This window comes from Pseudomonas sp. HMSC065H01 (assembly GCF_001815235.1).
GTDB lineage: Bacteria > Pseudomonadota > Gammaproteobacteria > Pseudomonadales > Pseudomonadaceae > Pseudomonas > Pseudomonas aeruginosa.
Genome location: NZ_KV819937.1, coordinates 17,486 through 66,468, shown reverse-complemented (window position 1 = coordinate 66,468; position 48,983 = coordinate 17,486). Strand labels below are relative to the sequence as shown.

At 66.5% G+C, this 48,983-nt stretch carries 45 protein-coding genes, 1 other RNA gene and 1 pseudogene; 17 read left to right on the top strand and 30 right to left on the bottom strand.

The features are described 5' to 3' along the window. The 3 genes from HMPREF3014_RS29870 to HMPREF3014_RS29860 form a co-directional block, all read left to right on the top strand. Positions 1-534: GspE/PulE family protein (locus HMPREF3014_RS29870; RefSeq protein WP_049313671.1), on the top strand; the 534-nt coding region annotated here is incomplete at its 5' end. A 221-nt stretch (positions 535-755) separates the two neighbouring features. Continuing rightward, positions 756-1,208, top strand: a complete 453-nt coding sequence (locus tag HMPREF3014_RS29865; RefSeq protein WP_023087902.1) for an NfeD family protein — start codon at positions 756-758, stop codon at positions 1,206-1,208. Positions 1,209-1,339: 131 nt separating this feature from the next. Further along, positions 1,340-1,669 (top strand): DUF2388 domain-containing protein, encoded by a 330-nt coding sequence (locus HMPREF3014_RS29860; RefSeq protein ID WP_003096280.1) that lies wholly within the window; start codon positions 1,340-1,342, stop codon positions 1,667-1,669. A gap of 34 nt (positions 1,670-1,703) precedes the next feature. Here HMPREF3014_RS29860 and gcvP read toward each other — a convergent pair whose 3' ends face one another. The 6 genes from gcvP to HMPREF3014_RS29830 form a co-directional block, all read right to left on the bottom strand. Beyond that, complete coding sequence (gene gcvP / locus HMPREF3014_RS29855) at positions 1,704-4,580, bottom strand: aminomethyl-transferring glycine dehydrogenase (protein WP_023087903.1); 2,877 nt, start codon at positions 4,578-4,580, stop codon at positions 1,704-1,706. Positions 4,581-4,753: 173 nt separating this feature from the next. After that, positions 4,754-5,143: a glycine cleavage system protein GcvH gene (gene gcvH / locus HMPREF3014_RS29850; RefSeq protein WP_003107397.1), complete on the bottom strand. Its 390-nt coding sequence runs from the start codon at positions 5,141-5,143 to the stop codon at positions 4,754-4,756. Between the two features lie 46 nt (positions 5,144-5,189). Further along, positions 5,190-6,272, bottom strand: a complete 1,083-nt coding sequence (gene gcvT, locus HMPREF3014_RS29845) for a glycine cleavage system aminomethyltransferase GcvT (RefSeq protein ID WP_003114049.1) — start codon at positions 6,270-6,272, stop codon at positions 5,190-5,192. 150 nt (positions 6,273-6,422) lie between these two features. Next, positions 6,423-8,042 carry an ABC transporter permease gene (locus tag HMPREF3014_RS29840; protein ID WP_003099178.1) on the bottom strand — a complete coding sequence of 540 codons (1,620 nt, stop codon included), beginning with the start codon at positions 8,040-8,042 and terminating at the stop codon, positions 6,423-6,425. A 67-nt stretch (positions 8,043-8,109) separates the two neighbouring features. Then, positions 8,110-9,108, bottom strand: coding sequence for an extracellular solute-binding protein (locus HMPREF3014_RS29835; RefSeq protein ID WP_003096289.1), 999 nt, complete (start codon positions 9,106-9,108; stop codon positions 8,110-8,112). A gap of 67 nt (positions 9,109-9,175) precedes the next feature. Then, positions 9,176-10,090 (bottom strand): LysR family transcriptional regulator, encoded by a 915-nt coding sequence (locus tag HMPREF3014_RS29830; protein ID WP_003161191.1) that lies wholly within the window; start codon positions 10,088-10,090, stop codon positions 9,176-9,178. 96 nt (positions 10,091-10,186) lie between these two features. Between HMPREF3014_RS29830 and HMPREF3014_RS29825 the strand changes: the two genes are divergently transcribed. Next, a complete protein-coding gene (locus HMPREF3014_RS29825; protein WP_023087904.1) occupies positions 10,187-11,380 on the top strand; it encodes an MFS transporter in 1,194 nt (397 codons plus the stop codon). A gap of 38 nt (positions 11,381-11,418) precedes the next feature. Next, positions 11,419-12,240: a hypothetical protein gene (locus HMPREF3014_RS29820; protein ID WP_003118038.1), complete on the top strand. Its 822-nt coding sequence runs from the start codon at positions 11,419-11,421 to the stop codon at positions 12,238-12,240. Positions 12,241-12,276: 36 nt separating this feature from the next. On the opposite strand, the gene HMPREF3014_RS29815 is transcribed toward HMPREF3014_RS29820, so the two are convergent. The 5 genes from HMPREF3014_RS29815 to HMPREF3014_RS29795 are packed head-to-tail and all read right to left on the bottom strand — an operon-like array spanning position 12,277 to position 17,100. Beyond that, positions 12,277-13,494 (bottom strand): 2-octaprenyl-3-methyl-6-methoxy-1,4-benzoquinol hydroxylase, encoded by a 1,218-nt coding sequence (locus HMPREF3014_RS29815; protein ID WP_003120388.1) that lies wholly within the window; start codon positions 13,492-13,494, stop codon positions 12,277-12,279. 28 nt (positions 13,495-13,522) lie between these two features. Beyond that, complete coding sequence (locus tag HMPREF3014_RS29810; RefSeq protein WP_003099189.1) at positions 13,523-14,005, bottom strand: hotdog fold domain-containing protein; 483 nt, start codon at positions 14,003-14,005, stop codon at positions 13,523-13,525. Positions 14,006-14,009: 4 nt separating this feature from the next. After that, positions 14,010-15,194 carry a 2-octaprenyl-6-methoxyphenyl hydroxylase gene (gene ubiH, locus HMPREF3014_RS29805; protein ID WP_012614666.1) on the bottom strand — a complete coding sequence of 395 codons (1,185 nt, stop codon included), beginning with the start codon at positions 15,192-15,194 and terminating at the stop codon, positions 14,010-14,012. 7 nt (positions 15,195-15,201) lie between these two features. Beyond that, the gene (gene pepP / locus HMPREF3014_RS29800; protein WP_003096308.1) at positions 15,202-16,536 is read right to left on the bottom strand and encodes a Xaa-Pro aminopeptidase; all 1,335 of its coding nucleotides are present in this window, start codon (positions 16,534-16,536) and stop codon (positions 15,202-15,204) included. A gap of 9 nt (positions 16,537-16,545) precedes the next feature. Further along, on the bottom strand, positions 16,546-17,100 hold the full coding sequence (locus tag HMPREF3014_RS29795) for a YecA/YgfB family protein (RefSeq protein ID WP_003099193.1): 555 nt from the start codon (positions 17,098-17,100) through the stop codon (positions 16,546-16,548). A gap of 188 nt (positions 17,101-17,288) precedes the next feature. On the opposite strand from HMPREF3014_RS29795, the gene HMPREF3014_RS29790 reads away from it, so the two are divergent. From HMPREF3014_RS29790 to HMPREF3014_RS29775, 4 genes are all read left to right on the top strand, one after another. After that, positions 17,289-17,498 carry a TIGR02449 family protein gene (locus HMPREF3014_RS29790; protein WP_003096314.1) on the top strand — a complete coding sequence of 70 codons (210 nt, stop codon included), beginning with the start codon at positions 17,289-17,291 and terminating at the stop codon, positions 17,496-17,498. Beyond that, positions 17,495-17,809 carry a cell division protein ZapA gene (locus HMPREF3014_RS29785; protein WP_003096316.1) on the top strand — a complete coding sequence of 105 codons (315 nt, stop codon included), beginning with the start codon at positions 17,495-17,497 and terminating at the stop codon, positions 17,807-17,809. Before HMPREF3014_RS29790 ends, HMPREF3014_RS29785 begins: the two co-directional genes overlap by 4 nt. 33 nt (positions 17,810-17,842) lie before the next feature. Further along, a non-coding RNA gene (gene ssrS / locus HMPREF3014_RS29780) (6S RNA) lies at positions 17,843-18,021 on the top strand. Positions 18,022-18,030: 9 nt separating this feature from the next. Further along, positions 18,031-18,642, top strand: coding sequence for a 5-formyltetrahydrofolate cyclo-ligase (locus HMPREF3014_RS29775; RefSeq protein ID WP_003096321.1), 612 nt, complete (start codon positions 18,031-18,033; stop codon positions 18,640-18,642). A gap of 50 nt (positions 18,643-18,692) precedes the next feature. Here the strand turns inward: HMPREF3014_RS29775 and HMPREF3014_RS35265 are convergent, their stop codons facing one another. Beyond that, a complete protein-coding gene (locus HMPREF3014_RS35265; protein ID WP_003096323.1) occupies positions 18,693-18,824 on the bottom strand; it encodes a hypothetical protein in 132 nt (43 codons plus the stop codon). A gap of 184 nt (positions 18,825-19,008) precedes the next feature. On the opposite strand from HMPREF3014_RS35265, the gene HMPREF3014_RS29770 reads away from it, so the two are divergent. Beyond that, positions 19,009-19,467, top strand: coding sequence for an EVE domain-containing protein (locus HMPREF3014_RS29770; protein ID WP_003099195.1), 459 nt, complete (start codon positions 19,009-19,011; stop codon positions 19,465-19,467). Positions 19,468-19,476: 9 nt separating this feature from the next. Here HMPREF3014_RS29770 and HMPREF3014_RS29765 read toward each other — a convergent pair whose 3' ends face one another. The 4 genes from HMPREF3014_RS29765 to HMPREF3014_RS29750 form a co-directional block, all read right to left on the bottom strand. Further along, on the bottom strand, positions 19,477-20,601 hold the full coding sequence (locus HMPREF3014_RS29765) for an ABC transporter permease (protein WP_003099197.1): 1,125 nt from the start codon (positions 20,599-20,601) through the stop codon (positions 19,477-19,479). A 3-nt stretch (positions 20,602-20,604) separates the two neighbouring features. Further along, positions 20,605-23,355 carry a ribosome-associated ATPase/putative transporter RbbA gene (rbbA, locus tag HMPREF3014_RS29760; RefSeq protein WP_016254026.1) on the bottom strand — a complete coding sequence of 917 codons (2,751 nt, stop codon included), beginning with the start codon at positions 23,353-23,355 and terminating at the stop codon, positions 20,605-20,607. Next, positions 23,352-24,425: an HlyD family secretion protein gene (locus tag HMPREF3014_RS29755; protein WP_003099200.1), complete on the bottom strand. Its 1,074-nt coding sequence runs from the start codon at positions 24,423-24,425 to the stop codon at positions 23,352-23,354. The genes rbbA and HMPREF3014_RS29755 overlap by 4 nt, the downstream gene beginning before the upstream one ends. Before the next feature lie 206 nt (positions 24,426-24,631). Continuing rightward, positions 24,632-25,051 carry a flagellar basal body-associated protein FliL gene (locus HMPREF3014_RS29750; RefSeq protein ID WP_003096328.1) on the bottom strand — a complete coding sequence of 140 codons (420 nt, stop codon included), beginning with the start codon at positions 25,049-25,051 and terminating at the stop codon, positions 24,632-24,634. Positions 25,052-25,205: 154 nt separating this feature from the next. Between HMPREF3014_RS29750 and HMPREF3014_RS29745 the strand changes: the two genes are divergently transcribed. Together HMPREF3014_RS29745 and glpT are read left to right on the top strand one after the other, a co-directional pair. Next, a complete protein-coding gene (locus HMPREF3014_RS29745) occupies positions 25,206-26,183 on the top strand; it encodes an NADPH:quinone oxidoreductase family protein (protein WP_003114042.1) in 978 nt (325 codons plus the stop codon). A 248-nt stretch (positions 26,184-26,431) separates the two neighbouring features. Then, the gene (glpT, locus tag HMPREF3014_RS29740) at positions 26,432-27,778 is read left to right on the top strand and encodes a glycerol-3-phosphate transporter (RefSeq protein ID WP_023087905.1); all 1,347 of its coding nucleotides are present in this window, start codon (positions 26,432-26,434) and stop codon (positions 27,776-27,778) included. Between the two features lie 36 nt (positions 27,779-27,814). On the opposite strand, the gene HMPREF3014_RS29735 is transcribed toward glpT, so the two are convergent. The 5 genes from HMPREF3014_RS29735 to trxA form a co-directional block, all read right to left on the bottom strand. After that, positions 27,815-28,783: a CDP-6-deoxy-delta-3,4-glucoseen reductase gene (locus tag HMPREF3014_RS29735; RefSeq protein ID WP_003096331.1), complete on the bottom strand. Its 969-nt coding sequence runs from the start codon at positions 28,781-28,783 to the stop codon at positions 27,815-27,817. Next, entirely contained in the window at positions 28,783-30,249 is a 1,467-nt protein-coding gene (gene ubiD / locus HMPREF3014_RS29730) for a 4-hydroxy-3-polyprenylbenzoate decarboxylase (protein ID WP_023087906.1), read from the bottom strand. Before ubiD ends, HMPREF3014_RS29735 begins: the two co-directional genes overlap by 1 nt. Before the next feature lie 78 nt (positions 30,250-30,327). Beyond that, positions 30,328-32,316, bottom strand: coding sequence for an acyltransferase family protein (locus HMPREF3014_RS29725; RefSeq protein ID WP_003457805.1), 1,989 nt, complete (start codon positions 32,314-32,316; stop codon positions 30,328-30,330). Positions 32,317-32,385: 69 nt separating this feature from the next. Beyond that, a complete protein-coding gene (gene rho, locus HMPREF3014_RS29720; RefSeq protein ID WP_003096334.1) occupies positions 32,386-33,645 on the bottom strand; it encodes a transcription termination factor Rho in 1,260 nt (419 codons plus the stop codon). Between the two features lie 244 nt (positions 33,646-33,889). Then, on the bottom strand, positions 33,890-34,216 hold the full coding sequence (gene trxA, locus HMPREF3014_RS29715; protein ID WP_003096336.1) for a thioredoxin TrxA: 327 nt from the start codon (positions 34,214-34,216) through the stop codon (positions 33,890-33,892). 198 nt (positions 34,217-34,414) lie between these two features. Between trxA and ppx the strand changes: the two genes are divergently transcribed. Next, positions 34,415-35,920, top strand: a complete 1,506-nt coding sequence (gene ppx / locus HMPREF3014_RS29710; RefSeq protein ID WP_003114040.1) for an exopolyphosphatase — start codon at positions 34,415-34,417, stop codon at positions 35,918-35,920. Here ppx and ppk1 read toward each other — a convergent pair. Continuing rightward, positions 35,907-38,117 (bottom strand): polyphosphate kinase 1, encoded by a 2,211-nt coding sequence (gene ppk1, locus HMPREF3014_RS29705; RefSeq protein ID WP_003099209.1) that lies wholly within the window; start codon positions 38,115-38,117, stop codon positions 35,907-35,909. The two genes, ppx and ppk1, sit on opposite strands and share 14 nt — an antisense overlap. Before the next feature lie 17 nt (positions 38,118-38,134). Beyond that, on the bottom strand, positions 38,135-39,148 hold the full coding sequence (gene hemB / locus HMPREF3014_RS29700) for a porphobilinogen synthase (RefSeq protein WP_003118043.1): 1,014 nt from the start codon (positions 39,146-39,148) through the stop codon (positions 38,135-38,137). Between the two features lie 244 nt (positions 39,149-39,392). Between hemB and HMPREF3014_RS29695 the strand changes: the two genes are divergently transcribed. From HMPREF3014_RS29695 to HMPREF3014_RS29685, 3 genes are all read left to right on the top strand, one after another. Continuing rightward, positions 39,393-39,983, top strand: coding sequence for a DedA family protein (locus HMPREF3014_RS29695; protein WP_003096354.1), 591 nt, complete (start codon positions 39,393-39,395; stop codon positions 39,981-39,983). A gap of 163 nt (positions 39,984-40,146) precedes the next feature. Further along, positions 40,147-40,815, top strand: a complete 669-nt coding sequence (elbB, locus tag HMPREF3014_RS29690) for an isoprenoid biosynthesis glyoxalase ElbB (RefSeq protein ID WP_003099212.1) — start codon at positions 40,147-40,149, stop codon at positions 40,813-40,815. Between the two features lie 95 nt (positions 40,816-40,910). Continuing rightward, a complete protein-coding gene (locus HMPREF3014_RS29685) occupies positions 40,911-41,384 on the top strand; it encodes a thioesterase family protein (RefSeq protein WP_003118044.1) in 474 nt (157 codons plus the stop codon). On the opposite strand, the gene HMPREF3014_RS29680 is transcribed toward HMPREF3014_RS29685, so the two are convergent. From HMPREF3014_RS29680 to HMPREF3014_RS29655, 6 genes are all read right to left on the bottom strand, one after another. Further along, positions 41,369-41,851, bottom strand: coding sequence for a YaiI/YqxD family protein (locus tag HMPREF3014_RS29680; RefSeq protein ID WP_023087907.1), 483 nt, complete (start codon positions 41,849-41,851; stop codon positions 41,369-41,371). The two genes, HMPREF3014_RS29685 and HMPREF3014_RS29680, sit on opposite strands and share 16 nt — an antisense overlap. 66 nt (positions 41,852-41,917) lie before the next feature. Next, entirely contained in the window at positions 41,918-43,819 is a 1,902-nt protein-coding gene (locus tag HMPREF3014_RS29675) for a cytochrome c/FTR1 family iron permease (RefSeq protein ID WP_031630550.1), read from the bottom strand. Between the two features lie 104 nt (positions 43,820-43,923). Continuing rightward, a complete protein-coding gene (locus tag HMPREF3014_RS29670; RefSeq protein ID WP_003096365.1) occupies positions 43,924-44,553 on the bottom strand; it encodes a LysE family transporter in 630 nt (209 codons plus the stop codon). 229 nt (positions 44,554-44,782) lie between these two features. After that, positions 44,783-45,541 carry a TerC family protein gene (locus HMPREF3014_RS29665; RefSeq protein ID WP_003099222.1) on the bottom strand — a complete coding sequence of 253 codons (759 nt, stop codon included), beginning with the start codon at positions 45,539-45,541 and terminating at the stop codon, positions 44,783-44,785. A 6-nt stretch (positions 45,542-45,547) separates the two neighbouring features. Next, on the bottom strand, positions 45,548-46,126 hold the full coding sequence (locus HMPREF3014_RS29660; RefSeq protein ID WP_003111256.1) for a mechanosensitive ion channel family protein: 579 nt from the start codon (positions 46,124-46,126) through the stop codon (positions 45,548-45,550). Then, complete coding sequence (locus tag HMPREF3014_RS29655; protein WP_003114037.1) at positions 46,126-48,042, bottom strand: ATP-binding cassette domain-containing protein; 1,917 nt, start codon at positions 48,040-48,042, stop codon at positions 46,126-46,128. The genes HMPREF3014_RS29660 and HMPREF3014_RS29655 overlap by 1 nt, the downstream gene beginning before the upstream one ends. A gap of 45 nt (positions 48,043-48,087) precedes the next feature. Here HMPREF3014_RS29655 and HMPREF3014_RS34190 point away from each other — a divergent pair, with 45 nt between their 5' ends. Further along, positions 48,088-48,567, top strand: a complete 480-nt coding sequence (locus HMPREF3014_RS34190; protein ID WP_003099227.1) for a TIGR02444 family protein — start codon at positions 48,088-48,090, stop codon at positions 48,565-48,567. Here HMPREF3014_RS34190 and HMPREF3014_RS35260 read toward each other — a convergent pair. Next, a pseudogene (locus HMPREF3014_RS35260) lies at positions 48,564-48,983 on the bottom strand (AlgP family protein); the annotation flags it as partial. The gene HMPREF3014_RS34190 and the pseudogene HMPREF3014_RS35260 sit on opposite strands and share 4 nt — an antisense overlap.

Genomic DNA, 48,983 nt, shown 5'->3' with positions numbered 1-48,983 from the left:
GGCGAGATCCGCGACCTGGAGACCGCCGAGATGGCGATCCAGGCGGCGCTCACCGGGCACCTGGTGCTCTCCACCCTGCACACCAACGACTCCCCCACGGCAATCACCCGCCTGCTCGAACTGGGCGTACCCTACTACCTGATCCGCGCCACGGTGCTAGGGGTCATGGCCCAGCGCCTGGTGCGCACGCTCTGCCCGCACTGCAAGGCGCCGATGCAACTGGCGGACAGCGACTGGCACGAACTGACCCGCCCCTGGAGCGCCCCGCCGCCCAGCGGCGCGCACCAGGCCGTGGGTTGCCTGGAGTGCCGCGACACCGGCTATCGCGGGCGCGCCGGCGTCTATGAAATCATGCTGCTCAGCGATAGCCTGAAAGAACTGATCACCGCCGACACCGACCTGGTCGCCCTGCGCCGCCAGGCGTACAAGGAAGGCACCCGCAGCCTGCGCCTGTCCGGCGCGCAGAAGGTCGCCGCAGGTATCAGTACGCTGGAGGAAGTACTGCGGGTGACCCCGCAGAGCGAACAGAAGTAGCGGCACATCCCGTCGGCGGAGTTCCGACGGTTGCACGGCACAACGCCGGACGGGCCTGCCAGGCCCACAGACAAGGATGTAGACGATGACGAGCGTTCCCCCCGCCGTCCCCGCGCCGACGCTCCCCAGCCGCGGCGCACCGCACCTGCGGCGAGCCGCGAGCGGCGTCCCTGGCCCGATATGGCTCGGCCGGCCGCCGAGCCGGCGCTGAGGGCCGGCCGATGGAAATCCTGCTGCTACGCCTGGACTTCTGGGACTGGCTGGCCTTCGGTACCGTCCTCCTGCTCCTGGAAATCTTCGGTGCCGGCGGCTATCTGCTGCGGGTCGGCCTCACCGCCGCTTGTGTCGGTGCGCTCGGCGCGCTCCTGCCGGGACTGGCCTGGCCTTGGCAGGTAGGGCTGTTCGTCCTGCTCTCCGGGCTGGTCGCTGCCTTGCATCGACGCCGTCGCCGCAAGGCCGGTAGCTTCGAGGAAACGCCAGGGTTGCAGCGACGCGGCGACGACCTGTTCGGCCGCACCTTTCCCTTGCACCGGGCGATCGTCGGCGGGCTCGGCGAGCTGCGCGTCGAGGACGCGTCGTGGCTGGTCAGCGGTCCCGACCTGCCGCGCGGCGCCCTGGTCCGGGTCACCGGCCAGGACGGCGCCCTGCTGCACGTCGAGCCTGCCGCGCCCTGAATCGCTGTAGCTCCCGGCCGGCGGGGGCTGTACGGCAGCGGAAAAAGCGACCGGACGGTCATCCCCGCTGGAACTCCGGGACGGCAAACGCGATCTGATGTAACACGCAGCCCCCTATCAGGAGTTCCCCCATGCGTTCCGTCAAACTCGCCGCCGCCACCCTGGTCATCGCCGCCCTGCCGCTGGGCTCGGCCATGGCCGATACCTTCTGGCGCAACATCATTTCCTCGGGTGCCACCACGGCCTCCACCTACCTGACCTTCCGCCACGACCACAAGCTGATCGTCGCCGCGCAGGACGACGCCGGCAGCTACATCGCCAGCGACGGCGCGATCCGCGGGCCGTACCTGGAAGCCGCCCTGCAGAAGCTGCGCAACGACAACCCGGACCTGCAGGCCAGCGACATGGAACTGGCCAGCGCGATCCTCGCCGGCGGCGAGCAGTCCGCCGTCCAGCAGTAGGCCCCGGCGACCTCGCCTCCGCCCGGAGGCGAGGTCACTCGCGGTAGTCGTCCAGCGGCACGTAGGCGCAGAACAGGTTGCGGTCGCCGTAGACGTTGTCCACCCGGTTAACCGCCGGCCAGTACTTGAACGCCCGCGCATGTTCGCTCGGGGTCACTGCCTCGGCGATCTCGTAGGGTCTCTGCCAGATCCCGGTGACGTCGGCCAGGGTATGCGGCGCCCGTTTCAGCGGGTTGTCCTCCGCCGGCCAGGCGCCGCTCTCCACCTTGCCGATCTCGGCCCTGATGCTCAGCATCGCCTCGACGAAGCGATCCAGCTCCGCCTTCGACTCGCTCTCGGTCGGCTCCACCATCAGCGTGCCCGGCACCGGGAAGGACATGGTCGGGGCGTGGAAGCCGTAGTCCATCAGGCGCTTGGCCACGTCTTCCTCGGTTATCCCGGTCTGCGCCTTGAGCGGTCGCAGGTCGAGGATGCATTCGTGGGCGACGCGCTCGTTGCGCCCGCGGTAGAGCACCGGGAACGCCCTGTCCAGGCGGTTCGCCAGGTAGTTGGCGGAGAGGATCGCCACCTCGCTGGCGTCGGCCAGCTGCGGGCCCATCATGGCGATGTACATCCAACTGATCGGCAGGATGCTGGCGCTGCCCCAGGGCGCCGCGCTGACCGCGTCGTTCAGCGGGTTCGGCCCTTCGACGCGGATCACCGGATGGTTGGCGACGAACGGCGCCAGGTGCCGCTTGACCCCGATCGGCCCCATGCCCGGCCCGCCACCACCATGGGGGATGCAGAAGGTCTTGTGCAGGTTCATGTGCGAGACGTCCGCGCCGATGTCCGCCGGTCGCGCCAGGCCGACCTGGGCGTTGAGGTTGGCGCCGTCCATGTAGACCTGGCCGCCGTGGCGGTGGACCACTTCGCAGATCTCGCCTATCCCCTCTTCGTAGACGCCGTGGGTCGAGGGATAGGTGATCATCAGGCAGGACAGCCGGTCGCCCGCCTCGGCCGCCTTGAGGCGCAGGTCGTCGAGGTCGACGTTGCCGCAGGGATCGCACTCGACGATCACCACCCGCATGCTGGCCATGATCGCCGAGGCCGGGTTGGTGCCATGCGCCGATGCGGGGATCAGGCAGATGTCGCGCTGGCTATCGCCGCGGCTCTGGTGGTAGCGGCGGATCGCCAGCAACCCGGCATATTCGCCCTGTGCTCCCGAGTTCGGCTGCATGCAGATGGCGTCGAAGCCGGTGATCGCCCGCAGCCAGGCTTCCAGTTCGTCGATCATCCGGCGATAGCCCTCGGCCTGCTCGCGCGGCACGAACGGATGCAGTTCGGCGAATTCCGGCCAGGTGATGGGGATCATTTCGCTGCTGGCGTTGAGCTTCATGGTGCAGGAGCCGAGCGGGATCATCGCCTGGTTCAGCGCCAGGTCCTTGCCTTCCAGCTGGCGCAGGTAGCGAAGCATCTCGGTCTCGCTGTGGTGGGCGTTGAACACCGGATGCTGCAGGTAGGCCGAAGTGCGTTGCAGGACCGCCGGGATGCCGTCGGCCACCGCCCCGCCATCCAGGTGCGCGACATCCAGCCCGTGGCCGGCGCCGAGGAAGATCTCGAACAGGGTCGCCAGGGTCGCCGCGTCACAGGTTTCGTCGAGGCTCAGGGCCAGCCGCCGGTCGTCGACCACGCGCAGGTTGACCCGTGCCGCCCGCGCCCGTTCGAGGATCGCCGCCTGACGCTCGCCGACCTCGTAGGTCAGGGTGTCGAAGAAGTGCCGGTTGAGCCGCCGCAGTCCCTTGCTTTCCAGGCCCACCGCCAGCAGCGCGGTCAGGCGCTGGACGCGTTGGGCGATGCGTTTCAGCTCCTGCGGCCCATGGTAGACGGCATACAGCGAAGCAATGTTGGCCAGCAGCACCTGGGCGGTGCAGATGTTCGAGTTGGCCTTTTCCCGACGGATGTGCTGCTCGCGGGTTTGCAGGGCCATGCGCAACGCCGGGTTGCCGCGGGCGTCGCGGGAAACGCCGATGATCCGCCCCGGCATTGCCCGCTTGTACCCTTCGCGGGTGGCGAAGAACGCCGCGTGCGGCCCGCCGTAGCCCATCGGTACGCCAAAGCGCTGGGCGCTGCCGAGCACCACGTCGGCACCGAGTTCCCCCGGCGGGGTCAGCAACAACAGGGCGAGCAGGTCGCTGGCGACGCAAGCCAGCGCCTGTTGGCCGTGCAACGCCTCGATAAGCGGGCGCAGGTCGCGGATCTCGCCGCGACTGTCCGGGTATTGCAGCAAGGCGCCGAACACCGCGTGGGCGGCAAGATTGTCCGGCTCGTCGACGACCAGCTCGAAACCGAACGCCTCGGCGCGGGTACGCAACACCGAAACGGTCTGCGGATGGCAATGCGCATCGACGAAGAACCGGTTGCTCCTGGCCTTTGCCACCCGCCTGGCCAGGGCCATGGCCTCGGCGGCGGCGGTGGCTTCGTCGAGCAGCGAGGCGCTGGCCAGGTCGAGTCCGGTGAGGTCGATGGTCAGTTGCTGGAAATTCAGCAGCGCTTCCAGGCGGCCCTGGGCGATTTCCGGCTGGTAGGGCGTATAGGCGGTGTACCAGCCGGGATTCTCCAGCACGTTGCGGAGGATCACCGGCGGCGTCACTGTGCCGTAGTAGCCCATGCCGATCAGGCTGGTCCAGCGCTGGTTGAGCCCGGCGTAGCCGCGCAGGCGCGCCAGGGCGGCCTGTTCGTCGAGCGCGGCGGGCAGTTCCAGCGGCCGGTTGAGGCGGATCGCCGGCGGCACCGTCTGCACGATCAGTTCGGCGCGAGTGGAAACTCCGAGGAAGTCCAGCATGGCCTGCTGTTCCGCCGGATCGGGGCCGAGGTGGCGGCGCAGGAAGGCATCGGCGGGCTGGAGCTGGGCGAGGGACGGCGTCTGCGACATGGCTTCGGTCTCGTTGGGGGCGGCATCGCCCTGCCAGCGATCGTCGCCGAACGGATATCGAATGAGAAAGCAACGACGGCGAAAACGCATTTCGCCGCTGCAAAAAGAACAAAGCCTCGAATGATCGAGGCCTTGTCCAAGGATAGCGGGTTTTGTCGCGACTACGCGGCGGCTCAGCCTTCCGCGTCGACGGCGGCCTGGTAGCCAGCGGCGTCGAGCAGCTTGTCCAGCTCGGCCGGATTGCTCGGCTTGAGCTTGAAGAACCAGGACGCGTACGGGTCGTTGTTGACGTCTTCCGGGGTGTCGGCCAGGGCTTCGTTGATGGCGATGACTTCGCCGCCGATCGGCGAATAGATGTCGGAGGCGGCCTTCACCGACTCGACCACGCCCGCTTCCTGCCCGGCGGCGAGGGTCTTGCCCAGCTCCGGCAGCTCGATGAAGACCACATCGCCAAGGGCTTCCTGGGCATGGTCGGAAATGCCCACGGTAACGCTGCCGTCGGCTTCCAGGCGAGCCCATTCGTGGCTCTGGGCGTAACGCAGTTCGGCGGGAATATTGCTCATCTTGTTTTCCTCGAAGTCGGGGGCGACGGCGGTCGCCATTGCCAGGTTAGATCAGGGGCTTGCCGTGACGCACGAAACTGGGCTGGACCACCCGTACCGGGTACCACTTGCCGCGGATTTCCACCTCGGCGCGGTCGCCGGTGGCGGCCGGCACGCGGGCCAGCGCGATGGACTTGTTCAGGGTAGGCGAAAAGCTGCCGCTGGTGATCTCCCCCTCACCAATGCCAGCTACCCGCACCACCTGGTGGGCGCGCAGCACGCCGCGCTCCTCCAGAACCAGGCCGACCAGCTTCGGCTGGTCGCCGGCGGCCTTCTGCGCTTCCAGCGCGCGGCGGCCGACGAAGTCCCGCGCAACCGGCTCCCAGGCTACGGTCCAGCCCATGTTGGCGGCAAGCGGGGAAACGCTTTCGTCCATGTCCTGGCCGTAGAGATTGAGCCCGGCCTCCAGGCGCAGCGTATCGCGCGCACCCAGGCCCGCCGGGGAGATCCCGGCGCCAACCAGCTCGTTGAGGAAACCCGGCGCCTCGGCGGCCGGCAGCATGATTTCCAGGCCGTCCTCGCCGGTGTAGCCGGTGCGGGCGATGAACCAGTCGCCCTCGGCACGGCCCTGGAACGGCTTGAGTTCGCGTATCAGCGCGGCGCGTGCCGGGGACACCAGTTCGGAGCTGTGCACGCGGGCGTTGGGGCCCTGGATGGCGAGCATCGCCAGGTCGCCGCGTTCCTGCAGGTCGACCTTGAAGCCGGCGGCCTGCGCCTGCATCCAGGCGATGTCCTTGTCGCGGGTGGAAGCATTGACCACCACCCGGTAGCCGTGCTCGGTCAGGTAGACGATCAGGTCGTCGACCACCCCGCCCTCTTCGTTGAGCATCGCGCTGTAGAGCGCCTTGCCGGTTTCGCCGAGACGCGCCACGTCGTTCGCCAGGAGATGCTGCAGATAGGCCGTGGCCTGCTCGCCGGCGACGTCGACCACGGTCATGTGGGACACGTCGAAGACGCCGCAGTCACGCCGAACCTGATGGTGCTCCTCGACCTGCGAACCGTAGTGCAGCGGCATGTCCCAACCGCCGAAATCGACCATCTTGGCGCCGAGCGCGACGTGCAGCTCGTAAAGCGGGGTGCGCAATCCCATGGGTATTCTCCTTCCGGGCGTAGCGGGTGCCGTCGGCAGGGACCGCCGGCACGAAATCGCGCGCATTGTAGCCGCAAGCCCCGGAGCAGGACACCATGGAAGCGTGCCGCGATCCGTGCATAGACCCTACGACCTGCATGGATACTGGGCTCAGCGATCTGAATGATGGGCAGAACGACGAATCAACCCGACCACCGGTAGCAGGCCGACCAGCACCAGGGTCAGGGCCGGCAGCGAGGCGCGCGCCCATTCGCCCTCGCTGGTCATCTCGAAGATCCGTACGGCCAGGGTGTCCCAACCGAAGGGACGCATCAGCAGGGTCGCCGGCATCTCCTTGAGCACGTCGACGAAGACCAGCAGCGCGGCGCTCAGCGAGGCCGGCAGCAACAGCGGCAGGTAGACCCGCAGGAACAGCAGCGGGCCGCCCACGCCGAGGCTGCGCGAAGCTTCCGGCAGCGACGGGCGGATCCGCGCCAGCCCGCTTTCCAGCGGCCCGTAGGCCACCGCCATGAAACGGATCAGGTAGGCCAGCAGCAGGGCGAACAGACTGCCCAGCAGCAGCGGCTTGCCGGCGCCGCCGAGGGCGCTGGAAAGCGGGATCACCCAGTGATTGTCCAGCCAGCTGAAGGCCAGCATGATCGAAACCGCCAGGACCGAGCCCGGCAGCGCATAACCGAGGTTGCCCAGGCCCACCGCGCCGCGGATAGCGCGGGTCGGCGCCAGGCGCACGGCGAAGGCCAGCAGCAGGGCCACGGCGACCGTCGCCAGCGCGGCGATGCCGCCCAGCGTCAGGGTATGGCCGATCAGGTCCCAGTAGCGCTCGTCGAGGTCGAAACGGCCCTGGCGCCAGAACCAGACAACCAGTTGCGCCACGGGAATCACGAAGGCGCAGAGGAACACCAGCCCGCACCAGGCGCTCGCCGCCAGCGCCCTGGCGCCGCGCAGGCGATACAGCGGCGCGCCGCGCGGACGCTCGCTGGCGGCCTTGGCTCGGCCTCGCGTGTGGCGCTCGCCGAGCAGCACCAGGCATACCCCGAGCAACAATAGGCTGGCCAGCTGGGCGGCGCTGGAGAGGCTGTAGAAGCCGTACCAGGTCTTGTAGATGGCGGTGGTGAAGGTGTCGAAGTTGAACACCGATACCGCGCCGAAGTCGGCCAGGGTTTCCATCACCGCCAGCGCCAGGCCGGCGCCGATCGCCGGCCGCGCCATCGGCAGGGCGACCCGCAGGAACGCCTGCCAGGGCGACAGGCCGAGAACCCGCGCGGCTTCCATCAGGCCCTTGCCCTGGGCGATGAAGGCGCTGCGCGCGAGCAGGTAGACATAGGGATAGAACACCAGCACCAGGACCAGGATCACCCCGCCGGTGGAGCGTACGCGCGGCAACCGCAGGCCGCTGCCGAACCACTCGCGCAGCAGGCTCTGCACCGGTCCGGCGAAATCCAGCAGGCCGACGAAGACGAACGCCAGGACGTAGGCCGGGATCGCGAACGGCAACATCAGCGCCCAGTCCAGCCAGCGCCGCCCGGGGAATTCGCAGAGGCTGGTGAGCCAGGCCAGGCTGACCCCGAGTAGAGTCACGCCGATGCCGACGCCGAGCACCAGGGTCAGGGTGTTGCCGAGCAGGCGCGGCAACTGGGTATCCCACAGGTGGCTCCAGATTTCCCGGTCGATCTCCAGCCAGCTCAGCAGCAGCACGCTGAGCGGCAGCAGCACCAGCGCGGCAACGGTGAAGGTGATGGGGTACCAGCGGCGGGGAGCGGGATGGGCCACGAAATCCTCGGTGCGGAACGAACGACGCCCCGCTCGGACGAGCCGGGGCGCCGAGTATAACCGGCGGTCAGTTCCAGCCGGCGCGGTCCATCAGGCGAATCGCCTCGGCCTGGCGCTTGCCGGCAACTTCCACCGGGATGCTGTCGGCCTTGAAGCTGCCCCAGCTGGCGACTTCGGCTGACGGCGCGACCTGCGGGTTGGCCGGGAATTCCTGGTTGATCCCGGCGAACAGCGCCTGGGCGTCGGGCCCGGTCATCCATTCCACCAGCGCCTTGGCTGCCTCGGGATGCGGCGCGTGGCGAGTCAGGCCGATGCCCGACAGGTTGACGTGGACGCCGCGGTCGGCCTGGTTCGGCCAGAACAGCTTGACCCGCAGGTTCGGGTTCTGCTTGTGCAGGCGCCCGTAGTAGTAGGTATTGACGATGCCGACGTCGCACTGGCCGGCGTCCACCGCCTGGATCACCGCGTTGTCGTCGGCGAATACGTCGGTGGCCAGGTTGTTCACCCAGCCCTGGAGGATTTCCTCGGTCTTCTGCGCCCCGTGGGTCTCGATCAGGGTCCCGGTCAGCGACTGGTTGTAGACCTTCTTCGCCGTGCGCAGGCACAGGCGGCCTTCCCATTGCTTGTCGGCCAGGGCTTCGTAGGTGCTCAGCTCTTCCGGCTTGACCCGCTCGGTGGAGTAGACGATGGTCCGCGCGCGCAGCGACAGTCCGGTCCAGCTATCGGTGCTGGAACGATACTGCGAGGGAATGTTCCGTTCGATGGTGGCCGACTTGAACGGTTGCAGCAGGCCCATCTGCTCGGCCTGCCAGAGGTTGCCGGCGTCCACGGTGAGCAGCAGGTCGGCCGGGGTGTTAGCGCCTTCGGCCTTGATCCGCGCCATCAGCGGCGCTTCCTTGTCGGTGATGAACTTGACCTTCACGCCGGTCTTGCTGGTGTAGGCATCGAACACCGGCTTGATCAGCTCGTCGATGCGCGAGGAATACACCACCACTTCGTCGGCGGCCTGGGCCAGGCCGGTGATGCCCAGGGCCAGGGCGGCGAGTAGAGCTTTGCTTGCCTGCATGAAGAACAGCCTCGTCAGCGGAACGTAGGCACGAATGATAAGAAATCTCGCTTGCGAACCCGCGCGACTAAATGTGTCGGGGTGTTTCGCCTGCGTCCAAGCCACCGAGGATGGCGAGGAACGCCTCCACCGCGGCGCTGCGGCCATGGCGGCGGGTGAAGACGAGGAAATCGGCCAGCGCCTCGGGCTCGGCCAGCGGGCGATAGACGACTCCGGCCCGGGCCAGCGCGGTGCTGCAACGCGGCACCAGGGCAACGCCCTGGCCGGCCGCGACCAGGGCGATGATCGAGGTGATCTGGCGTCCGGCCGGTCCCCTCGTCAGCGCCAGCCCGGCCTTCCGGTAGAGGCGCTCGATCAGTTCGTTGAGGCCGGAGCCGTAGTCCAGTGGAAACAGGATCAGCGGCCGATCACGCAGATCGTACAGGTCGATCCGCTCTTGCCGCGCCAGCGGATCGCCGTTGGGCACGGCCACCACCAGCGGCTCGCCGCCCAGGGCCAGCACCTCGATGCCGACCTGGCCTTCCGGCGGCGGCAGGCGCCCCAGCCCCACATCGATGCCGCCTTCAGCGATCTGCGCCCATTGCGCCGCCGAAGCGCCTTCGAGCAGCTCCAGTTGCACCTCCGGATAGCGCTCGCGGAACAGTCGGATCGCCTCGGTGAACAGGTCCGACAGGGCGATGGAGCTGGCGTAGCCGAGGGTCAGGTGGCCGGCCAGCCCCTGCGCCAGCTTGCGGGCGAAGCCGGCGGTGCGCTCCAGTTGGTCCAGCAGGGCGCGTGCGTAAGGCAGGAACAGGCTGCCCTCGGCGGTGAGGGTCACCGCCCGGCTGGAGCGGTCGAACAGGCGAAAGCCCAGCTCTTCCTCCAGCGCGGATATCTGCCGGGTCAAGGGCGGCTGCGCCATGTGCAGGCGCTGGGCGGCGCGGCCGAAATGCAGGGTTTCGGCAACGGCTGCGAAGCAGCGCAGGCGGCGTAGGTCGAGCATGCGGTTCCTCGGTATCGATCGGTCCTGAATCGGTATTGGCCAGCCCGTCGGGAGCGCCCCTATAACAGGGGGTTTCTCGTCCAGGCAGAGCGTTCCATGAATTCGTCCCAGGGTTTCCCCCGCCTCGCGCTGTTTCTCTGCGGTTGCGCTGCGTTCCTCAATCTCTATACCACCCAGGGCATCTTCGACGAACTGGCGGCGAGCTTCCACATCAGCGCCCATCAATCGAACTGGAGCATCACCGCCACCACCCTGGCGGTGGCTCTCGCCGCGCCCTTCGTCGGCCGACTCAGCGGCGGCCGCGAGCGCAGCCGGGTGATCGCCTTCGCCGCCAGCCTGCTCTGCGTGCCCATGCTGCTGGCCGCCCATGCCGGCAGCTTCGCCGCCTTCCTGCTCTGGCGCTTCGCCGAAGGGATGCTGATTCCCCTGCTGTTCGCCAGCAGCGTGGCCTACATCGGCGAGCGCTGGAGCGGCGGCGCGGTCATCGAGCTGACCAGCCTCTATGTCGCCGGGACCATCCTCGGCGGCTTCGCCGGACGCTTCCTCACCGGCCTGCTGACCGAGGAGTGGGATTGGCGCGTCGCCTTCCGGATCCTCGCCGGGCTGACCCTGCTCATCGCTGTCGCCATCCGTGCGCTGCTCCCTGCCAATTCTGGCAGGCACGCGCCCGCACCGGGGAAACGCCCCTTAGTATCCCGTGAACTGTTCCGGGCTCCGCTGCTGTCGTCCTACGCGGTGGGGTTCTGTGTCCTCTTTTCCCAGGTCGCCATGTTCACCTATATCGGCATCCATCTCAGCCGTACGCCGTACAGCCTGGACACCGCTCAGCTCGGCTCGATCTACGCGGTGTTCCTCCTCGCCCTGCTGGTGATTCCCGCCAGCGGCCGCCTGGCCCGCACCCGCCCGCACCGCCAGTTGCTGCTGGGCGCATCGCTGCTGGGCGTGTGCGGCTCGCTGCTGACCCTGGCGCCGGGCCTGCCGACGATTCTCGTCGGCCTGGCCCTCAGCGCCACCGGCGTGTTCCTCGCACAGTCCACGGTCAACGCCTTCACCGCCAGCAATGCCGGGACCGACAAGGCCGGTGCCGTCGGCCTCTACCTGACCTGCTACTACGCCGGCGGCAGCCTCGGCGCGGTACTGCCGGCGCCATTCTGGGAGCGCTGGGGCTGGCCGGGCTGCCTGGGCCTGATCCTCCTGGCCCAGTTGCTGCCGTTGCTTCTGACCCGCTACGGCTGGTCCGCACCACAGGCCGAACGCGCGGCCCTGCGCGCGTCGCAAGGAAGACCGTAACCATCGCAAGAACAACAAGAACCGACAGGAGGTTAGCCATGAACCATGTCATCACCCCCCACAGCAAGCTGCTCGGCGTCATCGAGCCGGTCCTCAACGACATGCCCGCCGGAACCCTGCGCCACGCACTGTTCCGGGCCTTCTGGGACGAGACGGCGTCGTTGCTGGACATCGAGGACGCCTTCGCCCGGGTCACCGCCCGGCGCCAGGCGGTCGAGCCGCTGCGCAAGTTCTTCGCCAGTTGGTCGAAGACCAACAACTCGGCGGCCAGCGTTTCCGGACTGGCCAATCGCCTGACCCTGCTGGCCCGTTCGGAACAGGGTTCGGCAGCGGCAGACCAGCTCTATCGAGCCTGCGGCAGCCTGCAACGGATCACCGACGAAGACCTCGGCGCCCTCGGCAACACCGTGCATGCCGATCTTTTCTACACCATGGCCACCACCCTTTGCGGCGACGACCGCTGGCTGCTGCGCGAGAACTGCCTGCCTTCGGCGCAGGCGTTCAAGGACTGGACCGACCGCCAGCGCCTGCGCGAGCGCGACCTGATGCAGGGACTGCTGACCACGCTGGTACACGAGGTCTATACCCACGGCGAGGTGGAGTACATCCACCCGCTGTACAAGGAATGGTTCAGCCGCGACATGGGCGTACCCGCCGAACGCGCCCGCGCCACCGTGGCCTGGGTAACGGTGCACACCGGCGGCACCGAGAGCAATCACTTCGCCCACGCCACGGCGGCGGTGAACGCCTTCGTCGAGGCGATGGAAATCGAGGTGAACGAAGAAGCCGCGCGCAACCTGTTCGGGCTCTACCTGCGCAACAAGGCGCAGGTCATGCGTGACTGCGCGGCGCTGTTCTGAGGACTGGCGGCCCTCCCGTCAGGGGGGCCGCCCCGCTCAGACTCGTGCCAGCGACGGCAGGTCGCCGCTGAGGCCAAGCGCCTGGCGGACGAACAGCGCCTTCGCCTCGTGATGGCCGTCGACCAGGCGCAGGCCGGCGTTGCGCAGCCAGCGCAGCGGCAACCGGTCGGCCTGGAACAGGCGCTCGAAGCCTTCCATCGCCGTCATCATGCCCAGGTTGTGCGGCATCCGCCGCCGCTCGAAGCGACTCAGCACGCGTTCGTCGGCAAGCCGTTCGCCGCGCTCCAGGGCGTGCAACAGGACCTCGGACAGCACCGCCGCATCGAGGAAGCCCAGGTTCACGCCCTGTCCGGCCAGCGGGTGGATGGTGTGCGCAGCGTCGCCGACCAGCGCCAGGCCCGGCTCGACGTAACGCTTGGCGTGCCGCTGGCGCAGCGGGATGCACAGGCGCCGGTCGGCATGCAGGATGGCGCCCAGGCGCTGTTCGAAGGCTTCGCCGAGGGCGGCGCGGAAGCCATCCTCGTCCAACGCCATCAGGCGTTCTGCCTGTTCCGGGGTGGTCGACCAGACGATCGAGCACCAGTGCTCGTCGCCGCGGTCCGGCAGGGGCAGGAAGGCCAGCGGACCGTCGTCGGTGAAGCGCTGCCAGGCGGTTGCGCGGTGCGCGTTCTCGCAGCGCACGCTGGTGACGATGGCGTGGTGCAGGTAATCCCATTCGCGGGTGGCGCAGCCGGCCAGGCGGCGTACCGCCGAGTTGGCGCCGTCGGCGGCGACCACCAGCGGCGCACGCAGCTGGCGACCGTCGGCCAGGGTCAGCAGCCAGTCGTCGCCGGAGTGGCGCATCTGTTCCAGGCGCGCATTGGCCAGCAGGCCGGTGGTGGAATCGTGCAGGCGTTCCAGCAGGGCGTCCTGCACCACCCGGTTCTCGACGATATGGCCGAGTACCTCGGCGTGCACGCTGGCGGCGCTGAAGCCGATCCGCCCGGTGCCGGAGCCATCCCACACCTGCATCTCGCGATAGGGCTCGGCGCGGCGCGCGACGATGCCGTCCCAGGCATGCAGGCGCTGGAGAATCCGCCGGCTGGCTTCGGACAGCGCGCTGACCCGCGGCTCGTAGGGCGCCTCCGGCTTGAACGGCGCCACGTCGAGCGAGCCGCCGTCCACCAGCAGCACCTCCAGGCCGCTGCCCTCCAGGGCCAGGGCCAGGGCGCTACCGACCATGCCGGCGCCGACGATGACCAGATCCGCGTGCATATCCTCGTTCTCCACTCGTGGGCCCTCTTCAGGCCGCGTTCCGCAGGCGCGGCTTGAGCCGCACGTACAGGGTTTTCTGAACCCGCGCCACCAGGGTGCCGGCGTCGTCGCGCACTTCGGCGTGCAGCCGGGGCAGGTACTTCTCGCCGCCGGCGGTCCGCTCGCGGACCTCGTCGAGCAGCTTCTGGTCGATGCTGAAATGCGCATGCACCGGGCCCTTGCCCGGGCTGACGAACTCGATGTTGGCCGCCTTGTCCCAGACCACGTAGTCGCGGCCCAGGTTCTCCATCAGCATCAGCATGAAGAACGGGTCGGTCATCGCGTAGAGGCTGCCGCCGAACTGGGTGCCTACATAGTTGCGATTGAGCCGGTTCAGGCCCATGCGCACCCGAACCTCGCGGAAATCGCCAGCGATGTGCCGCACACGGATGCCCGCCCCCAGGAAGGGCGGGTAGAGATTCATGGCGAAGCGCAGCAGGCGGGCCTTGCGCGCCCTCGACCAGACCGGCATGGCGCTACAGCGGCCGCGCGCCGAGGCCCATGGCCTGGCGGGCGAACCAGCGCTTGGCCGGCGGCAGCAGGTCGAGCCCGAGCAGGCCGAGGTTGCGCCCGGCGCCGAGCAGCGCGCGGTCGTTGGAGAACAGCCGGGTCACCCGGTCGGAGAAGCCGACGGTCATCTGCTGGTCCAGGCGCTGCCCATCGAGGTAGCGCTGCAGCACGGCGAACTCGCCCAGCGGCGCGTCGTCGTGGAGCAGGGCGTCGACCAGCGCCAGGGTGTCGCGCAACGACAGGTTGAAGCCCTGGCCGGCGATGGGGTGCAGACTGTGCGCAGCGTTGCCCAGCACCACCAGGTGCGGACGCACCTGCTCGCAGGCCTCGACCAGGTGCAAGGGGTAGCAGTGCCGTGCGCCGACCTGGCGGAAGGCGCCGAGGCGGTAGCCGAAGGCAGCCTGCAGCTCGCCGAGGAAGGCCGCGTCATCGAGGCCACGCAGGCGTTCGGCGTCCTTGCCTGGGCGGGTCCAGATCAGCGCGCAACGGTTATCCGGCAACGGCAGGAGGGCCATCGGACCGCTGGGGGTGAAGCGCTCGAAGGCCTGCCCGAGGTGCGCCTCGGAGGGCGATACGTTGGCGATCAGCGCAGTCTGCCGGTACGGCGTCTGCTCCACGGCGATGCCAAGTTGTTCGCGCAGCCCGGAACGACCGCCATCGGCGAGGATCGCCAGCTCGCAATCGAGTTGCGTCTCGTCGTCGAGGGTAAGCCGGTAACCGCCCTCCCGGGCTTCCAGGGTCTTCACTTCGGCCGGGCAGTGCCAGCGCACCACCTCGGGGTCGAGCGCCTTCCACAGGCACTGGCCGAGCCAGGCGTTCTCCACCACGTAGCCCAGCGCCGGCACGCCTTCCTCGATGGCGGTCAGGCGGGTGGCGCCGAAGCGGCCGCGGTCGGAAACATGGATATGCAGGATCGGCTCGGCCCGCTCGGCGATCGCCGGCCACAGGCCGAGTCGCTCGTAGATCTGCCGGCTGCCGTAGGACAGCGCCGAAGAGCGGGCGTCGTAGCTGGGCTGGTAGGCGTTGCCGGGGGCGAAGGGTTCGATCAGCACGATCGACCAGCCGCGCTCCCGAGCGCCGGCCTGCAGGGCCAGCGCCAGCGAGGCGCCGACCAGGCCCCCGCCGATGATCGCCAGGTTGACCTTGCTCATCGTCACCTCAGGCTGCCTCGCTCTTGGCCGCGGCCATCAGCGCCTCGATCTCGGCGACGGTCTTCGGCACGCCGTTGGTCAGCACTTCGCAGCCATTGCGGGTGACCACCACGTCGTCCTCGATGCGTACGCCGATACCGCGCCACTTCTTCGCCACCGAGGTATTGTCCGGGGCGATGTAGATGCCCGGCTCGACGGTCATCGCCATGCCCGGTTCGAGCACCCGCCATTCGCCGCCGACGCGGTACTCGCCGACGTCGTGCACGTCCATCCCCAGCCAGTGGCCGGCGCGGTGCATGTAGAAAGCCTTGTAGGCCTCGTGGGCGATCAGCTCGTCGACGTCGCCCTCCAGCAGGCCCAGGCGCACCAGCCCGGCGGTGATGACCCGTACGGTGGCCTCATGGGCCTCGTTCCAGTGGCGACCGGGGGCGATGTAGTCGAACGCCGCCATGTTGGCTTCCAGCACCAGTTCGTAGATCGCCTTCTGCTCGGGACTGAAGCGGCCATTGGCGGGGAAGGTACGGGTGATGTCGCTGGCGTAGCAGTCGATCTCGCAGCCGGCATCGATCAGGATCAGGTCGCCGTCCTTGATCGCCGCATCGTTCTCGCGGTAGTGCAGGATGCAGGCGTTGCGTCCGGCGGCGACGATCGAACCGTAGGCCGGCATCTTCGCCCCGCCCTTGCGGAACTCGTATTCCAGTTCGGCTTCCAGGTGGTACTCGAACAGCCCCGGCCGGCACACCTCCATCGCCCGGATGTGCGCCCGGGCGGAGACCTCGGCGGCGTAGCGCATGACCTTCACTTCGTTGGCGCTCTTGTACAGCCGCTGGTCGTGCAGCAGGTGGTCGAGGGCAACGAACTCGTTCGGCGGCTGCGCGCCCTGGCGGGCCTTGGAGCGGATCACGTTGATCCAGTCCATCAGCCGGCGGTCGAAGTCGGGATTGGCGCCAAGGGCGTAGTAGACCCGGTCGCGGCCTTCGATCAGGCCGGGCAGGATGTCGTCGATATCGCCGATGGGAAAGGCGTCGTCGGCGCCGTACTGGCCGATCGCACCGTCCTGGCCGGCGCGCAGGCCGTCCCACAGTTCACGCTCCGGATCCCGCTCGCGGCAGAACAGCACGTATTCGCCGTGGGCACGGCCGGGAATCAGCGCCATCACCGCCTCCGGCTCGGGGAAGCCGGTGAGGTACTGGAAGTCGCTGTCCTGGCGGTAGACATGCTCGACGTCGCGATTGCGGATGTACATCGGCGCCGCCGGCAGGATGGCGATGCTGTTGGGTTCCATCTGCGCCATCAGCGCCTTGCGCCGACGGGCGTACTCCGACTTGGGGATACGGATCATGCAGAAACCTCAGTGCAGTGAAGGCTTGGGAGCGGGCTCCAGCGGCTTGCCGCACTCGGCGAACAGCAGCAGCGGAGCGACCCGCAGGTATTCCATGACTTCCATATAGTCCGTCTCGCCGTCCTCGCTGTCTTCCAGCTGGCCCTGGACCTGGGCGATGGCGGCCATGTCCTGCAGCACTTCCTCGGCTTCGCCGGTCAGGCTGCCTTCGCGGGCGGTGAGGCCGAAACCGGCGAGGAAACCCTGGCACCATTGGCCGAGCGCCTCGGTGCGCTGGGCGAGCGGGGTTTCGTCGTCGGGCAGGAGCATGACGACGGCGACCTCGCCGGCGGAAAAGTCCTGCCGGACCATGCCGAGCAGGCCGGACAACGCGGCCTTGAGTCGTTCGCCCGGCGCGCCGCCGAGCAGTTCGGCGGCAGCGTGTTGCCAGGCGGCCTCGTCGAAGCCGGCGCCGGCGCAGACCCGACCCAGCAGATGGCCGTGCAGTTCGGCCGGCGAGACCGGCATGGCCGCCTCGGCGAGAAGGGAGGAAAAGGCGCTGTAGGCGGAATTCTGAGTGGACATCTCGGGACCCTGACGGCTGGGCGCCATTGGGGCGCTACACGTGAAATGAAGGTGGTTATCCTAGCACCGCCCGCCCCGGCAAGACCATGCGACCGGTTGCCGGCGCGCCGGCCCGGCCGGGGCATTGGCCCCGACCGGGGACGATCCTATATAGTTGTCCAATCACCCCAATTCCCAAGCGAGAGCCCATGGAAGACGCCGATCTGCAATTGTTGACGGCCAAGTTCGACCAGCTGCTCCAGAAGCTGGAACAGCTCAAGGCGGAGAACCGGCTGCTGCGGGCGAACGAAAAGTCCTGGCGCGAAGAGCGCGCTCATCTGATCGAAAAGAACGAAATGGCGAGACACAAGGTCGAAGCGATGATTTTGCGTCTGAAAGCCTTGGAGCAGGACACATGAGCCAGTCGAATACCCTCACCGTGCAGATTCTCGACAAGGAATACTGCATCAATTGCCCGGACGACGAGCGCGCCAACCTGGAAAGCGCCGCCCGTTACCTGGACGGCAAGATGCGCGAGATCCGCTCCAGCGGCAAAGTCATCGGCGCCGACCGGGTTGCCGTGATGGCCGCCCTCAACATCACCCACGACCTGCTGCACCGCAAGGAGCGCCTGGACCAGGAAAGCAGTTCGACCCGCGAGCGCGTGCGCGAACTGCTCGATCGCGTCGACCGCGCCCTGGCGAATCCGGCCGATGCCGGCGAAGCCTGACCCGGGCACGGCCAATTCGGGTATACTGGCCTCCGCTCCCTGGTGTGTTGGCCAGTCGGTGATGTCCCTGAGCCGATAACTGCAACAACGGAGGTTGCCAGTTGGACCGGTGTGCATGTCCGCACGACGGAAAGCCTTAAGGTCTACTGCAACCGCCACCTTGAACTTTCGGGTTCAAGGGCTAACCCGACAGCGGCACGACCGGGGAGCTACCTTTCCACATGATCGAATCGCAAGACCTCAGCCGCCCGGCCCTGCGCCGCAAGCTCCGCCAGGCGCGCCGCGCGCTCTCCCCCCTGCAGCAACGCCTCGCCGCCCGCGCCCTCTATCGACAACTGGCGCAGCATCCCCTTTTCCGCCGTGCCCGCCATATCGCCCTGTACCTGCCCAACGACGGCGAGATCGACCCGCGTCCGCTGCTGCGTGCGGCGCAGAAGCGCGGCAAGGCCACCTACCTGCCGGTGCTGGCGCCCTGGCCGCGGACGCGCATGGTATTCCAGCGGGTCGGCAGCGGCGAACGCTGGACCCGCAACCGCTTCCGCATCAGCGAACCGCTGGCCGACGCCGGCCGCCAGCGCAAGGCCTGGGCGCTGGACCTGGTACTGCTGCCGCTGGTGGGGTTCGACGAACAGGGCGGGCGCCTGGGCATGGGCGGCGGCTTCTACGACCGCAGCCTGGCCTACCTGGCGAGGCGCAAAAATGGTCACAAACCGACGTTGATCGGCCTGGCCCATGAATGTCAGAAGGTGGATCGACTGGCGCTGGCCAGCTGGGACATTCCCCTGGCGGGAACGGTGACCGATGCGGGCTGGTACGTGGCAGGGAAACGCTAGGAAGGAGGGAGAACCCTGGGTACCGCGTTCCATGCGATACCCGGCGAGTCTTACGGCTGTTGCGTCACCTGGGCGGGCGTACTGGCCTGTCGTTCCCAGAGGCTCTGGGTATAACCGGTGGTGACGACCCCAAGTCCGAAGATGATGACCAAAACCCACAGCAAGTCTGGCTTGCGCTTCATCGATTGCCTCCCCCTTCCAGGCAATTTTCGAGGCCGGTCCTTGCGATTATCTTATCGCCTGAGCACCCTGCCCCGCTGAAAAACGGCATTTTCCGATAAGCTGAAGTCATACGCAATTACACCGGCGACCGGTGGTCACGCGCAGACGTTTCCTACGTACATCTACGAAAGAGGAGCAAAGTTCATGCCTGCCTACTGGCTGATGAAATCCGAGCCGGACGAACTCTCGATCCGCGACCTGCAACGCCTCGGAACCGCCCGCTGGGATGGCGTGCGCAACTATCAGGCGCGCAACTTCATCCGCAGCATGAACTCCGGCGACCTGTTCTTCTTCTACCACTCCAGTTGCCCGCAGCCCGGCATCGCCGGTATCGCCCGCATCGAAGGCGAAGCCTACCCCGATCCCACGGCCCTGGATCCCGCCAGCCCCTACCACGACCCCAAGGCCAGCGCCGGGAAGAACCCCTGGAGCGCCCGCGACGTCAGCTTCGTCGAAGCCTTCGCCGAGGTCGTTCCACTGGCCCGGCTGAAGGCCCAGGACGCCCTGGCCAACCTCGCCCTGGTGCAGAAGGGCAGCCGCCTCTCGGTAATGCCGGTCAGCGCCGAGGAATGGCAGGCGATCCTGCCGCTGGCGAAACGCTGAAGCCATCGCTCAGGCCATCTGCGAGATGGTCCGGCGGAAACGCCAGAGCGCGCCGAAGAAGAACGCCGAACCGATCACCACGATACCGGCGAACTGCGGCCAGACGATGTCGAAACCGGCGCCGCGGAACAGGATCGCCTGGGCCAGGCTGACGAAATGCGTGGTCGGCGCCGCCAGCATGATGTTCTGCACCAGTTCCGGCATGCTTTCCCGTGGCGTGGTGCCGCCCGAAAGGATGTTCAGCGGCAGCAGCACGAGGATGGTCAACAGTCCGAGCTGCGGCATCGAACGCGCCACCGTGCCGAGGAATATGCCCATGGAGGTGGTGGCGAACAGATGCAATCCGGCGCCGAGCAGGAACAGTCCCACCGAGCCGCTGATCGGCACGTCCAGCCAGCCACGCACCACCCACTGCAACGAGAGCCCCGCCGCCACCAGCACCACCAGCCCCATCGACCAGACCTTGGCCATCATGATCTCGAAGGCCGACAGCGGCATCACCAGCAGGTGCTCGACGGTGCCGTGCTCGCGCTCGCGGATCAGCGCGGCGCCGGTGAGGATGATCGACAGCATGGTGATCTGGTTGATCACTTCCATCACCCCGCCGAACCAGGCCTGGGTCAGGTTCGGGTTGAATTCCATGCGCACCTCGATCTGCGCCGGCATGCTCGGCTCCGCGCGGTAGCGGCTGACGAATTCGCGCACCTCGGTGGCGACGATGTTCTGGATGTAGCCCGCGCCGGAGAAGGCCTGCCCGGTCTGGGTCGCGTCGACGTTGACCTGGATCGAGGGCTTGCGCCCGGCGAGCACGTCGCGCTGGAAGTCCGGCGGGATATCGAGGGTGAAGGTATACAGGCCGACGTCCATGCCGCGATCCATCTCGGCATGCCCGATCATTTCCGGCGGCCGGAAGTATGGGGGCTGGAAGGCATTGACGATACGCGACGAGAGCTGCGAGCGATCCTCGTCGACCACCGCGATCGGCGCGTGATGCAAGGTTTCCGGAATACCGGTGGCGGAACTGTAGACGCCCAGGGTGAAGGCCCAGACGATCAGTGCCAGCATCGCGTAGTCGCGGCCGAGACTGCGGAACTCCTTGATGCCCAGGTTGAAGATGTTGGCCAGGCTGCGCATCGCTCAGTCCTCCTGCTTCTTCAGGCAGGCCACGCTGAGCAGGGTCAGCACCACGATGGAAGCGGCAAGCGGCAGGTAGTAGGCCCAGAGATCGGACAGGCCCAGCGATTTGGAAAAGGCGCCGCGGCTGACCACCAGGAAATGCGAGGTCGGATAGAGCTTGCCGATCCAGGCCGCCGCACCTTCCAGCGAGGACACCGGGTGGATCAGCCCGGAGAACTGGATCGCCGGGATCATGGTGGCGATCGCCACGCCGAATACAGCGGCGATCTGGCTGCGCATGAACGTCGAGAGGAACAGCCCTAGGCCAGTGCTGGTGACCACATAGAGGAAAGCGCCGATGGTCAACGCCAGGAAGCTGCCCTTGAGCGGCACGCGAAATACCACGATGGCCAGGACCAGCATCAGCAGGAAGTTGATCATGCCCATGGCGACGTAGGGCAGCTGCTTGCCGACCAGGAACTCCAGGCGCGTCACCGGGGTGACATAGAGGTTGGTGATCGAACCCAGTTCCTTTTCGCGCACCACGCCGAGGGCGGTGAGCATGGCCGGGATCATGATCAGCAGCAGCGGGATCACCGCCGGCACCATCGCCTTCAGGCTTTCCACGTCGGGGTTGTAGCGATAGCGCACCTCGGTGCTGGCCGCCGCGCTGACCTCGGCCCCACCCGCCTGCCGCGAGAGGTCCGCCAGGTAGCTGGTGTGCAGACCCTGCACGTAGCCGAGCACGGTGTTGGCACGGGTCGGCATCGCTCCGTCGATCCACACGCCGATGGCCGGATCGGAGCCACGCTTGAGATCGCGCCCGAAGTTCGGCGGAATCTCCACCGCCAGGCTCAGCTCGCCGCTGCGCAGGCGCCGGTCGAGGTCGTCCGGGTCGGTGATCGGCGCATGTTCGACGAAATAGCGCGAGCCGGCGATGTTCAGCGCGTAGGCCTGGCTGGTGGTGGTCTGGTCACGGTCGAGGACCGCCCAGGAGAGGTCCTCGACGTCCATGTTGATGCCATAGCCGATGATGAACATCAGCAGCGCGGTGCCGAGCAGGGCCAGGGTCAGGCGGATCGGGTCGCGGCGCAGCTCCATGGCTTCGCGGCGCGCATAGCTGAACAGCCGCAGGGGGCTGAAGCGTTCGCGTTGCGCCTGGCGCTCCTGGCCATCGCCGGGCTGCTCCGCGACGGCCGGCGCCTCGGCCGGTTGCGCTGGCGCGGCGGCACCCGCGGCTTCCTCCAGGTAAGCGATGAAGGTCGCTTCCAGGGTCGGCAGACCACGCTGGCGCACCAGCTCATCGGGAGTATCGCTGGCCAGTACCTTGCCGGCATGCATCAGCGAGATGCGATCGCAGCGCTGAGCCTCGTTCATGAAGTGGGTGGAAATGAAGATGGTCACCCCGTCGCGGCGCGACAGCTCGACCATCAGCTCCCAGAAGCCGTCGCGAGCCACCGGGTCGACCCCCGAAGTGGGCTCGTCGAGGATCAGGATTTCCGGCTTGTGGATCACCGCCACCGCCAGCGACAGACGCTGGCGAATGCCCAGCGGCAGGTCGTTGGGCAGCTCGTCGGCCACCTTCTCCAGGTCGAAGCGCCGGAGCATTTCGCCGACCCGTGCCGGGATGCCATCCGCCGGCAGGTGGAACAGCCGGGCGTGCAACACCAGGTTCTGCCGCACGCTCAGCTCGGCATACAGGGAAAAGGCCTGGGACATGTAGCCGACCCGGCGACGGGTCGCCATGTCGCTGGCGTCCACCGGCTGGCCGAACAGCGCGCACGTGCCTTCGCTGGCCGGCAGCAGGCCGGTGAGCATCTTCATGGTGGTGGACTTGCCGCAGCCGTTGGAGCCGAGAAAGCCGAAGATTTCCCCACGCTCGATACGGAAGCTGACGTGATCGACCGCGACGAAGTCGCCGAAACGACAGGTCAGGCCCTCGGCCTCGATGGCGATCCGCGGCGCGCCTTCGCTCTGCGGTCGCGGCGGGATCACCAATCGATGGTGGCCGGCGCGCTTGCTTTCCGGCAGCAGGGCGATGAACGCCGACTCGAGGCTCTGCGTCCCGGTACGCTCGCGCAACTCCTGCGGCGTACCGGTGGCCAGGACCTTTCCGTCGTCCATCGCCACCAGCCAGTCGAAGCGCTCGGCTTCCTCCATGTAGGCGGTGGCGACCAGCACGCTCATGCCTTCGCGGCCCGCGCGGATACGGCCGATCAGCTCCCAGAACTGGTTGCGCGACAGCGGGTCGACGCCGGTGGTCGGCTCGTCGAGGATCAGCAGGTCGGGATCGTGGATCAGCGCGCAGCACAGCCCGAGCTTCTGCTTCATGCCGCCGGACAGCTTGCCCGCAGGACGCTCGGCGAACGGCGCCAGCCCGGTGCTCTGCAGCAGGTCGGCGATGCGCCGCTCGCGCTCGGCCTTGTCGTGGCCGAACAGCCGACCGAAGAAGTCGACGTTCTCGAACACCGAGAGCGTCGGGTAGAGGTTCTTGCCCAGCCCCTGGGGCATGTAGGCGATGCGCGGGCAGACCGCCCGGCGGTGGCGGCGGTCGCGCATGTCGCCATCGAGCACGCGGATCTCGCCATCCTGCATCTTCCGTGCGCCGGCCAGCAGCGCCAGCAGGCTGGACTTGCCGACCCCGTCCGGACCGATCAGGCCGACCATGCGGTTGGCCGGGATCTCCAGGCTGACGTCGTCAACCGCACGCGTCTCGCCGTAGCGCAGCGAAACGCCCCGGAGGCTCGCCACGCCGCTCCCGCCAGCGGTCATTGCGGAACCTTGATCTGCAGGTTGGCCGGCCACTCGACCTCAGGGTCCAGTCGCAGGTAGGCCATTCCGGGCACGCCGGTCTTGACGTAGGTGATGTATTTTTCCAGCAGCGCCGGATCGAGCCGCGCCTTGACCCGGAACATCAGCTTCTCCCGCTCGTTGGCGGTTTCCACCGTTTTCGGGGTGAACTGGGCGACACTGGCGACATAGGAAACCTTGGCCGGGATCACGTAGTCCGGCACCGCGTCGATCACCAAGCGCACTTCCTGGCCCAGTCCGACCCTGCCGGCCTGCATGGATGGCAGGAAGAAAGTCATGTAGACGTCGGCCAGGTCGACCATGTTGAGGAGCTTGCCACCGGCCGGCAGCACTTCCCCCGGCTGTGCCACGCGGTACTGCACGCGGCCGTTGCGCGGCGCCTTGAGCAGGCTGTCGTCGATATCCGCCTGGAGCCGGGCGACGCTGGCCTTGGCCGCCTCGATGGCCGACTGCGCCTCGATTACCTGGGAACGCCCGGCCTCGATCGCCGCCTGCGCCGAAATCACTTGCGAGCGTGCCGCGGACAACGCCGCCTGGGCGCTCTGCAGGGTCGCCCGATCGTCATCGAGTTGCTGTTGCGGCAGGGCATTGCGCTTGACCAGCGCCTCGGTACGGGTGAAGCGCTTCTGCGCCGCTGTCAGTTCGGCCTGGCGCTGCGCCACCACGGCCTGTGCGGTGCTCTTCTCGCTCTCGCGCTGGGCCACCAGCGAGGTCGCGGTGAGCTTGGCGTTCTCCGCCTGGCGCACCTGGGCCTGGGCCTGGGCCAACTGCGCCTCGAGCACCTGGGTATCCATCCGCGCGACGATTTCGCCGGCCTTGACGAAGTCGCCCTCGTCGACCTTGATCTCGGCGACCCGCCCGGGAAGCTTGGCCGCCACGTCCACCTCGGTGGCCTCGATGCGTCCGTTGCCGCTGGCGAATCCCTCGCCCAGGCCGGTCGGTCGCGATACCTGCCAGACCAGCACGCCTACGCCGAGCAGCGCCGCCACGATCAAGGCACGGCTCAGCCACCGTTTGCTTTCCTGTTTCATCCCTTCTCCTCGCACGTCCGGCCAGGCCGCGGCGATGGCGCTCACGCTGGAAAGCGCGGCCGCCGCGGACTTCACTGGCTCGATTGTCCCTCCAGGGCGGCGCGCGGGTGTTGATGCACGTCAGACGCGCCCGACCGAATCTCACAGGAAAGCAGAATCGCCGGTGCCTCGCATCCGGGAGCGCGGGACAGAACGGATAGTTGACCTCAGGGCTGGACGATGAGGTTGTTGAACAGCAGGTCGGTCACCAGCGGCTTGCCCTCTTCCTGCTCGAGGGTCTGCTGGACCTGCTTCAGCGCCTCCTGGCGCAGGCTTTCCTTGGCCTCGACCGTACCCAGGCTCTGGTCGGTCTGCTGGGCGAACAGCATGATCAACTGGTTGCGGATCAAGGGCTCGTGATGCTCGACCTTGGTCGCCGCGTCCTTGTCGGCCACCTGCAGGGCGATGTCGGCCTTGTAGTACTGCAGGCGCGGCCCGCTGCCGTAGTTGCCGACCAGCGCCGGGGTCAGGTCGACGTAGACCGGCTTGTTCGCGCCCTCGCCTTCCGGCGCGGCCTCCTCGGCCGAGGCGAACGACGGGAACAGACTCAGGCACAGGGCCAGCGACAGGGCAATGGGGGTTCTCACGGGCGCATCTCCTCGACGAATGCCGGCAAGCATAGCCAGACTCTCGGCCGGGCCCAAGCCCGGGGTTTATGGACAACCATCAGTTGCGGCGATGCTGATTGACCCCCGGCGTCTCCCTCCTACACTGGCCGGACCGCAAACTGGAGCGTCCCCGATGAAAGCCGTCCTCTGCAAAGCCTTCGGCCCGGCCAGCAGCCTGGTCCTGGAAGAAATCGCCAGCCCGAGCCCGGCGAAGAACGAAATCCTCCTCGATGTGCACGCCGCAGGGGTCAACTTCCCAGACACCCTGATCATCGAGGGCAAGTACCAGTTCAAGCCGCCCTTCCCCTTCTCCCCGGGCGGCGAGGCGGCCGGGGTGGTCGCCGCGGTCGGCGAAAAGGTCGCCCACGTCAGGCCCGGCGACCGGGTCATGGCCCTGACCGGCTGGGGCAGCTTCGCCGAGCAGGTCAAGGTGCCCGGCTATAACGTGATGCCGATTCCCGAAGGCATGGACTTCGCCAGCGCCGCCGCCTTCGGCATGACCTACGGCACCTCGATGCACGCCCTGAAACAGCGCGCCAATCTGCAACCCGGCGAGACCCTGCTGGTGCTCGGCGCTTCCGGCGGGGTCGGGCTGGCTGCCGTGGAGATCGGCAAGGCCATGGGCGCGCGGGTGATCGCTGCCGCCAGTACCCCCGACAAGCTCGCCGTGGCCAAGGCCGCCGGCGCCGACGAACTGATCAACTACAGCGAAGGTAGCCTGCGCGAGCAGCTCAAGGCCTTGACCGGCGGCCAGGGCGTCGATGTGATCTACGATCCGGTGGGCGGCGAACTGTTCGAGGAGGCCTTCCGCAGCATCGCCTGGAACGGACGGATGCTGGTGGTCGGCTTCGCCAGCGGCAGCATCCCTTCGCTGCCGGCCAACCTGACCCTGCTCAAGGGCGCCTCGCTGGTCGGCGTGTTCTGGGGATCGTTCGCCCAACGCCAGCCGCAGGACAACGCTGACAACTTCCGCCAGCTGTTCGCCTGGCACGCCGAAGGCAAACTGAAGCCGCTGGTGTCGCAGCGCTTCCCGCTGGAACGGGCCGGCGACGCTATCGACGCCCTCGGCCAGCGCAGGGCGGTCGGCAAGGTGGTGGTGGAGGTTCGCTGAGCCACGAAGGCGGCGAGTATTGCCTCCCGCCCGTGCGGAGAAAGGCATGGCGGGCCGGAGCGATACACCGGCCGAGGCCCACGCTGTCAGATGTTTTTCCCTATGAAGGCCCCGGTTTCCGACCGGGGCTTTCTTATTTCCGACCAATGCACTCAACCTGTAACATTTCCGCTATTTTTTCATTTACGAAAAATGTAGTGTTCGCAACCGCGTAAAAAGGCGCGACACAACAACAAGCGGAGCTCGCGATGTTCGGAATCTTTCGTCCCGCGCCACACCAGGCGCCACTGCCCGATGCCGAGGTGGACAGCACCTACCGGCGCCTGCGCTGGCAGATCTTCGCCGGTATCTTCATCGGCTACGCGGGTTACTACCTGCTGCGCAAGAACTTCTCCCTGGCCATGCCCTACCTCATCGAGGACGGCTACAGCCGCGGTCAACTGGGTGTCGCGATGTCGGCCATCGCCATCGCCTACGGCCTGTCGAAATTCATCATGGGCCTGGTCTCGGATCGTTCCAACCCACGGGTCTTCCTGCCGTTCGGCCTGTTGGTGTCGGCGGCGGTGATGTTCATTTTCGGATTCGCGCACTGGGCTACCTCCAGCGTCGCCATCATGTTCGTCCTGCTCTTCATCAACGGCTGGGCCCAGGGCATGGGCTGGCCGCCGAGCGGACGGACCATGGTCCACTGGTGGTCGCAGAAGGAGCGCGGCAGCGTGGTCTCGGTGTGGAACGTCGCCCACAACGTCGGCGGCGGCCTGATCGGCCCGCTGTTCCTGCTCGGCCTGGCGCTGTTCGGCGACTGGCGCTCGGCCTTCTACGTGCCGGCCATCGTCGCCGTGGGCGTAGCCGTATTCGCCTATTTCGCCATGCGCGACACCCCGCAATCCTGCGGCCTGCCACCGATCGAGAAGCACAAGGACGACTACCCCGAAGGCTACGACGAACACCACGAGCGCGAGCTGTCGACCAAGGAGATCTTCGTCACCTACGTGCTGCGCAACAAGCTGCTCTGGTACATCGCCCTGGCCAACGTGTTCGTCTACCTGCTGCGCTACGGTGTGCTCGACTGGGCGCCGACCTACCTCAAGGAGGCCAAGCACTTCAACGTCGACAAGTCGTCCTGGGCGTACTTCTTCTACGAATGGGCGGGGATTCCCGGCACCCTGCTCTGCGGCTGGCTGTCGGACAAGCTGTTCAAGGGCAATCGCGGCGCCACCGGCGTGGTGTTCATGATCCTGGTGACCGTCGGCACCCTGATCTACTGGCTGAACCCGGCCGGCAACCCGGCGATCGACATGGCCGCGCTGATCATGATCGGCTTCCTGATCTACGGCCCGGTGATGCTGATCGGCTTGCAGGCCCTGGAGCTGGCGCCGAAGAAAGCGGCCGGCACCGCCGCCGGCTTCACCGGTCTGTTCGGCTACCTCGGCGGCTCGGTGGCGGCCAACGCCCTGGTCGGCTACACGGTGGATCACTTCGGCTGGGACGGTGGCTTCAAGCTGCTGATCGGCGCCTGCCTGCTGGCCATCCTGTTCCTCTGCCTGACCCTGCGCAAACCCGCGGTCCAGGCCGCGTCGCAGCAAGCCGGCTGATGACGCGGCGGCTCCGGCGCCAGGCCGGAGCCGCGTTCAGTCCCGCGGCGCGTAGGCGAACACGTCGGCGCGCATCTGGTGCGCGTCCATCCCTGCTTCGACCAGGGCATCCAGGGTCGCGTAGACCATCGCCGGCGAGCCGCTGGCATACACATGCAGGCTCGACAGGTCGGCGAAATCCTCGCGCACCGCCTCGTGCAGCAAGCCGCAGCGCCCCTCCCAGCCACAGAGGTCGCTGACCACCCGGTGCAGGAACAGGTTCGGCAGGCCTTCCCACTCCGTCCAGTGCGGCAGTCGGTAGAAATCCTCCGGACGCCGAACGCCCCAGTAGAGATGTACAGGATGGGCGAAGCCGGCGGCGCGGCAGTGCTCGATCAGGCTGTGCATCTGCGACATGCCGGTTCCCGCGGCGATCAGCACCAGCGGACCGTCGGGCAGTTCCGCCAGATGCGCGTCGCCGAACGGCAGCTGGATCCGTGCCAGGCGCTCGCGCTGCAATTGCGCGATCAGCGCGACGGCACTGTCTTCCTTGGCCAGGATGTGCAACTCAAGGTCGCGTCCCGCATGCGGCGCGGAGGCCAGGGAAAACGCCGCGCTGTCGCCGCCGTCACGCTCCAGCAACAGGTACTGCCCGGCGTGATAGCGTGGCGGCTTGCCGGCCGGCGCGCGCAGGCCGACCCGGTAGACGTCGCCGCCGACCTCTTCGCAGAAGCTCAACTGGCAGGTCAGCTTGCGCAGAGGCAGTTCACCCGGCGCCAGCACCCCGTCCCAATGCAGCACGCAGTCTTCCAGCGGCTCAGCGAGGCAGGTGAAGAGTTCGCCATGATCGCGTACCTCGCCGTTCTGGCGTACCCGCCCCTCCACCAGCAGCGCCGCGCAGATATGGCAGTTGCCGTTGCGGCAGCTCTGCGGACAGTCGTAGCCAAGCCGCCGGGCGCCATCGAGGATGCGTTCCCCCGGCAGCAGCTCGAGGCAGGCGCCGGACGGTTGCAGGACGATACGCATCAGTCGATCCCGAGGCTCGACCAGAGGGCGTCGATGCGCCGTGTCACCGCTTCGTCCTTGACGATGGCGCGCCCCCATTCGCGGCTGGTCTCGCCCGGCCACTTGTGGGTGGCATCAAGCCCCATCTTCGAGCCGAGGCCGGAAACCGGCGAGGCGAAGTCGAGGTAGTCGATGGGCGTGTTGTCGATCATCACCGTGTCGCGCTTGGGGTCCATCCGCGTGGTGATGGCCCAGATCACATCGTTCCAGTCGCGCGCATCGATGTCATCGTCGGTGACGATGACGAACTTGGTGTACATGAACTGCCGCAGGAACGACCAGACCCCGAGCATCACGCGCTTGGCGTGCCCTGGGTACTGCTTCTTCATGGTCACCACCGCCATCCGGTAGGAACAACCTTCCGGCGGCAGGTAGAAATCGACGATTTCCGGGAACTGCTTCTGCAGGATCGGCACGAACACTTCGTTCAGCGCCACCCCGAGGATCGCCGGCTCGTCCGGCGGACGCCCGGTGTAGGTGCTGTGGTAGATCGGTTTCTGCCGGCGGGTGACGCGCTCGACGGTGAACACCGGGAAGCGATCGACCTCGTTGTAGTAGCCGGTGTGATCGCCATAGGGACCTTCGTCGGCCATCTCGCCGGGGTGGATCACCCCTTCGAGGACGATCTCGGCGCTGGCCGGCACCTGCAAGTCGCTCCCGCGACACTTGACCAGCTCGGTACGATGCCCGCGCAACAGGCCGGCGAAAGCGTATTCGGAAAGGGTGTCCGGCACCGGCGTCACCGCACCGAGGATGGTCGCCGGATCGGCGCCCAGCGCCACGGCTACCGGATAGGGCTGGCCCGGATGCTTCTGGCACCACTCGCGGTAGTCCAGTGCGCCGCCGCGATGGCTGAGCCAGCGCATGATCACCTTGTTGCGGCCGATCACCTGCTGGCGGTAGATGCCCAGGTTCTGCCGTTCCTTGTTCGGCCCGCGGGTAACGGTCAGGCCCCAGGTGATCAGCGGCCCGACATCGCCCGGCCAGCAGGTCTGGACCGGCAGCCGGCCGAGGTCGACGTCCTCGCCCTCCTCGACCACTTCCTGGCAGGGGGCGTCCTTGAGCACCTTCGGCGCCATGGACAAGACCTTCCTGTACATCGGCAGCTTGGCCCAGGCGTCCTTGAGGCCCTTCGGCGGCTCGGGCTCCTTGAGTTGCGCCAGCAGCTTGCCGATCTCGCGCAGTGCGCCGACGTCCTCGGCGCCCATGCCCAGCGCCACGCGCTCCGGCGTACCGAACAGGTTGCCGAGCACCGGCATGTCGAAGCCGGTCGGCTTTTCGAACAGCAATGCCGGGCCCTTGACGCGCAACGTGCGGTCGCACACCTCGGTCATCTCGAGCACGGGGGAAATCGGCACCTGGATGCGCTTCAACGCACCGCGCTGCTCCAGCTGGGCGATGAAATCGCGGAGATCCTTGAACGTCATTGGCCTAACCATTCACTGCAAGACCCCACATCCTACCTGCTCCCGGCCCATCCGGCAGCAGGCAAACGCGGCATTCGGTCACTGCTGGCTGGCGATCCTCGAGTCGTCGAGGCTCTGTAGCATCGGCTCGAACAAAGGCCCGAGTTCATGGGCCCCCTGGGTCGAAAGGTGGTTGTTATCCATGTACAGCGACCAGCCATCACGTTCGGCGAAACAATCCAGGCCATCGCAGAGCACGCTGGAGGGGTCGAGCACGCTCACCCGCGGGTTGCCTTCGGCCAACGCATCGAACAGCGCATTCACGTAGGCGACGCGCGCAGCGTGCTCAGCGAAGGGAAAACGTGCGCGCCCGACATCCTCCCCGCTCAGACTCAGCCGCACCAGCCGCGCCGGTGCCTTGAATGGCAGCAGCGGTACGTCCTTGACCAGCCAGACATGTACGTCGGCCGCGTTCAGCCTTTCGATCATCCCGCTCAGGCGTTGCCGCAGCAGCGCCTCGGCGATCGAGCTGTCCGGCGTGTCGTCCGGCTCGCGGAGAATGTTGCGGGTACCGTCCTGCGAGTCGCCGTATATATACATGTCCCAGCGCCCGGCGAGGATCACCCCGCCCGGCCGCTGCTGTTCGACGAACTCGAGCATCTGCTGGTTGAAACGCAGGCAAGTGTCCTTTTCCAACATCCCCAGCAACGGCGGACAGCCCGCCAGCGAAGCCTGCCAGATCGGCAGTCGGCGACTGGTAGCCAGTTCGCGCAGCAGCGGGCTCAACGCCGCGGAATGGCTGTCGCCCCAACTGACCAGCAGCGGTCGTTCGGCAGCCAGTTCCGCCGGGAAGCGGCAGATGCTTTCCTGACTGAGCGCCTTCTTGTCGAACATGCAGTCGGTCTGCCCATCGCGCCATTTGGACGCCTTGGCATAACGCAAGGCTTCCTCGGAAAGACGCGACGGCACGCCGTCGTAATGCCGCACCAACTGGCCGACGACTCCCAGCAGCAGCAAGCTGCACAGCGCCGCGCCAAGCATCTGCCGGCGCCCGGCGAACAGCTTGCGCTCGCGGAACGGTGCCTCGACGTAGTACAGCGACAGTGCCGCCAGGCCGATGCTCGCCGCCAGCAACCCCAGGCGTGCCGGCAGGCCCAGGGTTTCCAGTGCGTGGTACTGGACGAAGACGTACAGCGGCCAGTGCCAGAGGTACAGCGAATAGGAGATCAGACCGAACCAGACCAGCGGTTGCCAGCCCAGCAGGCGGCGAGCCCAGGTGTCGCCTGCGCCGTTGGCCCAGATCAGCAGGGCGGTGCCAAGCACCGCCGGCAGCGCCGCGAGGCCGGGGAAAGGAGTGTCGCTGTCGTAGAAGAACACCGGCAGGAGAATCGCCGCTATGCCGAGGGTGGCCGCCAGTTGCAGGGACCACTGCGAATGACCGCGGCTAGCGCCCGGCAGCAACGCCAGCGCGGCACCCGCCAGGAGTTCCCAGGCGCGCATCGGCAGGAGGAAGAATGCACTGCCAGGTCGCTGGCTCACCGCCCAGACGCTGGCCGCCAGCGATAGCGCCAGGACCGCGAGGAGGATGGCGAGCCGCCAGCGCAGCAGGCGCCCGGAGATCGCGGCCAGCAGTAGCGGGAAGAGAATGTAGAACTGCTCTTCCACCGACAACGACCAGGTATGCAATAGCGGCTTGAATTCGGACGCGGCGTCGAAATAGCCATCCTGCTTCCAGAACAGGATGTTCGAGGCGAACATCGTCTGGTAGCGAACCGAACGCCCTAACTCTTCGTAGTCGCGCGGCGCCATGAGGAACCAGCCGATCACCAGGCTCGCCGCCATCATCACGAACAGCGCGGGGAGAATGCGGCGTGCCCGGCGCGCCCAGAAGTCGACGAAGCTGAAACGTCCGGCCTGCTGCTCGCGTCGGATGATCGAAGTGATCAGGTAGCCGGAAATGACCAGGAAAACATCGACGCCCACATAGCCGCCGGTGATGCCCCCCAAGCCAAGGTGGTAGAACACCACCGGCAGAATGGCCAACGCTCGCAAACCATCGATGTCCCTTCGATAGGCCAGGCTCGACATCCACGTCCCTCCAGATATGCAAAAGGCGCCCCGGTCAACCGGAGCGCCTTTGTTTGGTACTCTCGAAGACTACTTTCGTTTCATCGAATCGAAGAACTCATCGTTGGTCTTGGTCTGCTTGAGCTTGTCGATGAGGAACTCGATCGCGGAGATCTCGTCCATCGGGTGCAGGATCTTGCGCAGGATCCACATGCGCTGGAGCTCGTCCTCGCTGGTCAGCAGCTCTTCGCGGCGGGTACCCGAACGGTTGATGTTGATGGCCGGGAACACGCGCTTCTCGGCGATCTTGCGATCCAATGGGAGTTCCATGTTGCCGGTACCCTTGAATTCCTCGTAGATCACCTCGTCCATCTTCGAGCCGGTTTCCACCAACGCCGTGGCGAGAATCGTAAGAGAACCGCCCTCTTCGATATTCCGCGCGGCGCCGAAGAAGCGCTTCGGCTTCTCCAGGGCATGGGCGTCGACACCGCCGGTGAGCACCTTGCCGGAGCTGGGGATCACGGTGTTGTAGGCCCGCGCCAGACGGGTGATGGAGTCGAGCAGGATGACCACGTCCTTCTTGTGCTCGACCAGGCGCTTGGCCTTCTCGATCACCATCTCGGCGACCTGTACGTGACGGGTCGGCGGTTCGTCAAAGGTCGAGGCGACCACTTCGCCGCGCACGGTGCGCTGCATTTCGGTCACTTCCTCAGGGCGCTCGTCGATCAGCAGGACGATCAGGTGGCATTCGGGGTTGTTGCGGGTGATGTTGCTGGCGATGTTCTGCAGCATGATGGTCTTGCCCGCCTTCGGCGGCGCCACGATCAGGCCGCGCTGGCCCTTGCCGATCGGCGCGCAGAGATCGATGACGCGGCCGGTCAGGTCTTCGGTGGAGCCGTTGCCGGCTTCCATCTTCATCCGCTCGTTGGGGAACAGCGGCGTCAGGTTCTCGAAGAGAATCTTGTTCTTCGCATTCTCCGGACGATCGAAGTTGATCGAGTCGACCTTGAGCAGGGCGAAGTAACGCTCGCCCTCTTTCGGCGGCCGGATCTTGCCGATGATGGTGTCGCCCGTGCGCAGGTTGAAGCGCCGGATCTGGCTCGGCGAGACATAGATGTCGTCGGGGCCGGCCAGGTAGGAAGAGTCGGCGGAGCGCAGGAAGCCGAAGCCGTCCTGAAGAATCTCCAGCACGCCATCGCCGGAGATCTCTTCACCACTTTTCGCGTGCTTCTTCAGCAGGGCGAAGATGATGTCCTGCTTGCGCGAACGGGCCATGTTTTCCAGGCCCATGGCATCGGACATTTCCAGCAGTTCGGCAATCGGCTTTTGCTTGAGTTCGGTCAGATTCATAGGAAAGAGATAGGTACGCAGAAAGAGGAATTGGAGAAAGCGTCGAGCTTGGGAAAGCCGTGTCGCAAGGGGGCGACAGGAGCGCTAGAAAGTTCGAGTAGGAAGTGCGTCCGGGACGGCATGCAGAAGGCGACGGAAAAAACGTCGCGAACCCGAATTTAACACCGTGGCCGGGTGGCGTCTATAGAAACGCAAAAAAAAGCCCCGCGAATCGCGGGGCTTTCCAGCGAGGCCTGGGCCCGGCTCAGATATTGGCGTCGAGGAAGGCCGCCAGCTGCGACTTGGACAGTGCGCCGACCTTGGTCGCCTCGACATTGCCGTCCTTGAACAGCATCAGGGTAGGGATGCCACGCACGCCGTATTTCGGCGGGGTATCCTGGTTCTCGTCGATGTTCAGCTTGCAGACCTTCAGCTTGCCCTGATAGTCCCTGGCGACTTCGTCCAGCACCGGCGCGATCATCTTGCACGGACCGCACCACTCGGCCCAGTAGTCCACCAGCACAGGGCCGTCGGCCTTCAGCACGTCCTGCTCGAAGCTGGCATCAGTAACGTTGACGATATGTTCGCTCATGAAATCTCTCCGTAGTCGGACGCGAATTGAAACGCGAAAGTGCCGACCATCATATCCCGCCTTGACCCTCGCCGGAAGGCGCAGCCGATTGAGAGTCTCTATCGTTGGTCGGCTGATTCCCGATTGATCGGCTGCCGCATTGGCGACCCTCGCCCTATCGTGGCAGGATGGCGCAGTTTTCCAATGGACTTGCAAAGCATGCCGCAAAAACCTGCCGAGGCATTCCCGCTGATTGCCGCCCTGGACCTGGGCTCCAACAGTTTCCACCTCTGTCTGGCCAAGGCCAATATCCACGGCGAAGTCCGCATCCTCGAACGGCTGGGCGAGAAGGTCCAACTGGCCGCCGGCCTCGACGAGGAGCGCAATCTCAGCGAAGAGGCCACCCAGCGCGGCCTCGACTGCCTGCGCCGCTTCGCCCAGTTCATCAGCGGCATGCCCCAGGGTTCCGTACGCGTGGTCGCGACCAACGCCTTGCGCGAGGCGCGCAACCGCAGCGATTTCATCCGTCGTGCGGAAGAGGTTCTCGGCCATCCCGTGGAAGTCATCTCCGGCCGCGAGGAAGCCCGCCTGATCTACCTCGGCGTCGCCAACAGCATGCCCGACAGTGGCGGTCGCCGGCTGGTAAGCGACATCGGCGGCGGCAGCACCGAGTTCATCATCGGCCAGGGTTTCGAGTCCGAGCTGCGGGAAAGCCTGCAGATGGGTTGCGTCAGCTACACCCAACGCTACTTCCGCGACGGCAAGATCACCCCGGCCCGCTACGCCCAGGCGTACACGGCTGCACGCCTGGAACTGATGGGCATCGAGAACAGCCTGCGGCGCCTCGGCTGGCAACAGGCGGTCGGCGCCTCCGGCACCATCCGCGCAGTGGCGCTGGCGATCAAGGCCGGCGGCCACGGCAACGGCGAGATCAGCCCGGACGGACTGGCCTGGCTGAAGCGCAAGGTGCTCAAGCTCGGCGACGTGGAGAAGCTCGATCTGGAAGGGATCAAGCCGGACCGCCGGACCATCTTCCCGGCCGGACTGGCCATTCTCGAAGCGATCTTCGACGCGCTGGAACTGGAACAGATGGTTCACTCCGAGGGCGCCCTGCGCGAAGGCGTTCTCTACGACCTGGTCGGCCGTCACCAGCACGAGGACGTGCGCGAACGCACCATCAGCTCGCTGATGCAGCGCTACCACGTCGATCCGGAGCAGGCTTCGCGGGTGGAGGCCAAGGCCCTCAAGGTGCTTGCCGAAGTCGGCGACGCCTGGGAGCTGAACGGCGAACTGCACCGCGACCTGCTGAGCTGGGGCGCACGGGTCCACGAGATCGGCCTGGACATCGCCCATTACCACTACCACAAGCACGGCGCCTACCTGATCGAGCACTCCGACCTGGCTGGCTTCTCGCGCCAGGACCAGCAGATGCTGTCGCTACTGGTACGCGGCCACCGCCGCAACATTCCGGCGGACAAGCTGGCGGAGTTCGCCGAGGAAGGCGACAAGCTGGTACGCCTGTGCATCGTGCTGCGCTTCGCGATCCTCTTCCACCACATTCGCGGCACCCAGGAAATGCCCTCGGTGCGTCTGAAGGCAGAGCCCAAGAGCCTTTCGGTGACCTTCCCCGAGGGCTGGCTGGAAGCCAACCCGCTGACCCAGGCCGACTTCGCCCAGGAAGCCGAATGGCTCAAGCGGGTCGGCTACAGCCTCAACGTGCGGTAAGCACCGGCGCGGCCAGCTTCTCCAGCAGGGTCGCCTGGGTATTGCGGGGGTTCTGGTTACCGGTGGGACTGAGCCGCTGGTAGCTACCGTCGGCCTGCAACACCCAGGCCTGGGTGTTGTCGGTCAGGTACGTTTCCAGTTCCTTCTTGACCCGCTGCACCAGCTTCTTGCCTTCCACCGGGAAGCAGGTCTCGACGCGCATGTCGAGGTTGCGCTCCATCCAGTCGGCGCTGGAGAGATAGAGCTTCTCGTCGCCGCCGTTGAGGAAGTAGTAGATGCGGCTGTGCTCGAGGAAGCGCCCGATGATCGAGCGCACGTGGATATTGTGCGAGACCCCCGGGATGCCCGGCCGCAGGCAGCACATGCCACGCACCACCAGGTCGATCCTGACCCCGGCCTGGCTGGCCTTGTACAGGGCGCGGATGACCTTCGGATCGGTCAGCGAGTTGACCTTGGCCATGATGTGCGCAGGCTGGCCGAGCGCCGCCTGGGCCGCCTCGCGGTTGATCATTTCCAGCAGGTTCTTCTTCAGGGTGAACGGCGCATGCAACAGCTTCTTCATGCGCAGCGTCTTGCCCATCCCGATCAGTTGGTTGAACAGCTTGTGCAGGTCCTCGCAGAGCGCCACGTCGGCGGTCAGCAGGCTGTAGTCGGTGTACAGGCGAGCGTTGCCGGCATGGTAGTTGCCGGTGCCCAGGTGCGCGTAGCGGCGCAGTTCGCCGTCCTCGCGACGGAGGATCAGCATCATCTTGGCGTGGGTCTTGAAGCCGACCACGCCGTAGATCACTACCGCACCGGCCTGTTGCAGGCGGCTGGCCAGTTGCAGGTTGGACTCTTCGTCGAAGCGGGCGCGCAGCTCGATCACCGCGGTGACCTCCTTGCCGTTGCGTGCCGCCTCGACCAGGGCGTCGACGATCTCAGAGTTGGCGCCGCTGCGGTACAGGGTTTGCTTGATCGCCAGCACGTTCGGATCCTTGGCGGCCTGGCGCAGCAGGTCGATCACCGGAGTGAAGGACTCGAACGGGTGCATCAGCAACACGTCGAGCTTGCTGAGGACGTTGAAGAGGTTTTCCTTCTTCTGCAAAAGACGCGGGATCGCCGGGGTGAAGGGCGGGTACTGCAGCTCCGGATGGCTTTCCAGGCCGGTGACGCTGAACAGGCGGGTCAGGTTGACCGGGCCGCTGACCTTGTACAACTCGCTTTCGGACAGGCCGAACTGCTTGAGCAGGTAGTTGGTCAGGTTCTGCGGGCAGGTATCCACCACCTCCAGGCGTACCGCATCCCCGTAGCGACGCGAGAACAGCTCGCCGCGCAGCGCGCGGGCCAGGTCCTCGACATCCTCGGTGTCCACCGACAGGTCGGCGTTGCGGGTCAGGCGGAACTGGTAGCAGCCCTTCACCTTCATGCCGGGGAACAGGTCGTCGGCGTGGGCGTGGATCATCGACGACAGGAACACGTAGTTGTCGCCCTCGCCGCCAACGTCTTCCGGCAGCCTGATGATCCGTGGCAGCAGGCGCGGCGCCGGGATGATCGCCAGGCCGGAGTCGCGGCCGAAGGCATCCATCCCCTCCAGCTCGACGATGAAGTTGAGGCTCTTGTTCACCAGCAGCGGGAACGGGTGGGTCGGGTCGAGGCCGATCGGGGTGATGATCGGCGCGATCTCGTCGCGGAAGAAGCGCCGCACCCAGGTCTTGATCTTCAGCGTCCAGTGACGCCGGCGGATGAAGCGGATCTGGTGCTTGGCCAGCTCCGGCAACAGGGTCTCGTTGAGGATCCGGTACTGCCGCGATACCTGCTCGTGGACCAGCTCGCTGATCCGCGCCAGGGCCTGGTGCGGCAGCAGGCCGTCGGCGCCGGCCTGCTCGCGGGCGAAGGTGATCTGCTTCTTCAGGCCGGCGATGCGGATCTCGAAGAACTCGTCGAGGTTGCTCGAGAAGATGAGGAGGAACTTCAGCCGCTCCAGGAGCGGGTAGGACTCGTCCAGCGCCTGTTCCAGCACGCGGATGTTGAACTGCAACTGGGAGAGCTCGCGATGAATGTACAGGCTGCTGTCATCCACGCTGGGAACCACCGCAGGTGGCGTTTCCACCGGGATCGTTTCGGCCATCTTCACTTCTGCTTCGCTTTCCACGTTCGCCACTACGGTTTCGTCGGCGGCGATACGTTCGATCTCATCAAGTCCTTGCTGCGTATTCATTCATCTTCCCGAGGGGGTCAACGCCCCCGTCTTAATTGTTCTGCGGCCTGCTTGGCGAAGTAGGTCAGAATGCCATCGGCGCCGGCACGTTTGAAGGCGGTAAGGGACTCGAGGATCACCGATTCGGCCAGCCAGCCGTTCTGGATGGCGCCCATGTGCATCGCATACTCGCCGCTGACCTGGTAGACAAAGGTCGGGGCGCGGAATTCATCCTTCACCCGACGCACGATGTCGAGGTAGGGCATGCCCGGCTTGACCATCACCATGTCGGCGCCTTCGGCCAGGTCGGCGACCACTTCGTGAAGTGCCTCGTCGCTGTTCGCCGGATCCATCTGGTAGGTGGCCTTGTTGCCCTTGCCGAGGTTCGAAGCCGAGCCGACCGCATCGCGGAACGGACCGTAGTAGGCGCTGGCGTACTTGGCCGAGTAGGCCATGATCCGCACATTGGTGTGGCCGGCAGACTCCAGGGCCTCGCGGATCGCACCGATGCGACCGTCCATCATGTCCGAGGGCGCTACCACCTGGGCGCCGGCCTCGGCGTGGGACAGCGCCTGCCGTACCAGCACGTCGATGCTGACGTCGTTGAGGACGTAGCCATCGTCATCCAGGATGCCGTCCTGGCCATGGGTGGTGAACGGGTCGAGCGCCACGTCGGTGATGATGCCCAGCTCCGGAAAGCGCTCGCGCAGGGCGCGGGTGGCGCGCTGGGCGATGCCTTCCGGGTTGTATGCCTCGGCGGCGTCCAGGGACTTCTTCTCCACCGGGGTCACCGGGAACAGCGCCAGCGCCGGAATGCCCAGGGCCACCCACTCTTCCGCCTCGATCAGCAACTGGTCGATGGACAGGCGCTCGACGCCGGGCATCGACGGAATGCTTTCACGCTGGTTGACCCCATCGAGGACGAACACCGGCAGGATCAGGTCGTCGACGGTGAGGACATTCTCGCGGACCAGGCGGCGGGAGAAGTCATCGCGGCGATTGCGCCGCAGGCGGGTGTAGGGATAGGCGCGGTTGGCGGGAGTGAAGCTCACGGTTTTACTCCAGGGCCCAGATAACGGGCACAGTGTGACAGTTATAGTCCCTGATTATGACGGATTGGCAACAAGCGACGACAGTGACTCAAGGTCGCGGCATCCTGCCGCACCGCCAATCATCGCAAAAAGCCAGCGGCAAAGGCCATTCATTGCACAATCAATGACCTGAGCCGTGACGATCGCGCTTTCCCCACGCCCTCAACCGAGTTAGGCTGCGCGTTCATTTCGCTTCGCTGCCCCGATGATGCTCCAACAATTCCTGCAGGACTTCGGCTATTTCGCCCTTTTTCTCGGTACTTTCTTCGAGGGCGAAACCATTCTCGTGCTGGCCGGGTTCCTTGCCTTCCGCGGCTACATGCAGCTGGATACCGTGATTCTCACCGCCTTCCTCGGCAGCTACGCCGGTGACCAACTCTGGTACTTCCTCGGACGCCGCCACGGCCGCCGGTTGCTGGCGCGCAAGCCGCGCTGGCAGAAGCTCGGCGACAAGGCGCTGGACCATGTGCGCCGCCATCCCGACCTGTGGGTGCTGAGTTTCCGCTTCGTCTACGGCCTGCGTACGGTGATGCCGGTGGCCATCGGCCTGTCCGGCTATCCACCGGCCCGCTATCTTCTTCTCAATGGCATCGGCGCCATCGTCTGGGCCGCTGCGCTGGGCTCCGCCGCCTACTATTTCGGCAGCGTACTGGAAGGCATGCTCGGCAACATCAAGAAATACGAACTCATGGTCCTCGGCGGCCTGATCGTGCTGGGCCTGCTGCTCTGGCTATGGCGGCGTTTCAAGACACCACGCGGCAACGGCGCGGGCGGCAACGCCGACAAATCCGAGTGAACCCGCGCCGGCGCGACTGAACAGCCGGCCCCTTCGCACACTCCAACTCCTTGTACCCTCCGCTCCGGCTGGCCGCCGGGGCCGGCGGCTCGCTATGCTTGCGCGATACCGACCCCGGCCAGCCCGTCCGGTCCGGATCCTGCGTTCCCAAGGAGTAAGCCTCATGCACAAGAAAGTTGCCGTCATCCTCTCCGGTTGTGGCGTCTACGATGGCGCGGAAATCCACGAAAGCGTGATCACCCTGCTCCGCCTCAGCCAGCGAGGCGCCGAGGCACAATGCTTCGCGCCGAACATCGCCCAGCACCATGTGGTCAACCACCTGACCGGCGAGGAAATGCCGGAAAGCCGCAATGTCCTGGTCGAGTCCGCGCGTATCGCCCGCGGCGAAGTCAAGGACCTGCGCGAAGCCCGCGCCGAGGACTACGACGCGCTGATCGTGCCCGGTGGCTTCGGCGCTGCGAAGAACCTCAGCGACTTTGCCATCAACGGCGCGCAATGCCAGGTGCAGCCGGACGTGCTGGCGCTGGCCAAGGCTTTCGCCGAAGCCGGCAAGCCAGTCGGGCTGATCTGCATCGCTCCGGCGATGGCGGCGAAGATCTACGGCGCCGGCGTCCAATGCACCATCGGCAACGACGCCGACACCGCCGACGCGCTGAAGCAGATGGGTGCCGAGCACATCGACGCGCCGGTGGACGAGATCGTCGAAGACAGCGCGCGCAAGCTGGTGACCACCCCGGCCTACATGCTCGCCCAGTCGATAGCCGAAGCCGCTTCCGGGATCAACAAGCTGGTCGACCGGGTGCTCGAACTGGTGGACCAGGACAAGGCCTGATCGGCCAAGCACGAGGGCGGTCGCGCCGCCGCCCTTTTCAAATCCGTGCCGCTACGCCAGCGTGCGTCTCGAAACCATCGAATCGAGACGCCGCGATGAGCGAAACGCCCTCCTCCGCCCTGCCTGACGACGTCCACCAACTGGTGGCGGATTTCTTCCAGCGCATCCCCTTCAACCGCATGCTCGGCATCCGCGTGGTGAGCCTCGGCCGCGAGCGGGTAGTCCTCGACCTGCCGATGAAGGACGAACTGATCGGCAACTTCGTTCAGGGCATTCTCCACGGCGGGGTGATCTCCAGCCTGCTCGACGTCACCGGCGGAGCGATGGCCCTGATCGGCGCCCTCGAACGGCATCGCGAACTGCCAGGCCACGAGCGCATGGCGCGGCTGTCGAAGCTCGGCACCATCGACTTGCGCGTCGACTACCTGCGCCCGGGACGCGGCCGGACGTTCACCGCCCATGCGGTGCCGCTTCGCTCGGGCAACAAGGTCGCAGTGGTGCGCTCGGAACTGCATAGCGACGACGGCACGCTGGTCGCCGTCGGTACCGGTACCTATCTGTGCGGCTGACTCGCGCGTAGATCGGCTACCCGCTGCAGGCGGGTAAGCAAGCGGTCCAGGGCGTTGGCGAACGCCTGGCGGTCACGCTCACCGTAGGGCGCCTGGCCGCCGCCCATCTGCCCCTGGTCACGCAGGTCGGCCATCAGGTTGCGCATGGCCAGCTTATCGCCCATGTTCCGCGCGTCGAACTCGCGGCCGCGAGGATCGAGGGCGGCAACCTGTTTCTTGATCAGCCGATCGGCCAGCGGTACGTCGCTGCAGATCGCCAGGTCGCCCGGCTCGGCCTGCTCCACCAGGTAATCGTCAGCCGCATCCATCCCGCTTTCCACCACCACCAGACGCACGCAGGCGAACGGCGGCTTGACCTGCGGCTGGCCGGCGACCATCCAGACTTCCAGCTTGCGCTTGAGGGCGAACTTGCAGACCAGTTCCTTGGCCGCCTTGGGGCAGGCGTCGGCATCGATCCAGATACGCATGAACGGACTTCCGTAGAAATGACGACGGCCAGTATCGCACTGGCCGTCGTGGTTGCGCGAACCCGCTCAGTCGGCGGCGTTGGCCGCCGCACGCCGGCGCTCGACGATCCGGCTACGTCCGTAGAGCAGCGCGATGGCCACCATTGCCATGGCCTGGGCCGACAGCGAATAGGCGTCAGCCTTGATCCCCAGCCAGTCGAAGTCGAAGAACGGCACCGGACGGGTGCCGATCACCCCGGCTTCCTGCAAGGCGATGACGCCATGTCCGGCGAACACCACCGAGAGCGCACAGAGCAACGCCGCGTTGATGCTGAAGAACAACCCCAGCGGCAGTTTCGCCGAACCACGCAGGATCACCCAGGCCAGGCCGATCAGCAGGACCACGGCGGTCGCCGCGCCGCCGATCACGGCATTGTGCCCGGCCGGTCCGGCCTGCAACCAGAGGGTTTCGTAGAACAGGATGACCTCGAACAACTCGCGGTAGACCGAGAAGAACGCCAGCACTGCGAAGCCGAAGCGTCCGCCACCGCCCACCAGGCTGCTGCGGATGTAGTCCTGCCAGGCTGCCGCGTGGCGGCGGTCGTGCATCCAGACGCCGAGCCAGAGCACCATCACGCAGGCGAACAGAGAGGTGAAGCCCTCCATCAGCTCGCGCTGGGCACCGCCGATATCGATCACATAGGCGGCCAACGCCCAGGTGGCGAAGCCGGCGACGAAGGCCAGCCCCCAGCCGACGTGCACGCCACGCACGGCACTTTCCTGCCCGGTATTGCGCAGGAAGGCGAGGATGGCGGCAAGCACCAGGATTGCCTCTACCCCTTCGCGCAACAGGATCAACAAGGCGGAAACGAAACTGATGGAGAAACTCAGCGAGTCGCCGCCAAGCTGCTTGGCGGCCTCTGCCAGCTTGCCCTTGGCCAGCTCCAGCTGTTGCGCCACCTGGGTTTCCGGGAGGCCATCGCGCAACGCCTGGCGGTAGGCCATCAGCTGCTTCTCGGTGGAGCGGCGCAAATCGGCGTCGACGTTGTCCAGCGAGCTTTCCACCAGCTCGAAGCCTTCCAGGTAGGCCGCCACCGACAGGTCGTAGGCCTGGTCGCGGTCGCCTTCGCGATAGACCGCGAAGCTCTTGTCCAGGGTGGCGGCGGTATAGTCGATCAACTGCCCAGGACCGCGCTGCTCCAGCGGCGGATGCGCACGCAGGGCGCGGAAGCTCTCCGCAGCGGCCTCGCCGTCGTACTCGGCGACTTCGGCCGGAGTCTGCGTGGCCAGGGTCGCCAGCGGGTAGGCATGGGCCTTGTCCGGCTGCGCACTGCGGGCGCTCAGGCCGGCCACATAGCTGGCCAGATCCCAGCGCTGGCGTTCGTCGAGCTGGTCGGCGAACGCCGGCATGTCGGTGCCCGCCACGCCCAGGCCGATGACGTTACGCAGGTCGTAGAGGCTCAGGTGGTCGAGGCGCTGGCGATCGGTGAGGTTCGCTGGCGGCGGTTCCAGGCCGATGCCGGCGGGGCCGTCGCCCTTGCCCGCATCGCCATGGCAGATCGCGCACTGCTGGGCATAGATCGGCGCCGCGCGGCTCGGGTCGGGGGTGATCGCGGGGGTCTGCACCACCTGGTAGATATCCGCCACCCGTGCCTCGAGGTTGCGCGCCTGGAGGGCCACGTCCCTTCCCGGCAAGCGCTGCTCGATGGCCTGGCGCAGGCTGGCGACGCCCCTCTCCAGCTCGGCGCGCTCGGGGCGCATCGGCAGGGTCAGGACCAATGCCTGCAGGTTGCCGACGAACTCCACCTGTTCCTGGTATTCGCTGGGGTCGACGATCTTGCCGTCAGCCACGGTCGGCGGATAGTCGGCCGCCAGGTAACTCAACAGATGCAAGGCTTGGGAGGGGTCGACGGCCGTGTCGGCAAGAGCTCCAAGGCTGAACGCGCAGACCAGCGGCAGCAGCCACAGCAGGATTTTCGGAGGGTGCATGGCGAAGACGAAGTGAGAATGGAAGAGATTAAATTGTCCCTTCGCCTTCCCGCCCATGCAAGAAATACTCTGTAACAATCACGCCCATCAGCGTGTCGGGCGGCTCAGAGCGGCGCTCGGCGTACCGTCGCCAGCAGCCCCGCGGCACCGACGAACAGGCTGGCGAAGGTACGGTTCACCAGCTTCTGCTGGCGCGGCGAACGCAGTACGCGTAGCACGCGCGCAGCCAGCCCGGTGTAGCCGGCCATGACGATCAGGTCGACGACGATCATGGTGCCGCCCATGATCAGGTATTGCGCCAGCAGCGGCTGGTGCGGGTCGATGAACTGCGGCAGCACCGCGAGCATGAAGATCACCGCCTTGGGATTGCTGGCGTTGACCAGGAAACCACGCAGCACCAGGGTCAACGGTCGCCCCAGAGGCCGTTCGCCATCGGTGCTCAAGGCCTGTGGCGGCGCCTGCCACTGGCGCACCGCCAGGTACACCAGGTAGGCCACGCCGAACCACTTGATCAGGCTGAAAGCCAGTGCCGAGGTCGCCAGCAACGCACCGACGCCGGCGGCGACAATGGCGATCTGCAGGGCCAGGCCGATCTGCAGGCCCAGCGCGTTCCAGTAGCCTCGCGCAAAGCCGTACTGCAACCCGCAGGACATCGAGGCGATGGCTCCGGCGCCCGGCGACAGGCTGATGGCCCAGCAGGCGAGGAAGAAGGCGAACCAGGTACTGACGAGCATTGCACACCTCGGAAAGCGAACGCGGCTGGCGGCGGGAACGAAAAAGCCAGTGTGCACCAAGGCGGAGCAGCCGCACAGGTTTTCCGACCACGCGCCTCGCCCAACCTTTGCGGGCGCAACCTGGCGGACAGAAAAAACCCGGCAGATGCCGGGCTTTCCCGAGGATACGCGCTCAGCCATGTTGGGCAGACCACCGCGATGCGGCTATTCGCCCTGGCCCCGAACGCTCTCAGTCCGGCGAACCCTTGCGCAGCTTCACCGGCTCTTCGCCGCGCTTGCGCGCCAGGGCTCCGCGCAAGCGGATGTTCAGCGCCTCCACCGCCAGGGAGAAGGCCATGGCGAAGTAGACGTAGCCTTTCGGCACGTGCACTTCGAAGGACTCGGCCACCAGCACGGTGCCGACCACGATGAGGAACGACAGGGCGAGCATCTTCAGCGAGGGGTGTTTCTCGATGAAGTCGCTGATGGTGCCTGCCGCCAGCATCATCACGCCGACCGAGATGACGATCGCCGCGACCATCACCGGCACGTTCTGCACCAGACCGACGGCGGTGATCACCGAGTCCAGGGAGAAGATGATGTCGATGATCGCGATCTGGACGATGATGCCCATGAAGCCGTGGACCTTGCCGCCGCTCTTCTGCTCTTCTTCCGCGCCTTCCAGGCTGTGGTAGATCTCCATGGTGCTCTTGAACAGCAGGAACAGGCCGCCGAAGAAGAGGATCAGGTCACGCCCGGAGATGCCCTGGCCGAACAGGTGGAACAGGTCGGTGGTCAGGCGCATGACCCAGGTGATCGAGAGCAACAGCAGGATCCGCGTGCCCATGGCCAGGGCCAGGCCGAAGAAGCGCGCCTTCGGTTGCTGGGCCGGCGGCAGGCGCCCGACCAGGATCGAGATGAAGATGATGTTGTCGATGCCGAGGACGATTTCCAGGGCGGTCAGGGTCAGGAACGCAACCCAGATTTCAGGACTGGCGAGCCATTCCATAGATGGTTATTTCCCGTTTTTTGTTGGAGTTGAAAAACCTGGCCCACGCCAGCGACGCACGGCTTTCTGGAAGAACAGGCTGTTGGGAACCTGCAGCAGCGGGCCCGGCGAGCCATCCTCGAGGGTTTCTTCCAGTGTCGTATACAAGAGATTGATGGCAACCACGCGTCCGGTGACGCCCGGTTTGTCGGCGCTATCGATCAGCTCCACGCGGTCGCCGATGCGGAACGGCCCGACGGTGAAGATCAGCAACGCACAGAACAGGTTGGAGAGCACGCTCCAGATGGCGAAGAAGGCTACCGCCGCCACCGCGGCGAAACCGGTCAGCGCGGTCCACAGCACTTCGGCGGACACGCCCAGGCGCTCCAGCACCATGATCAGTGCGCTGACCATGATCAGCCAGCGCAGGCCCCCACGCAGCGGCAGGAGCAGCTCCGGCGGCACCGGATAACGCTCGCCGATACGGGTCACCGTGCGTCGGACCAGGCGCTGTAGCAGCCAGGCGACCAGCAGGATGAGCAGGATCTGCAGCGCCACCACCAGCGGCCCGCTCCAGGTCTGCGTCAACACCTGCAAGTCTTCCATCACTCACTGGCCTCTAGTTCTTTCTGCAGGGCTTCGAGGGTTTCCAGGGCCTCCAGCCAACGTTCCTCCAGCTCGCCTTCGCGAACCTTCAGGCTCGATTGTTCGGACAGCAACTCGCGCAATTCGTCCTTTCGCGATACGTCGTACAGGGCGCTGTCGCCCAGCCGCGCCTCGATAGCGGCTAGCTTTTCGTGCAGGCCGCCGAGTTCGCGCTCCAGCTTGTCGGCCTCGCGCTTGTGCGGCGCCAGCTGCTGGCGCAGCGCGGCCGCTGCCTGGCGCTGGGCGCGCTTGTCGGTGCGTTCGGTCGGCGCACCCGGCGCGGTCTCGGCCTGCGGCGCCTTGCGCGCGCGATAGTCGACCAGCCAACGGGCGTAATCGTCGAGATCGCCATCGAACGGCACCACGCGCCCATCGGCGACCAGGAGGAATTCATCGGTGGTGCTTTTGAGCAGGTGCCGGTCGTGGGAAACCACCAGGACCGCCCCGGAAAACTCCTGTAGAGCCATGGTCAAGGCCAGGCGCATTTCCAGGTCGAGGTGGTTGGTCGGCTCGTCGAGCAGCAGCAGGTTGGGCTTCTGCCAGGCGATCAGCGCCAGGGCCAGGCGCGCTTTCTCGCCACCGGAGAAGTTCAATACCGGCTCGTCCACCCGAACGCCGCGGAAGTCGAAGCCGCCGAGGAAGTCCTTGAGGGTCTGTTCGCGCTCGCCGGGGGCGATACGCTGCAGATGTAGCAACGGGCTGGCCTGTGGATCCAGCGAATCGAGCTGGTGCTGGGCGAAGTACCCGATGGCCAGGTTCTCGCCGCGCAGCAGGCGGCCGCCCAGCTCGGGCAGGTCCCCGGCCAGGGTCTTGATCAGCGTCGACTTGCCGGCGCCGTTGGGACCGAGCAGGCCGATCCGCGCACCGGGCACCAGTTGCAGCTTGACCTTCTCCAGCACCGCCTTGTCGCCATAGCCGAGACGGCCTTCGCCGAGATCCAGCAACGGCCGGGAGATCTTGTCCGACTCGCGGAAACTGAAATTGAACGGCGAATCGACATGTGCCGGCGCCAGTTCCTCTAGACGCTCCAGCGCCTTGATCCGGCTCTGCGCCTGGCGCGCCTTGGTGGCCTTGGCCTTGAAGCGGGCGATGAAGCTTTCCATGTGCGCACGCTGCGCCTGCTGTTTCTCGTAGGCCTGCTGTTGCTGAGCCAGCCGCTCGGCGCGGGTCCGCTCGAAAGCGGAATAGCCGCCGCGGTAGAGGGTCAGCTTGCGGTTTTCCAGATGCACCACGTGGTCCACCACCGCATCGAGGAAGTCGCGGTCGTGGGAGATCAGCACCAGAGTGCCGGGATAACCCTTGAGCCACTCTTCCAGCCAGAGGATGGCGTCCAGGTCGAGGTGGTTGGTCGGTTCGTCGAGCAACAGCAGGTCGGACGGGCACATCAGCGCCTGCGCCAGGTTCAGGCGCATCCTCCAACCACCGGAGAAATCACCGACCCGGCGCTCCATCTGCTCGCTGCTGAAGCCGAGCCCGGCCAGCAGCTTGCGCGCCCGTGCATCGGCGGTATAACCGTCGGCGTTGTCCAGCTCGGTATGCAGGCGCGCCAGGGCAGAACCGTCGTGCGCCGCTTCGGCGACGGCCAGCGCCGCCTGGATCTCGCGCAGGCGACTGTCGCCGTCGAGCACGTAATCCACCGCCAGGCGATCCAGGGTATCGACCTCCTGGCGCATGTGCGCGATGCGCCAGTCGGCGGGCAACAGGCAGTCGCCGGCATCCTGCCCGAGCTGGCCGCGCAACAGCGCGAACAAGCTGGACTTGCCAGCGCCATTGGCCCCGATGAGACCGGCTTTCTGGCCGGCGTGCAGGGTCAGTTCAGCAGCTTCCAGGAGGCGCTGCGGCCCGCGCTGTAGCGTAAGATTGAGGAGTCGGATCATGGCGGCGGAGTTTATCAGTTTCGCCCTTGCGGAGCGTGAGGCTGTATGACTGGAAATGTCTGGAAATTCGCGGTGGACGTCTATGCCCGGCCGGGCGTGGAAACGGCTTGCCTCGCGCTTCAGGAGCAAGGTGCGGACGTCTGCCTGTTGCTGGTCGCCGCCTGGCTTGGCAGGCGCGGTGTGAGCTGCTCGAAAGAACGCGCCCAGATCCTGGAGAACGCCGCGCGTCCCTGGCGCGAAACGGTCATCGAACCCCTGCGCAGATTGCGTTGCGCCTGGCGCGAAGCGGCAACCCACGACGCCTGCCTGGCCGAACTCCGCGAGGAAATGAAGGCCCAGGAACTACGAGCGGAACGGGAACACCTGCAACGCCTGGCCGACCTGGCCACAGCCTGGCTGGAGGGCCAGGAAGCGAATCGCAGTGCGGATGCCTGGCTGCAAGCCTGCAGCCGGGACATCTGCACGGAAGCAGAGCGCCGGGCTTTGCTGGTGCTTGGCTCGGCGGCTTTGCAGACAGCGCCTTAGGAGGCGCTGGTCGGGGCGGCGCCGTTGCTGCCCGCGGCAGGCGTTGCCGAAGCAGCGCTGGAGGCGGCTGCCGGGGCGCTGGGAGTCGCCGCAGGCTTCGCAGCAGGAGCGGTGGCGGGCTTGGCTGCGGCAGGTTTCGCGGCTACGGGTTTCGCCGCAGGCTTGGCCGCCGGTTTCGCCGCAGGCTTCGCAGCCGGCTTGGCTGCAGGCTTCGCGGCCGCGGGTTTCGCCACAGGCTTGGCCGCCGGTTTCGCCGCAGGCTTCGCAGCTGGCTTGGCTGCGGGCTTCGCGGCTGCGGTTTTCGCCGCGGGCTTGGCCGCCGGTTTCGCAGCAGGCTTCGCCGTCGGCTTGGCTGCGGGCTTCGCTGCCGCGGTTTTCGCCGCAGGCTTGGCCGCCGGTTTCGCAGCAGGCTTCGC

Excerpts from the sequence above, each read along its gene's own strand:
- HMPREF3014_RS29745 (WP_003114042.1), top strand. The coding sequence starts at position 25,206 with ATGAAAGCCGTCCTCTGCAAAGCCTTCGGCCCGGCCAGCAGCCTGGTC.
- HMPREF3014_RS29830 (WP_003161191.1), bottom strand. The coding sequence starts at position 10,090 with ATGCTCGACCTACGCCGCCTGCGCTGCTTCGCAGCCGTTGCCGAAACC.
- gcvH (WP_003107397.1), bottom strand. The coding sequence starts at position 5,143 with ATGAGCAATATTCCCGCCGAACTGCGTTACGCCCAGAGCCACGAATGG.
- gcvP (WP_023087903.1), bottom strand. The coding sequence starts at position 4,580 with ATGTCGCAGACGCCGTCCCTCGCCCAGCTCCAGCCCGCCGATGCCTTC.
- HMPREF3014_RS29655 (WP_003114037.1), bottom strand. The coding sequence starts at position 48,042 with ATGATCCGACTCCTCAATCTTACGCTACAGCGCGGGCCGCAGCGCCTC.
- HMPREF3014_RS29820 (WP_003118038.1), top strand. The coding sequence starts at position 11,419 with ATGAACCATGTCATCACCCCCCACAGCAAGCTGCTCGGCGTCATCGAG.
- HMPREF3014_RS29795 (WP_003099193.1), bottom strand. The coding sequence starts at position 17,100 with ATGTCCACTCAGAATTCCGCCTACAGCGCCTTTTCCTCCCTTCTCGCC.
- HMPREF3014_RS29810 (WP_003099189.1), bottom strand. The coding sequence starts at position 14,005 with ATGCCGGTCTGGTCGAGGGCGCGCAAGGCCCGCCTGCTGCGCTTCGCC.
- HMPREF3014_RS29815 (WP_003120388.1), bottom strand. The coding sequence starts at position 13,494 with ATGCACGCGGATCTGGTCATCGTCGGCGCCGGCATGGTCGGTAGCGCC.
- trxA (WP_003096336.1), bottom strand. The coding sequence starts at position 34,216 with ATGAGCGAACATATCGTCAACGTTACTGATGCCAGCTTCGAGCAGGAC.
- HMPREF3014_RS29785 (WP_003096316.1), top strand. The coding sequence starts at position 17,495 with ATGAGCCAGTCGAATACCCTCACCGTGCAGATTCTCGACAAGGAATAC.
- gcvT (WP_003114049.1), bottom strand. The coding sequence starts at position 6,272 with ATGGGATTGCGCACCCCGCTTTACGAGCTGCACGTCGCGCTCGGCGCC.
- rho (WP_003096334.1), bottom strand. The coding sequence starts at position 33,645 with ATGAATCTGACCGAACTCAAGCAAAAGCCGATTGCCGAACTGCTGGAA.
- HMPREF3014_RS29695 (WP_003096354.1), top strand. The coding sequence starts at position 39,393 with ATGATGCTCCAACAATTCCTGCAGGACTTCGGCTATTTCGCCCTTTTT.
- pepP (WP_003096308.1), bottom strand. The coding sequence starts at position 16,536 with ATGATCCGTATCCCCAAGTCGGAGTACGCCCGTCGGCGCAAGGCGCTG.
- HMPREF3014_RS29735 (WP_003096331.1), bottom strand. The coding sequence starts at position 28,783 with ATGCGTATCGTCCTGCAACCGTCCGGCGCCTGCCTCGAGCTGCTGCCG.
- HMPREF3014_RS29835 (WP_003096289.1), bottom strand. The coding sequence starts at position 9,108 with ATGCAGGCAAGCAAAGCTCTACTCGCCGCCCTGGCCCTGGGCATCACC.
- HMPREF3014_RS29660 (WP_003111256.1), bottom strand. The coding sequence starts at position 46,126 with ATGGAAGACTTGCAGGTGTTGACGCAGACCTGGAGCGGGCCGCTGGTG.
- glpT (WP_023087905.1), top strand. The coding sequence starts at position 26,432 with ATGTTCGGAATCTTTCGTCCCGCGCCACACCAGGCGCCACTGCCCGAT.
- HMPREF3014_RS29675 (WP_031630550.1), bottom strand. The coding sequence starts at position 43,819 with ATGCACCCTCCGAAAATCCTGCTGTGGCTGCTGCCGCTGGTCTGCGCG.
- rbbA (WP_016254026.1), bottom strand. The coding sequence starts at position 23,355 with ATGACCGCTGGCGGGAGCGGCGTGGCGAGCCTCCGGGGCGTTTCGCTG.
- ubiD (WP_023087906.1), bottom strand. The coding sequence starts at position 30,249 with ATGACGTTCAAGGATCTCCGCGATTTCATCGCCCAGCTGGAGCAGCGC.
- HMPREF3014_RS29790 (WP_003096314.1), top strand. The coding sequence starts at position 17,289 with ATGGAAGACGCCGATCTGCAATTGTTGACGGCCAAGTTCGACCAGCTG.
- ppx (WP_003114040.1), top strand. The coding sequence starts at position 34,415 with ATGCCGCAAAAACCTGCCGAGGCATTCCCGCTGATTGCCGCCCTGGAC.
- HMPREF3014_RS29775 (WP_003096321.1), top strand. The coding sequence starts at position 18,031 with ATGATCGAATCGCAAGACCTCAGCCGCCCGGCCCTGCGCCGCAAGCTC.
- HMPREF3014_RS29725 (WP_003457805.1), bottom strand. The coding sequence starts at position 32,316 with ATGTCGAGCCTGGCCTATCGAAGGGACATCGATGGTTTGCGAGCGTTG.
- HMPREF3014_RS29670 (WP_003096365.1), bottom strand. The coding sequence starts at position 44,553 with ATGCTCGTCAGTACCTGGTTCGCCTTCTTCCTCGCCTGCTGGGCCATC.
- ppk1 (WP_003099209.1), bottom strand. The coding sequence starts at position 38,117 with ATGAATACGCAGCAAGGACTTGATGAGATCGAACGTATCGCCGCCGAC.
- HMPREF3014_RS29755 (WP_003099200.1), bottom strand. The coding sequence starts at position 24,425 with ATGAAACAGGAAAGCAAACGGTGGCTGAGCCGTGCCTTGATCGTGGCG.
- elbB (WP_003099212.1), top strand. The coding sequence starts at position 40,147 with ATGCACAAGAAAGTTGCCGTCATCCTCTCCGGTTGTGGCGTCTACGAT.
- HMPREF3014_RS29680 (WP_023087907.1), bottom strand. The coding sequence starts at position 41,851 with ATGCGTATCTGGATCGATGCCGACGCCTGCCCCAAGGCGGCCAAGGAA.
- HMPREF3014_RS29860 (WP_003096280.1), top strand. The coding sequence starts at position 1,340 with ATGCGTTCCGTCAAACTCGCCGCCGCCACCCTGGTCATCGCCGCCCTG.
- HMPREF3014_RS29825 (WP_023087904.1), top strand. The coding sequence starts at position 10,187 with ATGAATTCGTCCCAGGGTTTCCCCCGCCTCGCGCTGTTTCTCTGCGGT.
- HMPREF3014_RS29685 (WP_003118044.1), top strand. The coding sequence starts at position 40,911 with ATGAGCGAAACGCCCTCCTCCGCCCTGCCTGACGACGTCCACCAACTG.
- ubiH (WP_012614666.1), bottom strand. The coding sequence starts at position 15,194 with ATGAGCAAGGTCAACCTGGCGATCATCGGCGGGGGCCTGGTCGGCGCC.
- HMPREF3014_RS29765 (WP_003099197.1), bottom strand. The coding sequence starts at position 20,601 with ATGCGCAGCCTGGCCAACATCTTCAACCTGGGCATCAAGGAGTTCCGC.
- HMPREF3014_RS35265 (WP_003096323.1), bottom strand. The coding sequence starts at position 18,824 with ATGAAGCGCAAGCCAGACTTGCTGTGGGTTTTGGTCATCATCTTCGGA.
- HMPREF3014_RS29665 (WP_003099222.1), bottom strand. The coding sequence starts at position 45,541 with ATGGAATGGCTCGCCAGTCCTGAAATCTGGGTTGCGTTCCTGACCCTG.
- HMPREF3014_RS34190 (WP_003099227.1), top strand. The coding sequence starts at position 48,088 with ATGACTGGAAATGTCTGGAAATTCGCGGTGGACGTCTATGCCCGGCCG.
- HMPREF3014_RS29865 (WP_023087902.1), top strand. The coding sequence starts at position 756 with ATGGAAATCCTGCTGCTACGCCTGGACTTCTGGGACTGGCTGGCCTTC.
- HMPREF3014_RS29770 (WP_003099195.1), top strand. The coding sequence starts at position 19,009 with ATGCCTGCCTACTGGCTGATGAAATCCGAGCCGGACGAACTCTCGATC.